The organism is Amycolatopsis panacis (genome assembly GCF_003600245.1).
In the GTDB taxonomy this organism is placed as follows: domain Bacteria; phylum Actinomycetota; class Actinomycetes; order Mycobacteriales; family Pseudonocardiaceae; genus Amycolatopsis; species Amycolatopsis sulphurea.
In genome coordinates this window covers 1-57,671 of sequence record NZ_QZFV01000085.1, presented here as the reverse complement: position 1 = coordinate 57,671, position 57,671 = coordinate 1, and the positions used below count along the sequence as shown (strand labels likewise).

Annotated in this window: 39 protein-coding genes, 1 tRNA gene and 2 pseudogenes (1 of these 42 running past the window's edge); 14 read left to right on the top strand and 28 right to left on the bottom strand. The window is 66.7% G+C overall.

Annotated elements, in window-relative coordinates:
- Positions 1-639: the 5' portion of a glycoside hydrolase family 64 protein gene (locus D5S19_RS16405; protein ID WP_120024218.1), read on the bottom strand. It extends 279 nt beyond the left edge of the window; 639 of the gene's 918 nt are visible here — the first part of the coding sequence; the start codon lies at positions 637-639; the stop codon falls past the left edge of the window.
- Positions 640-876: 237 nt separating this feature from the next.
- Here D5S19_RS16405 and D5S19_RS16400 point away from each other — a divergent pair, with 237 nt between their 5' ends.
- Entirely contained in the window at positions 877-1,896 is a 1,020-nt protein-coding gene (locus D5S19_RS16400; protein ID WP_120024217.1) for an LLM class flavin-dependent oxidoreductase, read from the top strand.
- 3 nt (positions 1,897-1,899) lie between these two features.
- On the opposite strand, the gene D5S19_RS16395 is transcribed toward D5S19_RS16400, so the two are convergent.
- On the bottom strand, positions 1,900-3,075 hold the full coding sequence (locus D5S19_RS16395; RefSeq protein WP_120024216.1) for an amidohydrolase family protein: 1,176 nt from the start codon (positions 3,073-3,075) through the stop codon (positions 1,900-1,902).
- A gap of 116 nt (positions 3,076-3,191) precedes the next feature.
- Here D5S19_RS16395 and D5S19_RS16390 point away from each other — a divergent pair, with 116 nt between their 5' ends.
- Positions 3,192-3,806, top strand: a complete 615-nt coding sequence (locus D5S19_RS16390; protein WP_120024215.1) for a TetR/AcrR family transcriptional regulator — start codon at positions 3,192-3,194, stop codon at positions 3,804-3,806.
- 5 nt (positions 3,807-3,811) lie between these two features.
- Here D5S19_RS16390 and D5S19_RS16385 read toward each other — a convergent pair whose 3' ends face one another.
- Positions 3,812-4,390 carry a TetR/AcrR family transcriptional regulator gene (locus D5S19_RS16385; RefSeq protein ID WP_120024214.1) on the bottom strand — a complete coding sequence of 193 codons (579 nt, stop codon included), beginning with the start codon at positions 4,388-4,390 and terminating at the stop codon, positions 3,812-3,814.
- Between the two features lie 78 nt (positions 4,391-4,468).
- Here D5S19_RS16385 and D5S19_RS16380 point away from each other — a divergent pair, with 78 nt between their 5' ends.
- From D5S19_RS16380 to D5S19_RS16350, 7 genes are all read left to right on the top strand, one after another.
- The gene (locus D5S19_RS16380) at positions 4,469-4,825 is read left to right on the top strand and encodes a hypothetical protein (protein ID WP_147397421.1); all 357 of its coding nucleotides are present in this window, start codon (positions 4,469-4,471) and stop codon (positions 4,823-4,825) included.
- Positions 4,786-5,247 carry a nitroreductase/quinone reductase family protein gene (locus D5S19_RS16375; protein ID WP_233573971.1) on the top strand — a complete coding sequence of 154 codons (462 nt, stop codon included), beginning with the start codon at positions 4,786-4,788 and terminating at the stop codon, positions 5,245-5,247. Before D5S19_RS16380 ends, D5S19_RS16375 begins: the two co-directional genes overlap by 40 nt.
- 120 nt (positions 5,248-5,367) lie before the next feature.
- On the top strand, positions 5,368-6,498 hold the full coding sequence (locus D5S19_RS16370; RefSeq protein ID WP_120024212.1) for an LLM class flavin-dependent oxidoreductase: 1,131 nt from the start codon (positions 5,368-5,370) through the stop codon (positions 6,496-6,498).
- A 17-nt stretch (positions 6,499-6,515) separates the two neighbouring features.
- Entirely contained in the window at positions 6,516-7,847 is a 1,332-nt protein-coding gene (locus D5S19_RS16365) for an NtaA/DmoA family FMN-dependent monooxygenase (protein WP_120024211.1), read from the top strand.
- A 146-nt stretch (positions 7,848-7,993) separates the two neighbouring features.
- A tRNA-Leu gene (locus tag D5S19_RS16360) sits at positions 7,994-8,080 on the top strand.
- 160 nt (positions 8,081-8,240) lie between these two features.
- Complete coding sequence (locus D5S19_RS16355; RefSeq protein ID WP_147397419.1) at positions 8,241-8,735, top strand: AbrB/MazE/SpoVT family DNA-binding domain-containing protein; 495 nt, start codon at positions 8,241-8,243, stop codon at positions 8,733-8,735.
- Positions 8,725-9,735, top strand: a complete 1,011-nt coding sequence (locus tag D5S19_RS16350) for a tyrosine-type recombinase/integrase (protein ID WP_120024209.1) — start codon at positions 8,725-8,727, stop codon at positions 9,733-9,735. The genes D5S19_RS16355 and D5S19_RS16350 overlap by 11 nt, the downstream gene beginning before the upstream one ends.
- A 321-nt stretch (positions 9,736-10,056) precedes the next feature.
- Here D5S19_RS16350 and D5S19_RS16340 read toward each other — a convergent pair whose 3' ends face one another.
- The gene (locus tag D5S19_RS16340) at positions 10,057-10,938 is read right to left on the bottom strand and encodes an amidase family protein (RefSeq protein ID WP_120024207.1); all 882 of its coding nucleotides are present in this window, start codon (positions 10,936-10,938) and stop codon (positions 10,057-10,059) included.
- A gap of 111 nt (positions 10,939-11,049) precedes the next feature.
- On the opposite strand from D5S19_RS16340, the pseudogene D5S19_RS34155 reads away from it, so the two are divergent.
- Both D5S19_RS34155 and D5S19_RS16330 read left to right on the top strand, forming a co-directional pair.
- A pseudogene (locus tag D5S19_RS34155) lies at positions 11,050-11,661 on the top strand (AraC-like ligand-binding domain-containing protein); the annotation flags it as partial.
- Positions 11,662-11,747: 86 nt separating this feature from the next.
- The gene (locus tag D5S19_RS16330; protein ID WP_120024206.1) at positions 11,748-12,059 is read left to right on the top strand and encodes a helix-turn-helix transcriptional regulator; all 312 of its coding nucleotides are present in this window, start codon (positions 11,748-11,750) and stop codon (positions 12,057-12,059) included.
- Between the two features lie 56 nt (positions 12,060-12,115).
- On the opposite strand, the gene D5S19_RS16325 is transcribed toward D5S19_RS16330, so the two are convergent.
- The 21 genes and pseudogenes from D5S19_RS16325 to D5S19_RS16230 form a co-directional block, all read right to left on the bottom strand.
- Positions 12,116-12,916, bottom strand: a complete 801-nt coding sequence (locus D5S19_RS16325) for a hypothetical protein (RefSeq protein ID WP_120024205.1) — start codon at positions 12,914-12,916, stop codon at positions 12,116-12,118.
- Positions 12,913-15,120 carry a hypothetical protein gene (locus D5S19_RS16320; RefSeq protein WP_158605545.1) on the bottom strand — a complete coding sequence of 736 codons (2,208 nt, stop codon included), beginning with the start codon at positions 15,118-15,120 and terminating at the stop codon, positions 12,913-12,915. Before D5S19_RS16320 ends, D5S19_RS16325 begins: the two co-directional genes overlap by 4 nt.
- A 98-nt stretch (positions 15,121-15,218) precedes the next feature.
- Positions 15,219-15,683: a hypothetical protein gene (locus tag D5S19_RS16315; protein WP_120024203.1), complete on the bottom strand. Its 465-nt coding sequence runs from the start codon at positions 15,681-15,683 to the stop codon at positions 15,219-15,221.
- Positions 15,684-16,447: 764 nt separating this feature from the next.
- Positions 16,448-17,191: a cyclase family protein gene (locus D5S19_RS16310; RefSeq protein WP_120024202.1), complete on the bottom strand. Its 744-nt coding sequence runs from the start codon at positions 17,189-17,191 to the stop codon at positions 16,448-16,450.
- A 28-nt stretch (positions 17,192-17,219) separates the two neighbouring features.
- Positions 17,220-18,025 (bottom strand): IS5 family transposase gene (locus tag D5S19_RS16305; protein WP_233573969.1). Its coding sequence is split into 2 segments (ribosomal slippage): positions 17,220-17,680 and positions 17,680-18,025, totalling 807 coding nucleotides; the frame shifts between segments, so codons are not numbered across the junction.
- A 6-nt stretch (positions 18,026-18,031) separates the two neighbouring features.
- Positions 18,032-18,343, bottom strand: a pseudogene (locus D5S19_RS34150) (hypothetical protein); the annotation flags it as partial.
- 222 nt (positions 18,344-18,565) lie between these two features.
- Positions 18,566-19,885, bottom strand: coding sequence for a methylaspartate mutase (locus tag D5S19_RS16300; protein ID WP_233573968.1), 1,320 nt, complete (start codon positions 19,883-19,885; stop codon positions 18,566-18,568).
- Positions 19,882-20,376 (bottom strand): cobalamin B12-binding domain-containing protein, encoded by a 495-nt coding sequence (locus D5S19_RS16295; RefSeq protein ID WP_325050275.1) that lies wholly within the window; start codon positions 20,374-20,376, stop codon positions 19,882-19,884. Before D5S19_RS16295 ends, D5S19_RS16300 begins: the two co-directional genes overlap by 4 nt.
- Before the next feature lie 191 nt (positions 20,377-20,567).
- Entirely contained in the window at positions 20,568-22,232 is a 1,665-nt protein-coding gene (locus D5S19_RS16290; protein ID WP_147397416.1) for a DUF885 family protein, read from the bottom strand.
- Positions 22,229-24,049, bottom strand: a complete 1,821-nt coding sequence (gene asnB, locus D5S19_RS16285; protein ID WP_120024198.1) for an asparagine synthase (glutamine-hydrolyzing) — start codon at positions 24,047-24,049, stop codon at positions 22,229-22,231. The genes D5S19_RS16290 and asnB overlap by 4 nt, the downstream gene beginning before the upstream one ends.
- 47 nt (positions 24,050-24,096) lie before the next feature.
- On the bottom strand, positions 24,097-25,233 hold the full coding sequence (locus tag D5S19_RS16280; RefSeq protein WP_120024197.1) for a hypothetical protein: 1,137 nt from the start codon (positions 25,231-25,233) through the stop codon (positions 24,097-24,099).
- A gap of 176 nt (positions 25,234-25,409) precedes the next feature.
- Positions 25,410-26,762, bottom strand: a complete 1,353-nt coding sequence (locus tag D5S19_RS16275; protein WP_120024196.1) for a DUF6002 family protein — start codon at positions 26,760-26,762, stop codon at positions 25,410-25,412.
- Positions 26,763-27,014: 252 nt separating this feature from the next.
- Complete coding sequence (locus D5S19_RS16270; RefSeq protein ID WP_147397414.1) at positions 27,015-27,986, bottom strand: LLM class flavin-dependent oxidoreductase; 972 nt, start codon at positions 27,984-27,986, stop codon at positions 27,015-27,017.
- Between the two features lie 100 nt (positions 27,987-28,086).
- Positions 28,087-28,353, bottom strand: coding sequence for an MbtH family protein (locus D5S19_RS16265; RefSeq protein WP_120024194.1), 267 nt, complete (start codon positions 28,351-28,353; stop codon positions 28,087-28,089).
- A 58-nt stretch (positions 28,354-28,411) separates the two neighbouring features.
- On the bottom strand, positions 28,412-29,686 hold the full coding sequence (locus D5S19_RS16260) for an MFS transporter (protein WP_233573965.1): 1,275 nt from the start codon (positions 29,684-29,686) through the stop codon (positions 28,412-28,414).
- Between the two features lie 111 nt (positions 29,687-29,797).
- Positions 29,798-37,708, bottom strand: a complete 7,911-nt coding sequence (locus D5S19_RS16255; protein ID WP_158605544.1) for a non-ribosomal peptide synthetase — start codon at positions 37,706-37,708, stop codon at positions 29,798-29,800.
- A gap of 130 nt (positions 37,709-37,838) precedes the next feature.
- Complete coding sequence (locus D5S19_RS16250; protein ID WP_120024192.1) at positions 37,839-44,300, bottom strand: non-ribosomal peptide synthetase; 6,462 nt, start codon at positions 44,298-44,300, stop codon at positions 37,839-37,841.
- 27 nt (positions 44,301-44,327) lie between these two features.
- Positions 44,328-47,954, bottom strand: a complete 3,627-nt coding sequence (locus D5S19_RS16245) for an alpha/beta fold hydrolase (RefSeq protein WP_120024191.1) — start codon at positions 47,952-47,954, stop codon at positions 44,328-44,330.
- Positions 47,951-48,982 (bottom strand): TauD/TfdA family dioxygenase, encoded by a 1,032-nt coding sequence (locus D5S19_RS16240; RefSeq protein ID WP_120024190.1) that lies wholly within the window; start codon positions 48,980-48,982, stop codon positions 47,951-47,953. The genes D5S19_RS16245 and D5S19_RS16240 overlap by 4 nt, the downstream gene beginning before the upstream one ends.
- A gap of 22 nt (positions 48,983-49,004) precedes the next feature.
- Complete coding sequence (locus D5S19_RS16235; protein ID WP_233573963.1) at positions 49,005-50,054, bottom strand: amino acid--tRNA ligase-related protein; 1,050 nt, start codon at positions 50,052-50,054, stop codon at positions 49,005-49,007.
- A 25-nt stretch (positions 50,055-50,079) separates the two neighbouring features.
- Positions 50,080-51,474: an FAD-binding oxidoreductase gene (locus D5S19_RS16230; RefSeq protein ID WP_120024188.1), complete on the bottom strand. Its 1,395-nt coding sequence runs from the start codon at positions 51,472-51,474 to the stop codon at positions 50,080-50,082.
- A gap of 1,017 nt (positions 51,475-52,491) precedes the next feature.
- On the opposite strand from D5S19_RS16230, the gene D5S19_RS16225 reads away from it, so the two are divergent.
- From D5S19_RS16225 to D5S19_RS16215, 3 genes are read left to right on the top strand one after another with little or no spacing between them, the layout of a single operon-like run.
- Positions 52,492-52,962, top strand: coding sequence for a hypothetical protein (locus D5S19_RS16225; protein ID WP_120024187.1), 471 nt, complete (start codon positions 52,492-52,494; stop codon positions 52,960-52,962).
- Positions 52,963-52,965: 3 nt separating this feature from the next.
- On the top strand, positions 52,966-53,556 hold the full coding sequence (locus D5S19_RS16220; RefSeq protein ID WP_147397413.1) for a hypothetical protein: 591 nt from the start codon (positions 52,966-52,968) through the stop codon (positions 53,554-53,556).
- 23 nt (positions 53,557-53,579) lie between these two features.
- Positions 53,580-54,701, top strand: coding sequence for an MAB_1171c family putative transporter (locus D5S19_RS16215; protein ID WP_147397412.1), 1,122 nt, complete (start codon positions 53,580-53,582; stop codon positions 54,699-54,701).
- Here D5S19_RS16215 and D5S19_RS16210 read toward each other — a convergent pair.
- From D5S19_RS16210 to D5S19_RS16200, 3 genes are all read right to left on the bottom strand, one after another.
- The gene (locus D5S19_RS16210) at positions 54,661-55,320 is read right to left on the bottom strand and encodes a thiaminase II/PqqC family protein (RefSeq protein WP_120024184.1); all 660 of its coding nucleotides are present in this window, start codon (positions 55,318-55,320) and stop codon (positions 54,661-54,663) included. The genes D5S19_RS16215 and D5S19_RS16210 overlap by 41 nt on opposite strands.
- 143 nt (positions 55,321-55,463) lie before the next feature.
- Positions 55,464-55,679 (bottom strand): hypothetical protein, encoded by a 216-nt coding sequence (locus D5S19_RS16205; protein ID WP_233573961.1) that lies wholly within the window; start codon positions 55,677-55,679, stop codon positions 55,464-55,466.
- 447 nt (positions 55,680-56,126) lie between these two features.
- The gene (locus D5S19_RS16200; protein ID WP_233573960.1) at positions 56,127-57,440 is read right to left on the bottom strand and encodes a recombinase family protein; all 1,314 of its coding nucleotides are present in this window, start codon (positions 57,438-57,440) and stop codon (positions 56,127-56,129) included.
- Positions 57,441-57,671: the final 231 nt, after the last annotated feature.

The following is a 57,671-nucleotide window of genomic DNA, read 5'->3' as shown; positions in this document are numbered from 1 at the left end:
GTCCACGCCGGCCGACCGGGCATAGTCGGTGAAGTAGTTCTCGTTCTTGCCACCCGGCTGGAAGTCCGGGCTCTTGCCCGGTGCCAGGATCCGGTCCTGTCCCTGGGCCAGGCCCTTGAACTCGTCCGGCACCTCGCTCTGGAACCGGGCGAAGGTCGCCGCTCGGTCCTCCTGGAAGGTTTCGTAATCGTCGCCGACCTGCGTGTCGAACCCGTCGCGGGAGTGCAGCCGCATCGCGAGCTTCAGGCCGAAGGCGTCCACCCTGGTGGTGTTGCCGTTGAAAACGTGGTCTCCCACGGTGAACTCGATGAAGTCGGTGTACTTGCCCTCCGGCGAACCGAGGAAGAAGTTCATCCGGCCGGACGAGTTCGCGCCCATGTCCACGGTCGGCTGCTCGGCGATCGAGTGCGTCTGGCCGTTGAAGCTCCAGTACACCTGGTCATCCGGGTATTTGCCGTTGGTGCGGTTGAGCACCTTGACGGTGAGCACGTTCTGCGCGGGCGGGATCGCACCGGTGTCGCCCCAGAACGAATCGGGCGGGGTGCTGCCCGGGGCAGCCGTCGCGATCGGGGCGGACAGCCCCATCGCGGCGAGCGCGAGCACTACGGCGAACGCGGTCCGGCGGGCGGGGACGGGCATGGTTGCTCCTGACGCGTCGAGCGGACCCGCGGGGCTTCCCCGCGGGCAGGCAGGCTCGGCACGAGGGCGGAACGCCACGGCGGGCGCACGACCGGGCCGTCAGAAAGATTCTTACTACTGAGGTTCTCTGTCAAGTATTGCCTCCCCCTGCCGGACGTCCACCTGCTGGGAGCCGGAACACCGCCGCCGGCCCGGGTGTTCGTCCGGGCAGCAGCCGCCCGTGAAGGAGGACCAGCCGTGCCGCCGTCCACCCGTCCCCTGCGAAAACTGGGGTTTCTCACCATCGGCCTGTTCGACGGCGAAGATCCACGCCCCGGGCACGAATCCACGCTGCGGATCATCGAACTGGGCGAGCAGCTCGGCTTCGACAGCGCGTGGGTGCGGCACCGGCACCTGCAGTACGGCATCTCGTCCCCGGTCGCGGTGCTCGCCGCGGCCACCCAGCGCACCCACCGGATCGAGCTGGGAACCGCGGTCATCCCGCTGGGCTGGGAAAACCCGCTCCGGCTCGCCGAAGATCTGGCCACTGTGGACGTTCTGTCCGGCGGACGGCTCAATCCCGGCGTGAGCGTCGGCCCGCCGAGGCACTACGACAAGGTCCGCGAGGCGCTCTATCCGGACACCGGCGACCTGGAGGACTTCGGCTACGGCCGCGTCTCCCGGCTGCTGTCGCTGATCCGCGGCGCACAGGCCTCCGGATTCCATGGCCAGGAAGGAATCGAGGTGTTCTCCGACCGCGTCCAGCCACAGTCCTCCGGCCTCGGCCGCCGCCTCTGGTACGGCGGCGCGAGCAGCCGTTCGGCGCAGTGGGCCGGCGAGCAAGGAATGAACTACCTGACCAGCAGCGTCGTCCGCGCCGAGGGAGCCGGGCGGTTCGAGGAGATCCAGCTCTCCCATATCCAGACGTTCCGCGCGCACCATCCGGAAGGCGAACTCGCCCGCGTGTCCCAAGGCCTCGTCGTGATCCCTACTGACAGCGCCACCTCGGAACAACGCGCCAAGTACCAGGCGTACGCAGCGAAACGGCTGCCACGCACGACGCAGCCGCAAGGCCCGGCGAAGATGCTCTTCTCCCCCGATTTCGTGGGTTCCTCGGCGGAACTTGCCGAGCGGCTCGACACACACCTCGCCTTCCGCGAGGTCGATGAGGTCGCCTTCGCGCTCCCGTTCACCTTCGAGCACGAGGACTACGTACAGATCCTCACCGACCTCGCGACCCGGCTCGGCCCGCGGCTGGGCTGGAAACCGGCCGCCTGAACGTCACCGGCGATGCCCCCGCCGCCAGACCGCGCGGGTGTTCAGCATCGCGGAGAGCTGCGTCGTCGGATCCCCGTCCACGAGCACCAGATCCGCCACAGCACCCGGCTCGATCCGGCCGCGGTCGGTGAGACCGAACCGATCCGCGGTCCGCCGCGTCGCCGCGTTCAGCGCCTCCACCGGGCTGAACCCGCCGGCTTCCAGCAGGCGAAGCTCGTCGTGCAGGCTGGCGCCGTGGGCGAGCCCCAGCCCGCCGAGGTGGGAGGCGTCGGTCCCGGCCAGGATCTCGACGCCGGCTTCGCGTAGCCGCGCGATCGAGCGCAGGGCGACCGACAGGTCGGCACCCCAGCCGAACTCCTGGCTCAGGTTGTCCCGCACCGCCTCGTCCAGCCGCGAAGCCACCCGCCGATCGGCCGCCAGCCGCGGACCGGAACCGTCGGCGGCAGCGGAAGCCGTGACCGCGAGCGTGCTGATCACGAACATGTCCTGCGCGCGCATCCTGGTCAGCAGGTCGTCGTCGATCACCTCGTCGTAGAGCAGGTGCGTGACCCCGTCCGCGCCCACGTCGACCGCCAGCCTCGTGGCCGCCGCGCTGAAGGTGTGCACCAGCGCGAGCATCCCGTGCTCGTGCGCCGCCGCCACCGCTGCGGCCACGACATCCGGCGGCACCGTGGGCAGCGAAGTACCCATCGCCGCGCCGTCCTCGACCATGATCTTGAGATAGTCCGCGCCCTCGGCGAGGCGGCCCTCCACGAACGCCGCCGCCTCTTCCGGGACGGCGGCGGTGGGCCACACCGGATCGCCCATCCCGCGCCGTACCTGGTGGGGATGCCCGTCAGGATGCGCCAGGCCCCACGAGGAAGAGCGAACGTCGGCCAGCCCGAAATCCGTACGCACCTTCTCCCGGAGCGGGGCCATCACGGCCGGCACCGACATCATGTCCAGCTCGGTCGTCACGCCGAAGTCCAGCGCGGTGCGAAGCCCTTCCTCGTCGGAGTGGGTGTGGGCGTCGATCAGGCCCGGCAACAGGGTTCCGCCGCGGCCGTCGATCTCCGGCACCCCCGGCGGCACCTCGTGGCCGACCGAGGTGATCGTCCCGTCCGCCACGACGACCACCGAAGCGTCCGCCACCTGCGTCCCGGTGAACACCCGGGCGTTCGTGACCGCGAACCGGCTCACGGCTCCTCCTCACCGCCGCGGCCCCGCCGCGGACTGTATTGCGCAGTACAGAAACGTGTGCGGCAGAATGTATCAGTGAGTACAGCGCCGCTGTACCGAGGGGTACAGGAGTCGCCGTGAGCCACACACCCAGCACCGCGCGGGGCCGCGCGACCCGGCAGCGCATCCTCGACGCGACCGCGGAGCTGATCCAGCGCCGTGGCGTCGCGGCCGTGACGCTGGACGACGTCGAGCGCGCCGCGGACGTCGGCCGCAGCCAGCTCTACCACTACTTCGACGACCGGGACGATCTCGTCCGCGCCGTCGTTCATTCCACTGTGGACACAGTGCTGGCTGCGCAGGAACCGTTGCTGCAAAGGCTGGACTCGCTGGCCGGCATCGACCGCTGGTTCGCCGCGATCGTGGCGAACGGGACCCGCCACGACGCCGTCGGCGGCTGTGCGATCGGTTCCTTGGCCGCCCAGCTCGGCGGCCGCGACGAGCTGGCCCGGCAGGCATTCGTGGACGCCTTCGCCCGCTGGGAGGCCCCGCTCATCGCCGGACTGCGGCAGATGCAGGAATCCGGCGAGCTGCGCGCGGACAGCGACGTTACGGAGCTGGCCGACCTCACCATGGCCGCCATCCAGGGCGGCCTGCTGCTGGCCCAGGTCCGCCGCAAGCCGGACCAGCTGCGCCTGGCGCTGCGCGGCGCGCGGGCCGCCCTCGAAAACGAACTCGTCCCCCGGGCGTAAGCCGGTTAGCTGCCGTTCTCCGGCTCCAGTGCCGCGGTCAGCGTCCGCACGCACAGCGCGTGCAGCTCGTCCCGGCCGATCCGCCTGTGCAGCAACCATTCCACGCTGCTCACCCGCACGAACGAAAGCCAGGCCAGCAACGCCACTCCCACGGCTTCCCGGCGTGGCCCGGGGACTTCGAGCGCGTCCAGCAGCCTGCTCCGCAGCGTCGCCAGCTCGTCGGTGATGATGCTCTGGATCACCGGATCACCGGCCAGGTCCCGGTTCGCCGCCAGCACCGTCGTCGCGTTCGCCTCGAAGTAGTCGAAATGCGCGTCCAGCCCCGCGGCGACCCAGTCGCCCACCGCACCGGGCGAACCGGCCCCGGTCACCGCGACCAGTTCGTCCGTAGCCCGCCGGTAGACCGCCGCGAACAGGTCCCGCTTGCTCGGGAAATACCGGTACACCAGCGCGCGGGACACCCCCGCGGCCGCGCCGACCTCGTCCATCCGCACCTCGTGGTACGGCCGTTCGGCGAACAACCGGGCACCGATCCCGATCAGCTGCGCCCGCCGCGCGCCGGGGTCCAGGCGTCGACCGCTCATCCCGGCAGTTTACTTGACACGTGTACACCAAGTGCCTAGCCTCGCCTTATTGGACACGTGTACAGCAAGGGGGCGGCCGTGCCGGATTACACGTCCACGCTGTACGCCGAGCGTGATGCCGGCGACCAGCGCACCGCCGAGCAGTGGGCCCGCGCCGTCTGGGAGGACGCGCCGTTGCCGATGCGGATGTTCCTGCGCGCCGGCTGGCGCTGCCTCGGCCTGCGGAGCCCCCGGGCGCCGGACCGCGTGCTGGGCTGGACGATCGCCGAGTCCACTCCGGACAGTGTCGTGCTCGAGATCCCGTCGCGGATCATGACCGCCCGCACGCGATCCGGCTCGGCACCGGCTACGTGCAGTGGACCACCGAGGTCGACTTCCACCGCTGCCCCGCGCGGATGCTGTGGTCGCTCGCCGTACCGGTCCACCGCCGCGTGATCCCCGCGCGGATGCGCCGGGTCGCGCGCCCCACCCCGCCGGGCGACCGGCAACACCGCCTCGTCACCAGCGTCCAGCGAAAGCTGATCAATCCGGCGCTGTCCCGCCTGCCCAGCCAGACCCTGCTGGAAACCACCGGCCGTACCTCCGGACTGCCCCGGCGCACCCCGATCTCCGGGCGCCGCACCGGCGACCGGTTCTGGCTCGTGTCGGAATTCGGCCTGCGCTCGCACTATGTCCGCAACATCCAGGCCGACCCGCATGTCCGCCTCCGGCTGCACGGACACTGGCACCATGGCGTCGCCCGTCTCGTTCCCGAGGACGACATCCGTGCCCGGCTGAAGTCCCTGCCGCGGATGGACAGCGCTGTCATCCGCACGGTCGGCACCGATCTGCTCAGCATCCGCATCGACCTGGACTGAGCCCCTCCCGTTTATTCCCGTCCACACCACAAATCCCAAACGCTGGGTACAGCTGACGCGTCCCGCGGTCCGGCGGACACTGCCGGTATCGAACGGTGTCGGACGGCGGAGGGACGCAGCATGACAGCGGTTACCGGACCACGGCTCGCGGTCGCACTGGACGGCGCCGGCTGGCATCCGGCAGCGTGGCGGGAACCCGACGCACGCCCGTCCGACCTGTTCACCGCCGGGTACTGGGCCGATCTGGTGCGGCAGGCCGAAGCCGCGCACCTCGATTTCGTCACCTTCGAAGACTTCCTGTCCCTGCGCACCCCTTCGGCAACCGGCGTACGCACCGACGTCGTGCAGCCGCGGCTGGACGCAGTCCTGATCGCTTCGCGGGTCGCGCCACTCACCTCGCACATCGGGCTCATTCCGACCGCCGTCGTCACGCACACCGAGCCGTTCCACCTGTCGAAGGCGATCGCCACACTCGACTACGTCAGCACCGGCCGGGCCGGCGTACGCGCGCAGGTTTCCGGAAGCCTCGAAGAATTCCGGCACTTCGGCCGCCGGACGCCTGGGAGTACGGAGGACCTCTTCGACGAGGCCGCCGATTACATCGAGGTGCTCCGCCGTTTGTGGGACAGCTGGGAAGACGGCGCCGAAATCCGCGACGTCGCCACCGGCCGGTTCGTCGATCGGGACAAGCTGCACTACATCGATTTCGAAGGCCGCTGGTTCTCCGTCAAAGGCCCGTCGATCACCCCGCGCCCGCCGCAAGGACAGCCACCTGTCGCCGCGCTGGCACACAACCCCGTCGCCTACCGCCTCGCCGCCCGCCAAGCCGACCTCGTCTACGTGACCCCCACCGACCGCACCCACAGCGAGTCGATCGTCGCCGAGGTCCGCGCCGCAGAATCCGGCCGCCACCTGCAGATCTTCGCCGACCTGGTCGTCTTCCTCGACGAAACCACGCAGGCCGCCGCCGACCGCAAGGCCCGGCTCGACTCCCTCGCCGAGTTCACCTCCGACGCGCACGTCTTCACCGGCACCCCCGCCGCCCTGGCCGACCTGCTGCTCGACTGGCAGACGAGCGGCCTGTCCGGTTTCCGCCTCCGTCCGGGCGCTCTACCCCACGACCTCACCGCGATCACCGACGGACTCGTACCCGAACTACGCGACCGCGGCGCTTTCCGCACCGGCTACGAAGCCGGCACCCTGCGCGGGCTGCTCGGCCTGCCCCGCCCCGCCGCCCGTTACGCCGCCTGATCCCGGCTGGAGACCCCATGACCAAGCAGATCCACCTCGCCGCGCACTTCCCCGGCGTCAACAACACGACCGTGTGGAGCGATCCCGAGGCAGGCAGCCACATCGAATTCAGCTCGTTCGTGAAACTGGCCCAGACCGCCGAACGCGCCAAGTTCGATTTCTTCTTCCTCGCCGAAGGCCTGCGCCTGCGAGAACAGGCCGGGCAGATCTACGACCTCGACGTCGTCGGCCGCCCCGACACCTTCACCGTGCTGGCCGCCCTTGCCGCCGTGACCGATCGCCTCGGCCTCGCCGGCACCATCAACTCCACCTTCAACGAACCGTTCGAGGTGGCCCGGCAGTTCGCGTCCCTGGACCATCTCTCGGCCGGCCGCGCCGCCTGGAACGTCGTCACCTCCTGGGACGCCTTCACCGGCGAAAACTTCCGCCGCGGCGGTTTCCTCCCCCAAGACCAGCGCTATGCACGCGCCAAGACCTTCCTCCAGACCGCCACGGAACTCTTCGATTCCTGGCATGGCACAGAAGTAGTAGCGGACAAAGTGACCGGCCAGTTCCTGGACAACGTCACCGCCGGCACCTTCGCCCACCACGACGACCATTTCACCATCGATGGCCAGTTCCCCGTCCCCCGCAGCCCGCAAGGCCGCCCCGTGATCCTGCAGGCCGGCGACTCCGAGGAAGGCCGCGAATTCGCCGCCTCCACCGCCGATGCGATCTTCACCCGCCACGGCACCCTCGAAGCAGGCCAAGCTTTCTACTCCGATGTCAAGTCCCGCCTGGCCGCCTACGGCCGCACCCCCGACCAGCTGCTCATCCTCCCCGCCGCCACCTTCACCCTGGCCGACACCGACGCCGAAGCCCACGAAAAAGCCCACGAAATCCGCCGCGCCCAGGTCAGCGAGCAAACCGCCCTGAAATTCCTCGAACAACTCTGGAACACCGACCTCAGCGCCCACGACCCGAACGGCCCCCTCCCGTCTTTCGACCCGGTCGTAGGCCAGGCCCAGATCGCCCAAGGCCGCGCCAGCGTCCGCATGTACCGCGACCCCGTGGCAACCGCCCGCGAATGGCGCGCCCTTTCCGAAGCGAAGTCCCTCACCACCCGCGACCTGATCATCGAAGTCACCGGCCGCCAGACCTTCATCGGCTCCCCCCACACCATCGCGACCGCCCTCAACACCTACGTCCAATCCAACGCCGCCGACGGCTTCATCCTGGTCCCCCACGTCACCCCCGGCGGCCTAGACGACTTCGCCACCCAGGTCGTCCCCCTCCTCCAGGACCAGGGCGTCTTCCGGGAGGACTACGAGGGCCCGACCTTGCGGCATCACCTGGGCTTGGCGCCGTGATCGACTTCTGCCCCGACCAGCTGGTTCGCTCTCGGCTGATGAGATGACGGGAACATGTGATCTTTTCATGTCGGGGGGTGGGAGTGGTGGCCACCCCCCTGAATTGGGCCGGCCGACTGTCGTATACTCTCTTCATCAGCAAGCAAGTCCGAGTGGCGGAATGGCAGACGCGCTAGCTTGAGGTGCTAGTGCCCTTAACGGGCGTGGGGGTTCAAGTCCCCCCTCGGACACCAGTCTTGGTGAGGCTTCACCAAGCACGTGACGTTTCACTCAACTCTATGGAGTGAAACGTGTCCTCCTAAGGAGTTTTTCGGTCTCACGGGCTGTCATGCCCGATAGTCAGTTCGACGGCAGCGCACTTGCATCCGAGCAGGTTGGCGCGACGATAGGGGAATGACCGAACCCGTCCGGGCACCGACACGCCTCCGTCGCCCCCGGGAGCAATTGATCGCGGCGCTCGTGCCGGACGCAGCGAAACCTCTCCCGTCGCCTGCCCCGCTGCCGACCCTTGCCGCACCGCGCCTGCCCGCCGGTTCCGGGTCCGGGCTGCTGATCGGCACGGCGCGCATTGACCGTACCGGCCGTGTCCACGAGCGCTCGCTGTTCCGCGCCCTCGGGTGGGGCCCGGGCCGGCGACTGGCGCTGGAGACAGTCCGCGGGCTGATCGTCATCGCGCCCGATCCCGGCGGCGGGCACGCGGTCGACCGCCGGGGCGCCATCACGTTGCCCGCCGCGGCACGCCGGATGTGCGGCATCGAACCCGGTCCGCCGCTTCTTCTCGCCGCAGCGGTGCGCGAACAGGTCCTCGTCGTCCATCCGGCAACGCTCGCGGCCCACCTGCTGGCCGAGCACTACCGCACTGCGGCCGGTCTGCGCCGTGAGAACTGACCCAGCCCGCGTCGCCGCCGCGCGCCGCATCCTGACGCAGCTCGGCGTAGACGTCGTCGACCTGCAAGACCAGGACGCCGGCCCCAACGTTCCAACCCTGGCCGACTACCTTCCCCACGTCATCGCCGCGGCCGGCCCCGGCGCGAACCGCACCTACGGCACCTACTGGACCCGGATGCTCACCACCTGGGGTTCACGGCGCCTGGACCAGATCGCGGCCAGCGACATCGAGGCGATGCAGCGCGACATGACCGCCACCGCCCGGTCACGACGCAACAGCCGCCACGGTCGCCACGCCGGCGAGCACGTCGTCGCCGCGGCCCGCGCCATCTACAACCGGGCCATCGCGGACGGCCTGATCGCCTCCACCGCCAGCCCCGCACATCGCGTCGCCAAACCACGCAGACTCCCGAGCACCCGACGAGCGCTGACAACCCAAGAACTCGACCAGATCAACACCGCCGCCCGTACCAGCGGCAACGACGTCGTCCTCGACGCGCTGCTGCTGCGCCTGCATACCGAAACCGCCTGCCGCCGCGGCGGCGCGCTCGGCCTGCGCCTGACCGACCTTGACACGCACCACTGCCTGGTACGGCTGGAGGAAAAAGGCGGCACCGTCCGCTGGCAACCCGTCAGCCCCGCCCTCGCGCTGAGCCTGGCCGACCACGCCGCCGCCCGCGGCACCACCCTGCACACCGACCAACTCCTCCGCTACCACAACGGCCGCCCGCTGACCACGCGGCGCTACGACCACCTCTGGTACCGGCTCGGGCAGGAACTTCCCTGGATCGCCGCCCAAGGCATCTCCACGCACTGGCTGCGCCACACCACCCTCACCTGGGTCGAACGCCACTTCGGCTACGGCGTCGCCCGCGCCTACGCCGGCCACACCGACAACACCGGCCCCGCCACCACCACCTACATCAAAGCCGATCTCCAAGCCGTGGCCACAGCCCTCGCCGCCATGACCGGACAACCACACCCCCTGGCACGTCCCTAACCCGCCCGAAGTCAGCAACAGGGAAATGTCCGATGCGTCCAACGGTGTGCCCTCACCGGTGCCACTGATGCAGTTCGATAACGCAAACGACACCACGCCCAGCATCATGTCAAGCCTCGGGTTTGGTGGAGACGGGATTAGTACTCCAGCAGCACTTCGTGATCTATGGTGCATCGTCGCTGGTAGTGGGCTTGTCGCGCGCGGTATTGGTGGCGTCTGCGCCAGTGGGACCAGGCCCAGGTCACGACGCGGTCGACCGGTGTGGTGATCAGGTGTGCCAGGAGACGCTTGGCCTCGCCCAGCGTGACTGGGATGGGGCTGCTACCAGGGCTTTGGGGGCAATCGCGGCAGTGAGTGGCCGAAGCCCTCCGCGACCACGCCGATCCGCAGCCCGCCCTCAAGTTTCTTCAGCTCCGCGGCGTAGTCGACACGATGGACATCGCTCGGCTGACGTGGGTCCTTGCTGTCGGGCCCGGCCAGGACGGTCAGCATCGCCGCCGCGTCCGCCACGGTCGGCGTGATCGGGCCAAGGTGGTCGATCGACTGCTCGATCGGGAACGCACCGGTGTACGGGACCAAGCCGAACGTCGGCTTGTGCCCGACCACACCGCAGAACGCCGCCGGGATCCGGATCGACCCGCCCTGGTCCCCGCCGAGGGCGAGGTCGACCGCGCCCGAGGCGACCAGCGCCGCGCTCCCACTCGACGATCCGCCGCTCGACCTCCGCTCGTCCCACGGATTCCGCACCGGCCCGTTCTTCGCGGTGTGCGATCCGCCTGAGAAGCACAGGTCCTCGCACACTGATTTGCCGGCGATGGTCGCGCCCGCGTCCAGCAACCGCGCCACCACGGTGGCGTCCTCGGCGGGCACGAAGCCGCGGACGGTCTCCGAGCCGTTCATCATCGGCACGCCCGCGACGGCGATGTTGTCCTTCACCGCGACTCGCCGCCCTTCCAGCGGCCCGCCCGAATCGCCCGTGATGTCCGTCGTGACATACCAAGCGCCAAGCGGGTTTTCCGCTGGTTCGGCCCACCCGCGCCGCGGCGGTCGCGGCGCGGTCTGCTCGTACAGGTCGTCGATTGCCTGCCACGAACCGAGCAGGCCCGCGGCCGCGCTGTGATAGACGGCCAGGTCGTCCTCGGCGATGTCGAGCCGCAGCTCGGCCGCGAGCCCGGCGATCGCATCCCGCGACGGAAGCTCCATGCCGATCCTCCTCGTGTTCCTCTGCTTGGCCCGCCAGAGAACGCGCCGCACCGAGGCCGGTCAACGCAGCCGGAGAGGTTGGATAGCGACAGACAACGTCGCGGCACCGAGATGCTCTGCGCACCCGTGACTAGGCACGAAAGACTTGACCGGCGCCCGTGGTTGGCGCACTGTTGTCGGATGCCGGGTTGGCACCCCATCGCCACCGCCGACCGCCCGCCCCCGGAACGTGCCAAGTACTGGCGGGTGTGCGTCAGCGACCAGTTCGTCCGGCTCGCCGTCGAGCCCGCCGCAGGGACGCTGCGCGGAGAAGTCGAGGGCAACGATCTCGCGGAGACCCGGCTGCGGCGGATCCGCGCAACCCGGCACGCCTTCGAGCGCCGAGCCAGAGACATCCGCGCCGGCGACCCGGCGGTACTGCACCTACTGCTGTTGAACCACGGACGAACCCGGGTCGAGCAAGACGGCCGCATCGCGGCGCTGGTGCCCGGCAACCTCCTGCTCTACGACAGCTCCCGCCCGTTCCGGTTCGAGACAAGCAGCGAATTCCAATTCACGATCTGTCTGCTGCCGAAGCGGTTGCTGCCGTTGCCTGAGCGGGTGCAACGGGACCACACCGCCCGCGTCTTCCCCACGGCCGACGGGATCGGCGCCGCCTTGGCACCGATGCTCACCTCGCTGCTGCGCCCTGCCTCCACCCCCGCACCCGGGCCAGCAGCAGGCGGTGCAACAGGCCATCGTGAACATGTACGTCGCGCTGATGTCCGACGAGTTGGACGACGGGGCATGCCCCGTCCGTCCACCTGTCCATGGCGAAGTCGTTCATCGTGCGCAATCTGGGCGACCCGGACCTGGCCCCGGCGGATGTTGCCGCGGCAGGCAACATCTCGCTCAGTTATCTGCACCGCCTGTTCGCTGCTGACGGTGCCGCCGTCTTCGGATACCTGCGTGAGCAACGGCTCCAGGCCGCCTACCGGGATCTGCTCAACCCAGGCGGTGAACCCGTCGTGCGGATCAGCCAGCGATGGGGACTTCGAAGCGCGGCCCACTTCAACCACCTGTTCAAGAAGCGCTTCGGTGTCGCGCCTGGCGAACTCCGGCGAACGTCGTCTGGGGCATGATCCGTGGCGACCCAGCACGAGCGTCGCCCGGCAGTTCGGCTCTGCCCGGCGTTCTGCTAGGACACATTCGGGGCGGCACTGTGTTTCGCCGCCCCGTTGACCACATCCGCGGGAAATGCCTCGCGGTGAACGCCCTCGTCCGGATGTTTGTTAAGCGCTTGCAGCTGGTCCGCGACCTCGGGCGCTCCGTAGCCGCGCACCACCCCGATGAAGTTGTCCACAATGTCGTAACTCTGCTTCGGAGTAAGCCGTCCGAGCAGACCGATCACTGCCTGCGCGATCAGGACCGGCATGGCTGGCTCGTGCCATTGCGCAAGCTGGGCCACGAGATCGTCCCCGTCCAGCACCCCGGCCAGCTCACCAAGCCGCGGCGACCTCTCCAGCAGGGTGTAGACACGGGCGGTGGCAGGGTCGGCGAGGCACTCGTCCCGGATGAATTGAGCACGGGCGCGGGCTTGTTGCCTGGCAAGTTCGTCAAGTTCGAGTTCGTGGCGCATCCGCTGCACTTCTCGAGCGCGTGCGGCGGTCTCCTCGTCGAGTTTGACCCGGCAATACACGTCGCTTATCCGGGCGTCCTTGGTCGATTTCGACGTCAGCTCTGCCAATTCGCCGGCGACTCGGTGCTGAAGGTAGCCGCAACGGAGCCCGCCGATGCGGCGGGCCGCAGGCCGGATGACCTTGTCCGCGGCCGGGACGATCAGGTCCAGCGGATCGGGAGGCGACTGGCCGCGACGTGACCGGACACGTGCGCGAACGGTCAGAGTGACCTTGAACGCGACGTCGTCATCCACACTCGGATAATGGTCATGGTGCACGTAGTCCCGCAGGTCGTGCCAGCGCCCCGCGCCCCACGTCATGCCGCGTGATCCGTTCCGTCGGCGGGGTCCTCGCCGCGAAGGCGGCGGGAGAAGTCACCGTCGAAGAGTTTGGTCAAGTTCAGATAGATGCGTTCACGTTCAGCGGTATCACTGCCATCTCCGGATTCGTGCCAGGTGAACACATAGTGGCGGAGGTGCTCGCGCGGCGAGACAACGCCCGGTTGTTCGGGATGATCCACCGCCTTGCGCAACAACCCGAGTACTTCGTCCCGCAGGTCGGACCGCCACATTGCGACATCCAGCCACTGGTGCACGGTCGCGTGCACCACGGATTCGGCTTCTTTGCTTGCCTGCGGCGAAAGCAAGACGGTCCAGCCGGCGGTCAGGCCGTCGGGCGAGGGAGTGAAGCAGACGTCGTCGCGTCGAGCGAGAAGCGTGGGAATGTCGTTGTTCTCGTCGGTCTTCGCAGCTAGCGCACTGAAAGCCCGATACGCGACCGCGGCGGTGTCGACGTTCTTGCACCAAGCGATCACAGTTTCGAACAGCGTCTCCCGCACCGACGTGTCGTCCCACAACGTGATGACGCTGCGCTCGACAGCCTTGGCGATCTCCTCGTCGGCAACCACGGCGACATGCCTGAGCCGACGGAGTGCCTTGCCGGTGTGCCGCCGGCCGAACTCAAGGCCGCATACCTCCGCGACTGCTCGCCACAACGCGAGGTCTTTCCTCTTGGCCCATTTCAAGAGCATGGTGTGGATGTAGCGGTGCGTGCTGGACTGAGTGGCGGCCTCGTCGAGTGCCGCGACGAAGACTGGCCACAACTTCGAGTCGTGCCACGTGTCGGCGAGCTTGCCGAGCGGTTCCGGGCGCTCCTGCCGCACCGCCCAGTGAACCGCGAACCGGGCGATGCGGGCCGCGAGTTCTTGCAGCTGGTCACTGGAAACGGAGTCGAACGTCTTCCCGTGCGTGTCGGTTGGCGCATCCGCCAGCCAGGCCATGAAAGCTGCGCGAGAAAACGGGCGATCAGTCCAGAAGTAGTGCAGTGCCGCGTCGTCCCATCCGTCGTGCCGGAACACGACGGTGTCGTTGTCCGAGAGATCGGCTTCGACAGCATCGACGAGTTCGATGATGCCGGGTGCGTCGAGTGCGGCGAGGCCCGGTTGGTCCTGGCCGCTGAGCGTTCCCTCCAGCTTGCTGGCCAGCGCGTAAACATAGGAGCCGGGCGCACCGGGCAACGCCGCCGCGGCGAGCAGGAAGCTTCGTTGCACGCTCGTCCGCTCTTGCTTCCGGTGCCACTCGAGCAAGGGCTTGCGCCAGTTCCGCTTGGCTTCCACCACGGTCTGCACCCGGCGGGCGAACCAGCGGTCACCGCCGTCGGAGAGGTCCGCATAGTCCGGATCTTTGTCGTCCGCCTTGATCGCGACCAGCTGGTCCGGATTCGCGCGGTGCGCCGAGCGGATCAACTCGACGATCTCGAGAACTTCAGCCGGCGGCCGACCATCAAGCATCCGTTGGATCGGCTTGGCCTCGAGCCAGCGAGTCACGTCCAGCTCCGGCTCCCGAAACCGCAGAGCTTTCCGCACCATGTCCGCCGGCACCGCGGCACCGATCTCGGCTTCCATGTCCTTGACGTCCTCGTCCACGCAGCCGGCCCACTGCTCAGGACTGATCAGGAAAATCAACCAGGACTCGCGGCGCTCGAGTTCTGCCGCCAACTGGGTGAGCGTCATGCGGAAGAGCCGCGAATGAAGCCGGAAGCCCTCCTCGTCCGGTGGGACCTCGACCACATACGCCCAACGGCGGTGTTTCGCGGGCAGCCGGTCGACCGGAAACGTTTCGCCGCCCCCGAAATGCAAGGCTCCGACCTTGACCTGCTGCCGGCTCTGCCGGCGGAGAGTGGCGAGCATTGCGTGAGCGATCACCGTACGGCCGGTACCCGGCTGCCGGGCGATGGTGAGCAGCCGGGCACCGTCGCGCCATTTCGCGTAGGTGCTGTCGAAACCCTCGGGAGGCGCGAACAGCTGCAAGGTCAGATTGAGGTAGTCGTCATCGGCGTTGAGGTGCTCGAGCGCCGCCTGTACCTCGTTGACGACCTTAACGCCGTTCATTTCACCGAGTACGAGATTTCCGGAGAAGGTGGACTGCACGCCGGACCCGTCCGGTCCGACGTTCAGTTGCGGATGCTCATCAGACCTGCGCTCTTCGACGACTGGAGGCTGCCACGGGGAGAAATCTTCTCCCACGGGAGCAGGAGACGTTGACGACTCCCCCACGTTTTCGGATATCGGCACCTCCTGCGGCCCCAACCGCTGTTCGCCGCCAGTCTCGTCGGAGGGCTGGCTCATCCGATCGGCCCGTTGATTTCGACAGCGGTGAATTCCCCGGTCTCGCGGACCACGCCGTCGTTGAACTTGACGGCCACCCTGGCCGTACTGGCGATCGAGGTCGCTTTCACCGCAGTGGCAGAACCATCGATGTCAGCGCGCTCCATCTCGACCTCGACCCCGCTCTGCTTGAGTCCAGCGGCCAGGTCAAGAGGCTGCCCGGTCAACGACTCGACGTGCCGGCAGACGGCGTCGAAGGCCTCGACCAGCTCCCTGTCGGCAACCTCGAGCCGAGCGCCGTCGACGATGTACTTCCGTAGAACTTCAACCTGCCGTTCCAGATCATCGAGCGTGCGCGCTTCCTGATCGCCGGTCTTCGTCTCTGCACCGGCCGCGGACCGGCGCTTGTCCAAGACTTTGCCGGATTGGTCGAACACGAGCTTCACCAACTGGGGAAGGACGGCGGCGCTGACTGTGGTCAACGTTAAGGGGTCAGGCACGAGACACTCCCGGAACGTGGAGACACCGGCGTGCGGTCAAATCGCAGGCCGGCCGACGGTCACTGTCGGTCCCGACACACTCGCACAGAGGCAGGGGCTCCAGCCAGCAACAATCAGCGTTTCCACACAGCTGGACTGTTCTTCCTTAAATCTCGATCAATTGCGTATCCAGCCGCAAGCCGAGTGCACGGTATCCGGCGGCTACACCAGTCCGGTCGAGTCGTGCGGCTGATCGAGAATCCGGTCTCGAACCCTGCCGAGCGCAGCAGCGATCGTCTCCAGCTCATCAGGCGTGAGGTCATCCGCAGCTCGCGCGCCAGGCCGCCGGCAAGGCGGACAAGAACTTCGTACTGGACGTCGGTAGGTCCCGCGTCGCGCTTGACCTGCTGGTCCAGCAGGGCGGCTGCGCCGTAGAAGGCATACCGGGCGCGCGTCTTCCCCGTGTCCATCCGGAAGAAGTCGTAGTAAGAGTACGGAGCATCGGCGCAGCTGCCTTGGCCGGCCAGCGCCTGCAGCCGACCGCAACGACGCCGTCCGGCCTGTTCTTGGCCCGACAGCGTCGTCGCGGTGCCGGTTCCCGGTCGCGGTCGATGATCCCTGCCCCGGTCCGCGAAGGCGAAACCGTGGGTAGTCCACGCTGGCGACTCAGAATGTCGCCAACCGGAATCAGTTTCCGCGCCTCCGCGGTCAGGGTGACGGACCGCCGCCCTGACCGTCAGACAGCGCACCTCAGCGCCGGCGACGCCTCACTCTTCGACCGCGATGAACCGGCAGGGAGCTGCGCCACCGTTGCGAACGACGAGCGGCAGAATGATCATCCGGACCCTGTTCGCCCGGATTTCCGAAGCCTCGACCAGGCACTTGCAAATCGCGAGCGTACTGTTCAGCAGCTCCTTGTATCCGCCTTTGCCGGCCTCCGGCGGCAGTGTGGGACGCCTCACCTGATTCGGCCCCGGTTCCGGAGAGTCCAGCAGTCGCTCACTCGCTTCGATCGAAGGCCACGGCTTCGGACGGGGAACCAGTTGCTCAGCGCCCGCGGACCAGCTCCAACCCTGGTAGCGCGCCGTCATGATCAGCGGCGCATGCGTCATCAGGATGGCGGACTTGTGCGCGCGCATCGCTTCGCTCATCTCAACGCACGCGTCGTAACTCCACCCCGGCCCATCCAGGACGTAGCTGGGGCCCATCTCGAACGCACGGGACTTGCTGCCCCAACCCGTTCGCACCAGTACATCGTCCCCCTCGCGGTAGTCTGCTTTCTCGACCGCTCGCTGGATGTCCTCGCCCGTGATCTCGTACCGTTCCGTACCTGGAACGTCCAGAATGACCGTGGGCCGGAGAACGAGCGACTCCAGCCGTACCTCGTCAAGGCGCTCGGTGAAGATGCCATCGTCGGCGAACGGCATCGAACCGTACGGGGCGTTCGGCGCCCACACCGTCATGAACGGGCTTCCCGACTCCTCATCGATCTTGTAAGCTGTACGCCGCATACCATGCCATTCATACTGAGAGCTTGTCTTATTTGGCGAGTTTCTTGTAGCAGGTGATGGTGGCGCCGAGGGTGAGGAAGGCGAGGTAGTGGCTCGGTTTGCGTTCGTAGCGGACGGTCAGGCGCCGGTAGCCGGTCAGCCAGGCGATCGTTCTTTCAATCACCCACCGGTGTTTGCCGAGTTTCTCAGCGGATTCGATGCCCTTGCGGGCGATACGAGGGATGATCCGGCGCTGGCGGAGCCAGTCACGCAGGGCGGGGATGTCGTAGGCCTTGTCGGCGTGCAGCTTGACGGGCTTGCTGCGCCGTGGTCCGCGGCGGGAGCGGACGGCGGGGATCGCGTTGACCAGGGGTTTGAGTGCGTGGCTGTCGTGGGTGTTGGCCGCGGAGATGGCGACGGTCAGCGGCAGGCCAGCCCGGTCGGACAGCACATGGATCTTCGAGCCGGGCTTGCCGCGGTCGACCGGACTCGGCCCGGTCAGTCCGCCCCTTTTTTGGCCCTGACGGACGCTCCGTCGAGGACCGCGCGGGACCAGTCGATCATGTCCTGGCTGCCCAGTTCGTCCAGCACCGCCCGGTGCACATCGCGCCACAGTCCCGCGGCCGCCCACTCGGAGAACCGGCGATGCGCGGTGGGCACCGTGACCCCGAAGCTCGGCGGCAGATGCCGCCAAGCGCACCCGCTGGTCAGCACGAACACGATCGCCGTGAACACTGCCCGATCGTCCACCCGGGACATTCCGCCACCCTGTGGGCGCGTCTTTCCCGCCGGGATCAGCGGTTCCACCAGCGCCCACAACTCGTCGGGCACCAGCCGCCGCGACAATTCGTCCATCACAAGTCATGATCTTGCCCGCACCTCAACCAACATCCAAGTGAGACACGCTCTAAGGACCGCGACCGGCGTGAATTGTGGCCGATTTGTCTCACCAGTGGCCTGACGTTTGACGATCCAGAATGCGAGCTGCTTGAGGCCACCTGGGATCTTGTCACCCAGCGTGTGTTCGGGCACGAGACGCATACCCAGCTGGCGTAGCCCGTCTGCCCATGCTGCAGCGACACGGAAGTCCGGATCGTCATCAGGATCGTTCGGATCTCCGGGGATGAAGAATTGGCTGACCATGCCGGTGTCGGCGCAGCCACGCCGGACGGCGAACTTCGGATCTCCGACTAGCGCAACCGCTGCTCCAACTCACGGATCCGGACGTCCTTGTCCGCCTCCGAACCCGACTCCACCACACCCGAAGGCCGTCTCCTTTGCTCATCGTTGCGGACCCCACACCCGCACCGTCTCCGCGTTCAACCCCAAAATGCTTGGCCGTCCGCGCGATCGCACCACGCCCCGAACCGAGCTCCCGCTCCAGCTCAATCACCATCACGACCGCGCACAGTCCGAACCAGCCAGCGGGATGGCGGTGTCGAACTTCCTTCGCACATACGACAAGTCGTCCAGCAGCTGCGACGATGTGACCCGGCGTGTCCGTCCATTGCCGACCAACGAGCACAAGGGCAGCGCCCCGGTGTCGGCCCACCGCAGCCACCCGTCCTCGTCGACATAGCTGCGGGTGCGGCCCGCATTGTCAGGATGAACGCAGTACGGGATGTCCAGGTAGCCCCTCGCGAACGCGCGCAACAGCGCCGTCCCGATGTCGGCGTGCAGGTCGAGAACCGCGTTTACCAGGGTCAACGCCTCGCGATAGGTCTGCGATTCGGCCTCAACTGCCGGGTGGGCCACCGGCACGGCCTCCGCTGCCCGTGCTGCGTGTTCCAGCGCGGCCACGTTCTCCGCGATGGTGGGGATCCGACGCGACTCCGCGACCGTCTTGACGATGATCCGTTCCGAGCCGGTGGTGACGGCGAGGTCGGCGGCCTGCGCGAGCAACCGGTAGGCGCCTTCGTCGGTGGTCGGGAAGACACCCATGTAGGCGTAGATCACGACATGCCAGTCCGACACCGGCAGCAGCTCGGCGCACAGCCTGCGCAGAGCGATTACCGCTTCCCGGTCCTGTGCCGCGTCGGTTTGCTGTGCATAGCTGACCGAGACGCTGGCTATCCCGTGCTGGCAGAAGAACAGCGCTTCGAGCACGCTCATCGCTACCAGCTGGCTCGGCGGGCAGAGCTGGCCGAGCATGCAGCCGCCGAAGGTTTCCAGGTGCGGCTGGACGCCCGTCGCGCGCAATTCGGCGAAGCGTCGCACTGCTTCTTTCCAGTTGCCCACCGACTCTGCCAACGGCGTGCGCCCGTAGGGAAGGCAGTATGAGACCGGTCCGCCTTCGGTCGCGTTGAGGCGCAACGCCATGAGCGCGGCGAAGATGTCCCCCGGCGCAGCTGAGCCATGCCGGATCTGGACCGGGAAGTCGTTGTCCTGGACCGCGGACAGCACCCACCTCGTGGTCGCCCTGTCACGGCTCACGATGGGGTATCCGTTCAGGTCGATTCCGTCGCGAAGCGCACTGGCCACCGAGTCGAGGTCACCGACCCTGGTGTAGCTGTCGAGGGTGATCGTGCCGACCGTGGTGGCGGCGGCCAGCTTGGTGGCCACCAGCCCGGCCCTCATCTGCTCCGCGGAGCAGAAGCCCATCCTCGGCTGCACCACGAGCCGTCCCGAACCGCCATTGCGCCGGACGAACCCGCCGAAGTCGACCGCCCGGTCCGGGTCGGCCACACCTGCCCGGCAGACCGGATCTGAACTCACGCTGAGACCTCGACCACCGCACCGGTGTCAATGGCCGAGATCGAGCCGACGAACGTCAGGAAGTCGGAGATACCGCGGCCGCTGTCGTCGAACACAGCGTCGAAGCCGGCGGCCATCAACTGCTCGATCCGCGCCGCGGTGTGCTGGTCGGAGACGCTGAGCTTGCCGCCGATCACCACCGGCGTCGTGACCAGCTGCTGACAGGCGCGCACCTTGTCGATGACACGCAGACCGTCCTGGTGCCCATGGCCGTTGACACTGCTGATCACCACCATCGACGGCGCGACGGCCATGCAGCGGTCGACGAGCACATCGTCAGGGACGCACGGGCCGAGGTTCACCACGTCGTAGCCCAGTTCCTCGATCAGCAGCTGCAGGAACACCAGGTTCCAGGTGTGCGAGTCAGAGGACATGCTGGTGACGACCACGGTCCCTCGGCGTTCATCGACGTCGGCCTGCTCGCTTCCCATCCTGATATCGGGCTGGATCACCTTGTCCTCCAAGCATTGTCTCTATCTGGATCACTCACCGTCGGAGTTCGAACAGGACTACCGGCGCAGCGGGCTTGACCTGCTGATTCGGGTAGCGACACACCGAAGATCGAGTGGTTCGGAGCAGGCACGGAGGGACCGCTGATCATGAAGGTTCCTACGCCATCGTGACTTTCGGACCCTCGCCGTGGTCAAGCAGGCACCGGCGGCCCCTCGCCCGCGCCCAGCGTTCGCGCCCGATCGACATGATCGGACAAACCAAGCAGCTCCCAGCGTCGAAGGGAAATGGGCACGTTGCCGTCAGACCAGAGATCTATGTGGAAATCGGCGAGGTCGAACGTATCCGGTCGATCGTGCGCACAGGCTGTCATCAGGTCCAGTACCTGTTGCTTGCCCGTCTGGTAGCTCAGCCCCTGCCCTGGGTGTCCGGCAAAGTGGACCGCCTCCTCCCATGCCGTTCGGCGGTCCATCGCCACCGAGGTGGCGAGCCGGTCGGCGGCCGTCTCGATCGTGAGCTCGCCGAGAGCGAGCCCGATGTCGATCTCGACGCGCAACGACCGAAGCCGCATGGCGTTCAGGACAAACAGCGAGCTTTCGGGAAGGTTGTCGAACAGCCCGGCCGTGAGGAGGGCCTCTTCGTTGGCGAAGGCAATTCCTTCGTTCGCCGCGGAATCGTAGTAGTGGCGGCGGACCGGATTGGGGTGCCGCGAGGACAGTGCTGCCTGCCAGGCATGTACGCCTTCGTGTGCGATGCCGACGCGGGGGTCACGTGCCTCCGCGAGCTCGAAGTAGGGCAGATCCTCTCGCGGGGCGCGGATGTACCGCAGTGCGTCGCCGGCGGGACAGCCGGGCGAGGGGAGGTGGTGCGGAACACACAGCCAGCTGAGCGGCTCCAGATACGCAGGCATGGCAGCGTTGCGGTAGTGAGGCAGGTCGTCGGGAAGATCGACCAAGCCACGTCGGCAGCAGAACGCGCGAACACCTGATTCGTCCTCACGCTGACGGGAGACCTGCTGTGCCACGTCGGCGATCAACGGTGCCGGGGCACTTCGACGGTGACGGGCACGCATGATCAATTCAGCGGCAGTGCTGCGTTGGTACTCCTGACGGCCCATCCAGCGAAGGTGTTCGACGGGGTACGGCAGCAACGCCACTCGGTGCAGGAAGAAATCGAACGCTTCGGCGCCGACGCTCGTCGCGGTCGCGAACGTCGAGAGCCGGTCGCCGAGCCAGATCCGAAAGCTCGTCAGGGCGGAGCAGGCGGCGGCTGTCCTCTTCTGCAAGACCCTTTGCTGGGCAGTGGGCAACAGCGGAGCAAGCGCGGCCATCGCTGTAGCCAGCTGCTCGCTCGCTTTCTCCAGCAGCAGCAACGCACACCGGGCGAAGGGCGCAGCAGCGTGGCCGGCCAGATTCTCCTCCGCGGCCGCGAGGACCGCGGGCACACGCTGCAGGCAGTCCACGAGCGACTGTGCGCGAATCTCGGTGAACGGCGGCGGGGGAAGCAACAGGTTGACCACTGGGCCGAGACTTTGATCGAGGTAGAAGCCCGGGTTGCGCTGCCAGTCCCGCAGCAGGTTCAGCTCCCAATGCACGCGCGCGAGAGCGGAGCCGACGAGCAGCCGGTCGACTTGGTCAGCCACCGGCGCGCCGTAATCCTCGAGCGCGCTGTAGCGTCCGGCGAACCCGGCCAAGACTCGGCGTCGGTCTTCAACTGCCGCCGCCGACCAGTCCGGCACCCACGCCGACGGACGCCGTACCCTGCAGACGTCGTCGAAGGAGTCGGGCCGCGTGGCCTCACGCCACTGCCAGAACTCTTCGGCCAACGTACTCATCGCGGTCATCGACGTTCCGCTCACGAGGTGATGCTGACGTCATACGTGCGCAGCCAGCGATCGACCTCGACGACGGGCAGCACGAACTGCAGGTTGTTCGCCATGGTCATCGTCTTCACCTGGCCGTCGGCCGCCTCCCGTATCTTGCGCATGTCGAGCAACTCCCGCAACGGAGAGGCACTGTCGTTCAGCACAGTGGCCAGATCCGCGCGCACGGCCTTGGCGTGGTCGGAGGAAAACGTTGCCGGATAGGCACTCTTGGCCCGCCACAGCACTTCGGGTGGCAGGAGATCGCTCACCGCTGCCCGCAGCAGGCTCTTCTCCCTGCCGTCGGCGACCTTCATCGGCCAAGGCACGTTCCACACGTATTCGAGCAGCACATGATCACAGAACGGAACCCGGACCTCCAGTCCCAGCGCCATGCTCATCCGGTCCTTGCGGTCAAGCAGGTACAACAACGGTCCTTGCAGGCTGAGGTAGAGCACCTCGCGCATCCGGGCCGCCAGGCCCGATTCGCCGGCCAGCCGGGGAACACGGGCCATCATCGTCCGGTAGCGGTCGCGCTCGTCGTCGTGGGGACGGACGCTGGCCAGCACGTCGGGCGCCAGGCAGTCGGTCAGTCTCGGCGCCGAGCCGAGCCAGGGAAAAGTGTCGCCCCAGACGGTGGACCGGTCGAAGAACCAGGGATATCCGCCGAACACCTCATCGGCGCCTTCGCCGGACAACGCCACCGTGGACCGTGCGCGGATCTGCTCGAACAACAGGTACATGGAGGCGTCGAACTGCCCCAGGCTGGGCAGATCACGGGCGGCCAGTGTCGTGGGCGTGACCTCGGCCAGCGCAGAAGGCTCCAGCGTGATCGGCGTGTGGCCGACACCGATGTGCCGGGCCGCGGCCAGCGCGAACGGCATATCACGTTCCGGGCGCAGCGCGGTGGCCGTGAAATCATCGTCGGCTCCAGCGAAGTCGACGGAATACGACTGCAGGTCACCATACGACCGCAGCGCGGCGAGTGCGGTGATGGCACTGGAATCCAGGCCACCGGAAAGCAGCGTGCACAACGGCACGTCGGCGACCAGCTGGTGAACGACGACGTCGTCGAGTATCTCCCTGACCGTGCCCACGGTCGTACCGTAGTCGTCGTGGTGCTCACGACTGACGAGGCGCCAGTACGGAGTCTCGTGCGTGCCGGAACGGCCCACCCTGGCCAGATGCCCCGGCTGTAGCTGACGCAAGTCCGTGAACGGTGTCTCCCAGGGCATGGTGAGCCGCGGGTTGAACAGAATGGGCAGCTTGTCCACACTCATGCGCGGTGTGAACAGCGGGTTCGCCAGTATCGCCTTGGGTTCGGAGGCGAACAGGACGCCACCTTCGTACGCGTAGTAGTACAGCGGCTTCACGCCGAGCCTGTCCCGTACCAGGAGCAGTTCCTCGCGGGCGGCATCCCAGATCGCGAACGCGTAGATCCCCCGTAGCCGGTCGACGAAGCCCGCGCCCCATTCCAGGTACGCGGTGAGCACGACTTCGGTGTCCGACGAAGTGGAGAAACGGTGGCCGAGGGTGATCAGCTGTGTTCGCAATTCGCGGAAGTTGTAGAGCTCGCCGCTGTAGGTCAGCACCGTCGCGGTGTCCGGCCCGCGCCGCCGCACCAGCATCGGTTGCACGCCGCCCTCGATGTCGACAACCGCGAGCCTGCGGTGACCAAGTCCGACGTGGGGGGCGAGCCACAGTCCGGCCGCGTCCGGGCCGCGAGGGCGCAGGGTGTCGGTCATGGCCGCCAGCAGCTTCCGCTCGACGGTCAGGTCACGGGTGAAGTCGACCCACCCGGTGATGCCGCACATCACGCTCCCCCTTTGGCAGACAGACGGATATTCACGGATGCGGCTGCTCAGCGCAGTGACAGGCGTGGCGGCCGGCCCACTGCCGACAGGCCGTCGAGGAACTCGTCGAGGTGAACGAGACGTTTCCCGGACACCCCCGGACATTCCCATCGCAGGTCGAGCCGAGCAGGCCGTTGGTCGTCGTGGAAATACACTGCTTCGAAGCCGTCTTCGGAGAACATGGCCAGCATCGGGTTTGCCACCAGGAAATCACGGACCGGAGGCCGGTCGCGCAATACGCGTAGCAGCAGTCGTTGCTCGCCGAAATGGTTTGCGGGGAGCGCGACCTCCGGGTGCATCTTGCGTTTGAACTGGAACAGTCCCTTGCTGAGAAACGGCTCGCAGCCGGACAGGTCCACTCGCGTGACGCCACGTCCGGTAGCCCACTGGAAGATCATGATGTACAGCGCCAGGTAGGTGGCTGATTCATAGGCTGTCGAACCGCCGCCCTCGACACCGGCCAACCGGATGACCAGAGTCCGGCCGTCGAGTCTGCACAGCATCCCGGCGGTCCGGCGACCCGACTCGCACAGGAAGAACAGCACGCCCCTGCGGAACAGACAGGCCCACGCAGTACGGCGGGACACCGACCGCGCCGCGGCGCCGTGCCGAACGGCCATCGTCGGACGATGCATGCCGTCGTAGAAATGGTCGAAATCCACCGCGCTCGAAGCGACCTCGAGAGTGCGTTCCCGCGCGACCAGTTCCCTGGCGTACTGCTGGCGGGCTTTGCGCGCGATCCGCCTGAGCACCGGTTCGAAATCCCGGCCGATGGGGACGGAGAGAGTGATCCGCAGCGGCGCGAGCACACTATGGGCCGGCAGCGGCGCCGGGGTCCGGCGCACTGGCATGCCCACTGCCAGAATGTCGGTCTCCGAGACGGCGTCAGCATGCGCCAGCTCCGGCCAGGTGCTGCGATGCTCGGTGCGTGCTGGGACGCCTCCTCGTCGCTGTTCGAGAAAGTCGAGTACGTGGATCACTCCACGAGACAGGCCGCCGTACGCGAGCACCGGAGCATCCGGCGAGCCGGCGGAGCGCACCACGGCCGGACGCACCCCGGCTACGGCATCGACCAGGGAATGCGCACGTACGATCCGGGGGTCGGCACTGTTGTTCCATGCGTAGCGCCAGTTTGTCAGTACCACACGACCTCCATCTCGTCCCGGCACCGGGCCGAACCCGCTGGGCACCTCGGAGAATCGGCTGTCTTCCGTTCGCCGGTTCGCCTCGTCACCCGAAGTCCGTCCGGTGCCGCAATTCCTGTGTTTCGACGTCGGTCCCGATCGAGCTCAGTTGCCGCGTCAGCCGGCGGCGCCTGGCATCACGCGGACGCTGTAGCTCGGACGAGTGCGGCGAGTTCCTCAAAGGTGCTGACGCGGGTTATGTGCTCATCCCGCATCGGAGGGAGCACCGAGTCGTCGTAGCTGCCGGAGCCGTGTACGACCACGTCGGTGCCTGGGGCGACCAGTCCGCGTTCCCTGGCTACCAGGACACCTGTCAGTACCTTGATCAGTGACCACTCGCGGATCGACGCCGGGTCCGCACCGATCTCGATACCCGCGTTCGACGCCAGGGCGCGGACCTGGGCGAAGCGAGTCAGGCACTCCCGCCTGGACACCACTACCCCGCCTCCGCCGTACCTGCCGACGATCGCGTTTACCTGTGCGGAGGTCGCCGGGGACTTGGTGTAGAAGGTGGCGTCGATCGTCTCGTCCGGAGCATCGGTCACGGCGGGGAACTCAAGAGCGGCTTCCTGCCGCCAAAGTCCTGACGACGAGTCGTACGCGTAGTCGGGCACCTTGGTACCGAGGAGGCTGGTCACCATGTCAGGCGTGGCCAACTGCTGGACCAGGAAGAAGCCGGGATGCTTCGCTGGCACACGCAGGCCGGGAAGTCCCGTGGCGAGCGCCTCGAAGCCAAGGTGGTAACCGAGCAGGCCGAACGCACTGGACACGGCGTGTGCGTGGAGCCGCGGAGGCGAGTTCTCCGTGACCGGGAGCAGCTCGGCCTCGACAAAAGCCCGCGCCGCGTCGGCGATCCGGTAGTTGTCGAGATCGAGGGTGTACCAGACACGGAAACCCGTGGTGTCCATGATTTCCGCCGCATGCGCGGCGACGACCTCGGCAGACATCTGCTTGACATCAGCGGGCTGATCGACGTTTGCCATGGCGACCGGGTTGACTGAGTGCCGGGTGTTCTCTCGGGTCAGCGCGCAGTCGCGCAGCTTCGCCCGCGAGCTTTCCGGGACGAGCATCACCATGCGCAGTTGCTCGGGGGTGACCAGACCGCACTCGTACGCCCGCCCGATCGCGTCGCGCAAAGCCGTACCTTTGTTGCCCGACGTGGGCGTGAAGATCAGGATCCGCTCACCGGTACGCCGAATATGGCTGACCGCACGTGAGACCATCAGCAGCGACGCCATCGTCTTGGTCGTCCGTGCGCCGGGATTGCGCATCAGGTCGAGGAGGAAGGTGTTCTGGCCTACCTGACTCAGTCCGATATCAGTGACGTCGGTGAACTGTTCGAAGACGTCCAGCGGCTCCAGCGGGATTGCCAGGTCACCGCCACGGGCGGCCGTCAGGACGCGAGCGACGGTCCGGATGTGCCCATGGTATTTACTGAGCGCATTCTGCACGATATTGACCGCGCCGCCGGCTTGGCCCGCAACCAACATGGTCGGATCCCTCCTCGATAGGTCCATGGCGATGGCTCGCCATGAGGGCACAGCCGTCGCCCCACCCCGACGACCCCCAGCCGAAACAACGCCGCCTCCGCCCGGTTCTCCGCACAATGAAGGACGGAACCAGATCAAGGCTTCCAGGGCGCTGCACAGGAAAACGAATCATCGAGCCGTCGACAGCAGCGAAACAATTTCTCGACGACCCAAGCCTGAGGGCAGTCGACTTCCGAAATTGATAAACCGCTTTCAGCGGAACAGGCTAGGCGATACACCCCCCAGATACTGCGGCCGACACCGTTGCAGGCAGCCGTTCTGTTGATCTTTCCTTACGAATTCAGCAAAGCCATGCATCGCGTTTTCAAACGCCGCTTCGGTTCCGCTGAACACACCGTCCGACCGGGGGTAGTTCACCACCACATCCGTGAAACCGAGTTCGCGACAGCGGCTGACGACATCGGTGAACCGTTCGACCGTCTCGTAGGGGCCGGAGACAATCCGGCTCACGTTGACCAGCTTGCGCATCTCTCGAGCGTCGCGCCCGACGCGCTCGCAGGCGTGCTCCAGCCGACGCATCTGCTCGCCGAGCAGCCTCCAGCTGTCCGCCTCCCGCCGGGCCCCCGGTTGTCGCGCGTCGCCGATGGTGACCCACACATCGGCGTGTCGGGCGACGACAGCCAGACCACGCGGCCCTGAGGCCGCGATCGCAAACGGCACTCGAGGGCGTTGCACACAACCAGGAATCATCCGGGCGCCCACCGCGGTGAAATGCCGACCGGCGTAATCCGTCACTTGGTTGCGCAGCAGCAAGTCGGACAACTCGACGAACTCCGCGAACCGGTTCGCGCGGTCTTGGCCGGGCAGCTCCGTGCCGCCGAGCAGAAGCGCGTCCGGCCCGGCGGCACCCGCGCCGACGCCGAACACGAACCGTCCTCCCGAGATTTCGTCCAGAGTCATCACTTGCTTGGCGAGGACCACGGGATGGCGAAAGTTGGGTGTGGCAACCATGGTGCCGATTCTGATCCGATCAGTGATACCGGCCACTGCGGTCAACACCGTGAGGGAATCATACCAGGTTCTGTCGGACAGAGTTCGCCAGGAATGGTGGTCGAACATCCAGGCGTGGTCAATGCCCAGCCGCTCCAGGCCGGTCCAGATCTGGCGGGCCCGTGTCCATTCGTACTCAGGGAGCACTACTGCGCCCAACCGCACGTTCGTCATCACACGCGCCCCCGCCGGCAGGAGAACGACGGGCCGTCCACGACTCCCCGTACACCTCGGGGAATCGCGTCGGCATGACTGGTGCTGCCCAGCACACCATTCACCAGGATCCACCTCCGTCCGGACGCCGATCACCGCTTGTCTTCGTCAGCGGGGAGGGACGCTCACTCTTTTCGACCAGACTTCGTGGCCTCATATCAGTCCAGTGGCTCTCGACGTAGTCGAGGCAGGCTTGCCGGTCGGTCTCCGGGAGCGCCACCGACCAGCCGCCCGGGACCTCGGCGAAACTCGGCCACAATGAGTACTGCTGTTCGTGGTTCATCAGGACGAGGAAACGACCACCAGGATCATCGAAAGGGTTTTCCATAGGTACCTTCTCTTGGACTGACTCTGCGCGGAGGGTTGCGAATGTATCGGCGCCCTGGTTATTTGGCGTCCCCCGACGGCACGGCCGATTCGTCGGTGGCGCCGGCCAGCGCTCGGTTGTTCAGTCTGGGATAGGCCGCGAGCGTCACCAAGAGGAGGAAGACACCTCCTGCAACATACGTAACCTGGACGGAAAACGCGTTGGCGATAACGCCGCCGAGTATCGCGCCGATCGGGCCACCGATCATCACCACCATTCTACTCGACGAGAGCACCCTCCCCAATAGACGACGAGGGATGATCTGCTGGCGGAGGGTACTGGTCACGACGTTCTGCGCGGTCGTCAGCGCACCGGTCGCCATCATCATGAGAGCGGCGACCCAGACATTTGCGACGAGTCCCATTACCATAACGGCCACGCCCACACCGGCCCTCCCCGCGAGCAATACCGTGCCGGGACCGAATCGTTTGCTCACGACGGAACTCGCCAATCCCCCGGCCGTTGCACCTATCGCAGTGGCGGTCAGCAGCAAGCCGAACCCGACGTCCGGTAGTCCGAGGAACTGCTTGGCCAGGAGCGCCAGCATCCCGAACTGAGCCGAGGCGACGACGTTACCCAGGCAGGTGATCGCGGCGAGTGTCCGAAGGACGCGGTTCCCGAGCAACCACCGAATGCCCTCGACGATTTCCATCCGGATACTCTTGCGTGGAGCGTCGGACTCCTCCTTGGCCTGGGTGTCCGGCCGGATCGAGAGGATCAGCGCGCCGCTGGCGGCGAATGAGAGGGCGTTGCCGGCGAACGGCAGGACGTTCCACACGCCGAACAACACGGAGCCCAGCGGCGGCCCCACGAATTGCTCGCCGTTGATGTCCGCTGCGGCGATCCGCCCGTTCGCAGCGGACAGGTGCCGTGGGTCCCGTGACACGAAATCCGGAATGGCCGACTGGGCGGCGATGTCGAAGAAGACCTGCCCGACGCCGAGGATGAACGCTGCGAGCACGAGCCAGGCGAGGTTCACCCGCCCAGTCAGGACAAGTGCCACGAGCACGGCCAGGACCGCGAACCGGCCGGCGTCCGCCCACACCATGACCCGCCGACGATCCAGCCGATCGACGACGACACCGGCGTGCAGTGAAACCAACACCCAGGGAATCTCGACAGCCGCGACAACCAGGCTCAGCGCTACCGGGCTGCTGGTGGATTGGAGGACCAGCAAGGGCAACGCGGCCACGTGCATACCGGTGCCGGTGGCAGACACGAGCGTGGCGCCAAAGAGCCTGTGGAAGCGAATTCCCAGCCTCACCTTGACGTCGTCAGATTCCTTCGTGGACACTTCGGGAACTCCCTCCGGCTAAGCTTTCAAAACAGACGACTCTCGCGCTGGTTACCGCTCTGAACCGTACCGCGTAAGCACGTTCGCGGATAGTCGGGACTGTCGAACAGCTCAGTAACGCTTCGTCCTTTCGAGCTTCTCGGCAAGCACTTCGACTATTCGGACCAACGGCTCCGGCCGCAACATCTCGTGGTGCTGTGCAGCAATGACGTGTGTGTGCACAGAGCCCGTGACGAAGCGTTCCCATGCGGTGGGTTTGAGCTCGGGGATATCGTGATCACCGGTAGCGCTGAAAAACAGCACGTCCCCGTTGAACAGGGGTGGGTCGTGCTTCATGGCGAGGCGCGTGTTGTGCCCGAGAACGGCGGCCAACTCGGCCGCCCGTCCATCATCCACCTGGGCCAACGCAGTGCCGTCGAGGTGCAGACGACGTACCGTTTCGAGGTCTGGTGTCGGCTCCTCGGCAAGTGAGCCTGGTTCTCCGCCGGCATACGGATAGCAGTCGATCAACGCCAACAGGTCGATTTGTTCTCCAGCTTCACGGAGCATCGCTGCGATCGTGTGGGCCACATTGCCGCCGAATGACCAGCCCGCCAAGCGGTACGGGCCCGCCGGCTGAACCTCACGGATTCGGCTGAGGTAGTCCAGCGCCATGTCCGTCAACGTCGGCGCGAGTAGGTTGCTATCCGAAACCGCCCTCGCTTGCAGCCCGTAAATCGCGGGACCGCGTAGATGCCGGGCGAATCCCGCATAGCACCAGCTCAACCCGATGCCAGGATGGACGAAGAAGATAGGTGGCAGATCACCGTTCGCCCGGATTGGCAATAGTACGTCGTCGTTGTTCGACACGTTACCGGTGTTGATCAGATCGCTCATCTGCGCGACTGTCGGTGCTTGGAAGATCCGACTTATCGAGAGCTCCGTGCCGAAGGACGCCTTGATAGAGCTCGCCAAACGTGCCGCGAGCAAGGAATGTCCACCGATTTCGAAGAAGTCATCGTCTACACCGACATGGTCGAGGCCAACCGTCTCAACGAACAGGCCGCACAGCACCTCTTCCACCGGATTCGATGGTGCCCGCTGGGATGTCGACGAGACTCGGACAGGCGCAGGAAGCGCCTTTCGGTCCAGTTTGCCGTTCCGCGAGACCGGCAGCGACGCCAGGAAGACGAAGTCGTTAGGCACCATGTAGTCCGGCAACTTCGCACTCAATGCCGTGCGAAGTTCGGTCCTCAAGGCCTGGGTTCCCGGCCCGCGGCCGCGTGACGCCGCAGGGGTGGCCGCGGTGCGCGGCTTGCTGGTCGCCGTGACGTTGACGAGTCCACTGTGGATCAGCGTATCCGCAGCCTCGACGTGGACGATGAACCCGTTGGTACGCAACAGCTCCGTGATCGTGTCCAACCGGCCGTCACGGTCGTGCACTTCGGCGACGACCTGCCGGATCCGTGACCAGTGCTCCGGCCTAATGCCCCGCAGCACCTCGACCTCGCTCTTCTCCGCGTCCACCTTCAGCAGGTCGATGCGCTCGACCTGATGCTCATCGATGACGTCGGAGACCGTGCGCATCGCGCAGACGACGTCGTGCCGGTCCCGCAGTCGTACGGTCACCAGTTCGGTGATCGCGCCGGCGACGCCCTCGCCCGCGTCGCGCAGGGCGTAGGCCTCGACCACCGCACGCTCGTCGGACTCGTCACCGAACCGGCCGGACAGCATGGACAGCTGGGGGTAGAAGGTGAACGACGCGGCGCCGGGCTCCGCGCCGACACCACACTCGAAGACGTGCGCCTCGACCCCGTTGACAGACAGGTTGAGCGCCAGTTCGCGCCTGAGGTCCGGGATCGGCTCGAACGCGTAGATCGTCGCGTCAGGCGCGTTCTGCGCGACGAAGAGCGAGAAGAGACCGATGTGCGCGCCGATGTCGAAAACGACGGCATCCTGCGGAAGCGTCACGCCGTGCCGCATGTACTCACGGCGTTCGAAGATCTCCTGGTGGAGGAAGTCGACTTCCGCGTTGTTGCGACCCAGAACGATCATTCCGTTCGGCAGTTCACGGGACGGCAAGCCGTCCAGCTCACCGGACTGCGAACGGGTGAGCAACTCATGAGCCCTGCCGGCGTTCGTGGTGTCCGGCACGACATAGGCGACCAGCCGGTCTTCCCGGGCCATCACCGCAGCCTGGCCGACGGCTTCGTGGTCGCCCAGGACCGCGGCGATCTCTTCCGGCTCGATCCGAATACCCCGGATCTTGACTTGGTCATCGGCGCGGCCGAGAAACTCGAGGGCACCGGTGGCCATCCGCCGCACCATGTCCCCGGTGCGATACATACGTGAGCCGACAGGTCCAAAGGGATCAGCGATGAACCGCTCGGCTGTCAGGTCCGGCCTGCCGACATACCCTCTGGCCAGTTGCACACCGGCCAGGTACAGCTCGCCCGGCACACCCACCGGCACAGCCCGCAGCGACAAGTCGAGCACGTGGGCGCGTGTGTTCCACACAGGGGAACCGATCGGGATCGACGCGGTGGCTGATCCCGGCCGACAGTCCCAACTCGTCACGTCGACCGCGGCCTCGGTCGGACCGTAGAGGTTGTGCAGAGGCACGGGCAGCACCTCGAAGTAGCGCTCGACGAGCGGTGCGGGCAACGCCTCGCCGCTGCAGATGACCCGTCGCACTCCGCTGCACTTCGCCGCCGCAGGGCTCGAGACGAAGGCGTGCAGCATCGACGGTACGAAGTGCACGGTCGTCACGCCCTGCTCGACGATCAGGGCCGCCAGGTAGTCGGGATCGCGATGTCCGTCCGGACGGGCGACCACCAGCGTCGCACCCGCCAGGAGCGGCCAGAAGAACTCCCACACCGACACGTCGAAGCCGAACGGTGTTTTCTGCAGCACGCGGTCATCGTCGTCCAAGCCGAATTTGTCCTGCATCCACAGGAGCCGGTTCACGATCGCGTCGTGCGACACCACCACGCCCTTGGGACGCCCGGTCGAGCCGGACGTGTAGATCAGGTAGGCCGGGTGCTCCGGCAGCAGTCGCGCCCGTCGCAGGGTTCCGGCCGACGGCACCTGCCCGGCGAGCTCAGCCATCACCGCGTCGTCGTCGAGGAGCGCCGTCTTCGCTCCGGCGGGCAGGCTCGCGGACCCGCCGGCCGTCGTGAGGACGACGACGGGGGCGGCTTCTTGCAGCATCACCGCGATCCGCTCCGTTGGCTGGTCCACGTCGATCGGCAAGTAGGCGGCGCCTGACTTGAGCACTGCCACCAACGCGACGACGAGGTCTGCCGAACGGTGAATCGCGACACCGACGAATCGCTCAGGACCCGCCCCGTGTTCGAGCAACAGCGCGGCGAGACGGTTGGCTCGCGAGTCCAGTTCCGCGAACGACAATCGTTCTTCGCCGAACACGACGGCTTCAGCGCGCGGCGTCCGCGTCACTTGTCGCTCGATCAACTCCACCAGCGTCGCGGATGGCACATCGACCGCGGTGTCGTTCCACGCCTCCACTGACACTTCGTCGGTTTCGTCTGCCAGGCCGAGTTGGTGGATCGGCAGGTCAGGGTTCGCCGCTACCGCTCGCAACAAGGTCGTCAGCCGGTGGGCGATCCGCTCAGCGGTCGGCGGGTCGAACAGCCCGGTGCGGTACTCCACTTCCACTTCAAGACCGGCGTTCTTGCCGTCCGCGTCGAAGCGTTCGGACAGGTAGAACGTCAGATCGAACTTCGCCTGGGCGGCACCGAGATCGGCTGCCAAGGACTCAGCCCGCAGTCCTGCGAGCTGCCAGGACGCATGGCTGTTGTTCTGCAGAGTCACCATCACCTGGAACAGCGGGGTGACCCCTCGGATCCGGCTCGGGTTGAGTGCTTTGACCACCGCCTCGAACGGAACGTCCTGATGCGCGTGAGCAGCGAGGTTCGCCTCCCGTGTTCGGCCCAGCAACTCCAGGAAACCCGGGTTTCCCGAGACATCCGCACGCAGCACGACGGTGTTCATGAAGAACCCGACCATTTTGTCGAGCGCGTCATCGGTTCGACCGGCGATCGGACTTCCCAAAGGAACATCCGTTCCAGCACCAAGGCGTGACAACAGCACCGCCACGGCGGTCTGCACCACCATGAAGAGCGTGGCGTTGTTCTTCCGGGCGATTTCGGTCAGACCGGCAGAAACCTCCGGGGGGAGCTCGGTCGAAACCGATGCCCCCGCGCTTTCCGCCGCCGCGCCAGGACGATCGAAGGGCAGCTCGAGTCGGGCAGGGACACCCGCCAGCTGCTCCTTCCAGTAAGCCAACTGCCGGGCGAAGACACTGTCCGGATCGTGCTCGTCGCCCAGCAACCGACGTTGCCACAACGTGTAGTCGACGTACTGAACCGGCAGTTCCGGGAAATTGGACTCCGCACCTTGCCTGTGCGCTTCGTAGGCCGTGGCCAGATCCCGCAGCAACGGGCTCATCGACCACCCGTCACACGCGATGTGGTGCACCACCAACAGGAAAACGTGCTCCTCCGGAGTCACCCTGAACAGGCATGCTCGCACCGGCAGATCTGCCGAAAGATCGAACTCACGCCCCGTGACAGACGCCAGTTCCCGGTTCAGGCCGGCTTCGGCGACCTCGACCACCGGCACGTCCAGGAGCACCGACTCGACCGGAAGCACCTCCTGCCACGGCTGTCCGTCCTGGTCCGGGAAAACGGTCCGCAGGCTCTCGTGCCGTTCCACGACCTCGCCCAACGCGGACTTGAGCGCAACGGCGTCGACGACGCCGGACAACCGCACCACGAACGGCAGGTTGTAGGACGCGTTCTCGTTCGTCTTGCTCAAGAACCACAGCCGTTGTTGCGCGAACGACAACGGGGCTCGCTCGGGCCGTTCCACCGCCGTCAGCGAGGCCCGCACGTCCGCGTCGTCGTCCAGTCGCTGCGCCAGGGCCGCGACGGCAGGCGCTTCGAACAACGTCCGAACGGCCACCTCGACACCCAGCACCGAGCGGATCCGGCTCGTCAGGCGGGTCGCCAGCAGGGAGTGCCCACCGAGTTCGAAGAAGCTGTCGTCGATCCCCACCTCGATCACACCGAGGATCTCCGCGAACAGGCCGCACAAGATCTCCTCGCGCGTGTCGCGAGGTTTCCGGGACGGCCCGGAACCACCGGGATCAGGCGCCGGCAACGCCCGCCGATCCAGCTTCCCGTTCCGGGTCAGCGGCAGCTCGTCCAGCGTGACCACCGCGGCCGGCACCATGTGCTGCGGTAGGGTCCGGACCACGAAGCGGCGCAGTTCGACCGGGTCGGCATCGCCGACCACGTACGCGACCAGGCGCTTGCCGGACCGGTCGCCGTGTGCGACGACTCTTGCCTGGGCGACACCCCGGTGCCGCGCGAGGGAAGCCTCGATCTCACCCGGCTCGATCCGGATGCCCCGGATCTTCACCTGGTCATCGACGCGTCCACTGAACTGCAACTGGCCATCGTCATCCCGCCGGGCCAGATCCCCAGTCCGATACATCACTTCGCCGGTGGTGCTGAACGGATTGGCGACGAATCTCGCCGCGGTCAGACCTGGCCGGTTCAAGTATCCGCGGCCCACATTGTCGCCCGCGAGGTAGATTTCGCCGACAACTCCGACCGGGACGAGACACAGCCGGGTGTCCAGGACATACGCACGTGAGTTGTCCACCGACCTGCCGATCGGCACCGAAACGAGCGGTTCGCTCGCCGGGTCCAGTACGAACCGCGTGGCCGCGTGGGTCTCGGCCGGGCCGTACTCGCTGCTCAACCGCCGGTCGGGCCGCGATCGCCAGACGCTGTCTATCGACGGGGACAGGGTGAATTCTTCGCCGGCCTGGACGATGTTCGTCAGCGCGGTAAGTTCGAGACCTGCACTGCACGAGGCTTCGCAGACAGCGTCGATGACCGGAGCCGGTGCATTGAATTCGCTGATCTGGTGTTCATCGAGCCAATGCGCGAGTAACCTCATGTCGCGCTGAATATCGTTGTCCGGTATCACCAGGCAACCGCCGCACAGCAGCGTGGCGAGGATCTCGACGATGGACACGTCGAAGCTGATCATCGTGAACATCGCCGTGCGCAACCCCGGACCGGTCGGCGCCCCGGTACAGCGCCAGTTCAGGAGATTCACCAGCGCACCGGAAGTCTGCACGACGCCCTTGGGAATACCGGTGGAACCCGACGTGTAGATCACATACGCCGGGTGCTCGGCAAGCAGGGGTGTCACCCGATCCGCATCCGTCGGGTTCCGCCCTGCGGCGGAGGTCGTCTCAATCCGGTCCAGCAGCAGCCGAGCGCAGGAGTTCGTGCGCAAGCCACCCGCGGCGCCGGTCGTGGTCAACACCACGGCCGGCGCCGCGTCGGCAAGCATGGTCGCGATCCGCTCGGCCGGATAGGCCGGATCCACCGGGAGGTACGCCGCACCAACCTTGAAAACCGCCAGCACGGCGGCCACCAGTTCCGCCGACCGGTTGGCCATCACCGCGACGATCTGTTCCGGGCCGACCCCTCGCCGGATCAGCTCGTGGGCGATCCGGTTGGCATGCTCGTTCAGTTCCGCGTAGTTCAGCAGGACACCGTCGTCCTCCACAGCCGGGGCCGCCGGAGTTCGGCTCACCTGCGCCTCGAACAGTTCGGCCACCGATGCGTCCACGCGCGGGCGGGCCGTGTCGTTCCATTCGACCAGCAAGCGGTGCCGTTCCCCCGGATCGACCACACTGATCGCCCGGATCCGGACATCGGGATTCGCCGCCGCCGACTCCAGTGTCCGCGCAAGTCCGTTCGCCATGGTCACGATCGTGCTGCGGTCGAACAAGCCGGCTCGATACGTGAGGGTACCCAGGATCCTGCCCGGCTCACCGTCTGCGGTTTCTTCACCGTTGAGGCAGATATCCAGATCGAACGTGGCGGTTCTGTTCTCGAATCGAACTTCGTGCAGCTCGATCTCGGCCATGTCGAGCACGGGTCGGTACGGCGCACCGAACCGGAAGAAAATCTCGAACAGCGGTGTGCTGCTCTGCAGGCGAACCGGGTTGACGGCTTCGACGACCTTCTCGAACGGCACGTCCTGGTTCGCGAACGCGGACAGGTCCACTTCGCGGATCTCCCGCAGCAGATCGGCGAAGGTGAGGTCACCGGAGGTGTCGGTACGGAGTACCAGGGTGTTCGTGAAGTATCCGACCAGATCGTGCAGCACCTCGTCCGATCGGCCGGAAACGACGGTGCCGAGCGACAGATCGGTGCGACCTCCCAGCCGGGTCACAAGTGCCGCGACCGCGGCGTGTGTGATCATGAACATCGTGGTGCCGGTGCGCGACGCCAGTTCAAGGAGAGACCGGTGTACGGCCGGCTCGATCTCGAAGACGACCTCACAGGCGGTGTTGTCCTGTGACCTGCGATCGAGCGGCAGGCCGGTTTCCCAGGATGCGTCGGCCAGCGTGGATCGCCAGTAGTCCAGCTGCTTCGTCATCAGGCTGCCGGGGTCGTCACCGTCGCCCAGCAGTTCTTGCTGCCACAACGTGTAGTCGGCGTACTGCACGGCCAACTCCGGCCAGGACGGCATTTCGCCTGCGGCGCGGGCCGCGTAGGCGGTGCCGAGGTCGCGCCAGAACACCTCCTCGGACCAGCCGTCGAAGGCGATGTGGTGTGCCACCAGGACGAACACACCCACGTCAGCTCCGGTCCAGACGAGCTTGGCACGCAGCGGAAGTTCCGTAGTCAGGTCGAACGGGCGCGCCACGACATCACGCACTATCGGATCGGCCACCGGGGCGTGCACGGAGGTCAGCACCGGTGCCAGGTCCGCGGCGGGCACCACGTGCTGATGCGGTTCCCCCTTCACGACCGGGAAAAATGTGCGCAGGCTTTCGTGCCGGAGTACTACGTCGTGCAGTGCCGATGCGAGCGCAGGTTCATCGAGTGGGGCGGAAAAACGCCACACCATGGGGACGTGGTAGGCGGTGCCCTTCGGGTCCAGCTGATGGAGGAACCAGAGCCCTCGTTGGGAAAAGGAAAGAGGTATCAAGACCACACTCCTTCGGCTTCCGCGGAATTCCGCCGTGAATGGCGTCGGGCTGCCGGTCGGGGCATCTGCGTGCGCCCGCCGGCGGCCGCCGGCAGCCTGTTGTCCTCAGCCGCCAAGAACGAGAGTGGGTTCACAGGAGCTGCCCTTCACGAGTACGACGTCGCAACGTCGGCCGGGACAGCCCGGCCTCGAAGTTCGCCGAGGTGGTCAGCCCGGCCACCGTGGGGTGGTTGAACAGGTCGCGGATCGACACCTCGACGTTCATCGCCGCCCGGATCCGGGCCAGCAGCCGGGCGGCGAGCAGCGAATGCCCGCCGAGGTTGAAGAAGCTGTCGTCGATGCCGACCTCGGGCAGTGCCAGGATCTCCGCGAAAAGGGCACACAGTTGCCGTTCCCGGGGGGTACGCGGCGCCGACCCCTTCCCGGCGACGGCGAGGGCCGGTGCGGGCAAGGCCTTGTAGTTCAGTTTTCCGTTGGGGGTCAACGGCACCGCGTCGATCTCCACAAAGGACGATGGCACCAGGTAATGGGCCAGGTCGCGCGCGGCGGCGGCCTGGAGGACGTTCCCGTCGACCGGTGTCCGGCCGTCACCGACGATGTAGGCGACCAGGTTCCGGTCCGCGGGCCGGTCCTCACGCACGACGACGATCGCCTGCCGCACGCCGGGCACGGTTTCCAGCACGCGGGCGATCTCGGCGGGTTCGATCCGGAATCCGCGGATCTTCACCTGGTCGTCGGCCCGGCCGGCGAACTCCAGTTCCCCGTCGGCGTTCCACCGCACGAGATCACCCGTGCGGTACATCCGATCGCCGTTGTCCCCGAACGGGTTCGCCACGAACCGTTCCGCGGTCAAGCCGGGCCTGCCGGCGTACCCTCGTGCCACCCCCGCGCCGGCCACGTACAACTCGCCCACGCTTCCCGTCGGCACGAGCCGCAGGTGCGCGTCCAGCACGTACACGCCGGTGTTGACCAAGGGCTTCCCGATGGACGCCCGTCCGGTCGCATCCGCGTCGAGCACGCCGATCGACACGTCGTCGGAGCATTCCGCGGGACCGTAGACGTTCATCAGCGGAATGCCGGGAAAGTGCTTGTACCAGCGGAGAATCAGCTCCGGCGGCAGTTCTTCCCCGTGCGCCAGCATCATCCGCAGGCTGCTGAGGTCTTCCTGGTAGTCCGGCGCGCTCTCGACAAGATCGAGGACGGCACGCAGCAACGACGGCACGATCTGCAGCACCGTGATCCGTTCCGCACGGCAGCACCGCAGAAGCGCGGCCGGATCACGCGCGGTGTCGTCGTCCAAGGCGTGCACGCGGCCGCCAACGGCGAGCATGGTCAGCGTCTGCCAGATGGACACGTCGAACGTCAGGGGCGCGTTGAACGCCATGACGTCGTTCTCGTCGAACTCGTACAGGTCGAGCACCGCGTACAAGTGGTTCGCCAGCCCGCGGTGCGGCACCAGCACCCCCTTGGGACGCCCGGTCGAACCCGATGTGAACACCGCGTAGGCGACGAGGTCCTGGTCCAGCCGCCTGGTGAACGACGGCCCGGTGATCGCGAGATCGGCCACGTGGACGTCGTGCCCCGTCTCGGCCGCGATCTCTTCCGCACGGGCCCGCAGGTCCGCCGACGCGAGCAGGACACGCACCCGTCCATCGGCGAGCATCCGGGCCGCGCGGGACACCGGGGTGGTGGAGTCCACGGGCATGTAACCGGCGCCCGCTCCCAGCACGCCCAGGACGGCCGACACGTACCAGGCGCTGCGTTCCGAGAGCACCGCGACCAGATCGTCGGGCCCGACCCCCGCGGCGGCCAGTGACCGGGCGACGTCGGCCGCGTCCCGATCCAGCTCGGCGTAGGTGAGACTGCCGAGCGGCGAGGAGACCACCGTCGCGTCCGGCCGCTGGGCAGCGAACAGGGCGACAGTCGTCGGCAGGTCGAGCAGACGTTCTGGCCGGCGCGGACCGTTCCACGACACGAGCTGCTGGTGCCGCTCCTGCGCCGTGAGGGCCTCGATGCGTCGCAGCGGGACGTCCGGGTCGGCGATGACCGTCCGGACCACGGTCACCAGCCGGGTGACCAGCGCCTCGACGGTACGTCGGTCGAACAGGTCGGTGGCGTACTCCAGGACGACCTTGATCCCCCCTGGTTCGCCCTGGTCGTCGCTGCGGACCGAGAAGTCGGCGGAGAGGTCGAACTTCGCCGTACCCGTCGCGTCGGGCTGGTGGGTGATCGCCACCTCGCCGAGGCGGAGCGCATCGGTGTCCGACCCGTAGCCGTCGTCGAGCGCGATCAGGATCTGGAAGAGCGGGTGGTGGGCCAGGGAGCGCTCGGGATTGAGGCGTTCGACGAGCTGCTCGAACGGCACGTCCTGGTGGGCGAAGGCGGCCAGGTCGGTCGCCCGAACCCTGGCGAGCAGCTCGCGGAAGGTCGGGTCGCCCGCCGTGTCGGTCCGCAGCACCAGCGTGTTGACGAAGAAACCGACGAGGTCGTCCAGGACCTCGTCGTTGCGGCCGGCCACGACCGTGCCCAGCGGAAGGTCCTCACCGGCGCCGACGGCGGTGAGGACCACCGCGAGCACCGCGTGCAGGACCATGAACAGCGTGGCGTCCTCGGACTTCGCCAGCAGGGTGAGACCACCGTGCAGATTCGGGTCGATCGTGAACTCGACGATGTCACCGTCGTGGCTGGCCACCGGCGGGTGCGGCCGGTCGGTGGGCATGTCCAGCCGCTGGGGCACGCCCGCGAGGGTGTCGCGCCAGAACGCGAACTGGACGTTGCGGAGGCTCTCCGGATCGTCCTCCGACCCGAGCAACCGCTGGTGCCAGAGGCCGTAGTCGGCGTACTGCACGGGAAGCGGCGACCACTGCGGAGCGGTTCCGCGGACACGTGCCTCGTAAGCCTGGGACAGGTCCTCGATCAGCGGACGCATCGACCATCCGTCCGCGGCGATGTGGTGCAGCACCACGACGAGCGTGGCCTGATCTGTACCGGTGACGAGGAGTTCCGCGCGGATCGGGATGTCCTTGACGAGGTCGAATGTGCGGCCCACCACCGCCCGGACGGCCGATTCCACGGCATTCGGTGCCATCTCGGTCACGGTCAGCGGCGTGACGACGTCGCCGACCGGAATGATCAGCTGCTCGGGCTCCCCGTCGGCCTCGGGGAACACGGTGCGCAGGCTTTCGTGCCGGACGACCACGTCCGTGCACGCTTCCGTGAGCGCGCGCAGGTCAAGTGGACCGATGATGTGCCAGACGAGCGGGACGTTGTAGGTCGCTCCAGTCTGCTCGTACCTGTCGATGTACCAAAGTCGTTGCTGCGCATAGGAAAGTGGAAGCCGGCAGGGACGGTCGCCCGCGCGCACGGACGGTCGCGCAGCGGCCTGTTCGGCTGCCTCCATCGCGACGGCGAGTCCGGCGACGGTCGGGTGGTTGAAGATGTCCCGAGTGGACACTTCAACCCCGATGACAGCTCGAATCCGGCTGATCAGCCTGGCGGCAAGCAAGGAGTGGCCGCCGAGGTCGAAGAAGCTGTCGTCGATGCCGACGGTGGTGGTACCGAGAACCTCGGCGAACAACTCGGCCAGCCGGGCTTCTTCCGTTGTGCGCGGCGAGCGGCCGCGCTCGTCGGCCGCTGACTCGGGCGCGGGCAGAGCGCGGCGATCAAGCTTTCCGTTGGGTGTGAGGGGAACCTCGTCGAGCCGGACGAACGCAGACGGCACCATGTAGTTCGGCAGGGCGGCTTCCGCGGCGTTCCGCAGAGCGGCGACGTCGACTTCCGCGTCCTCGAGGACGTAGTAGGCGACGAGGCGCTTGTCATCCGGGTGATCCTCGCGTGCCAGCACCACGACCTGGCCGACGCCGGGGACGGCGGCGAGGATCCGTTCGATCTCGGCCGGTTCGATACGGTAGCCGCGAATCTTCACCTGGTTGTCGGCTCGGCCGAGGAACTCCAGTTCGCCGTCGGGGGCCCACCGGACCAGATCACCCGTCCGGTACATGCGCTCGCCGGTGGGGCCGAACGGGTTCGCCACGAACCGTTCGGAGGTCAGTCCCGGCCGCCCTGCGTACCCCCGCGCCAGCCCGGGGCCGGCGACGTACAACTCCCCCGCGACTCCTTGTGGCACGAGCCCCAACCGGCGGTCGAGCACGAGCGTGCTGGTGTTGGCGATCGGCGAGCCGATCGAGGCCGCGCCCCGGTCGGCTTGCTCAGGGCCGATCCACGCGATGGACACGTCGTCAGAGCATTCGGCCGGGCCATACATGTTCAGCAACGGAACATCAGGAACGTGCTGGTACCAACGGGTGATGAGCTCCGGCGGCAGTGTCTCGCCGTGCGCCATCACCAGCCGAAGGCTGCGCAGGTGCGTGAGATGCTCAGGCGCCTCCTCCACGAGATCGAGCACCGTTCGCAACAGCGACGGCACGATCTGCAGCATGGTGATGCCCTGATCGCCGCAGCAGCGCAGCAGGACGGCCGGGTCACGAGCAGTTTCGTCGTCCATCGCGTGCACGCGCCCGCCGGCCGCGAGCATGGTCAGGGCCTGCCAGACCGAGGTGTCGATGGTCAGCGGCGCGTTGAACGCCAGGACATCATGTTCGTCCTGGCCGAGGAGCTCACTTACGACGTGCAGGTGGCTCGCAAGTCCACGATGAGGTACCACGACACATTTGGGGCGTCCTGTCGAGCCGGACGTGAACACGGCGTACGCGGCGGAGCCGGAGAGTCCGCGGGCCGACACCAGGCGGTCGTCGTCGCCGACGTCGACCACCGTCACCTGGTGGGAAGCGGCCCTGGCGATCTCGTCGGCACGCTCGCGGAGCGCTGGTTCGACCAGGAAGTGACGCACCTTGCCGTCCGTGAGCATCGCGGCGGCCCGGTGCACGGGCGTCTCGGCGGCGATCGACATGAAACCGGCGTCCGCGCCGAGGATCCCCAGGATTGCCGAGATGTACCAGCCGTTGCGTTCCGCAAGGACCGCCACCAGGTCGTCCGTGCCGGCACCGGCACGGACCAGCGCCTGCGCGACGCGAGCGCTCTCCGCAGCGAGTTCCGGGTAGCTGAGAGTCTCTTCCGCCCAGGACACCGCGACCGCCTCCGGATCTTCGTCGGCGCGGTCACGCACCACGGCGACGAGATCCAGCGGTTCTTCAGCGCGCGACGGTCCCGCCCATTCGACCAGCTGAGTGTGTCGTTCGGCCGGCGACAACGCGGTCAGCGCCGAGACCGGCCGCGCGGGGTTCTCCGCGGCCGCGGACAGGACAGCGGTCAGGCTGTCCGCGAGCCGGTGAATCGTGGCCTGGTCGAACAGGTCGATGGAGTACTCCAGGACCGCCCGGATTCCAGCGGGATTCCCGGCGTCGTCCTCGGTTTCGACGAAGTTCACACACAGGTCGAACCTGGCCGCGGCCACGGGCTGCGGCAGCATCCGCACGCGCACTCCCGGCAATCGCAGCCGGTCCGCCGCGGCGCCGTCTTCGAGCGCGACGAACACCTGGAACAGCGGGTGGTACGCGGGCGAGCGTTTCGGGTTGAGCGCCTCCACCACCCGGTCGAACGGCAGGTCCTGGTGCGAGTAGGCGTCCAGGGCGACGTCGCGGATCCGGTCGAGCAACGCGGTGAAAGCCGGATCGCCGGACAGGTCGGTCCGCAGCACCAGGGTGTCGACGAAGAACCCGACCAGGTCTTGCAGCGCTTCCTCAGTGCGGCCGGCGAACGCGGTGCCGAGCGGGATGTCCTCGCCGGCTCCGTAGGCCGAGAGCGTCACGGCCAGCGCCGCGTGCAGGACCATGAACAACGTGCAGCCCTCGGACAGGGCGAGTGCTCGTGACCGCCGATGCAGATCCGCCGGGATCGCTACCTCGAGGGCCTCGCCGCGGTAGGTGAACGTGGCTAGGCGAGGGCGGTCCACCGGCAGGGACAGCTGCTCTGGCGCCCCGCGCAGGGTCCGCTGCCAGAACTCGACCTGCTCGGTGGCGAGCGCGCTGAGTTTCCCATCCTCTCCGAGCAGGTTCCGCTGCCACAGGGCGTAGTCCGCGTACTGCACGGGCAACCGACCCCAACCCGGGGCGACGCCCTGCACGCGGGCCACATACGCCGTACTGAGATCGCGCGCGAATCGTTCGAGCGACCACCCGTCACACACGATCTGGTGCACGACGGCCAGAAGCGTCCGTTCGTCGGGACCGTTGACCATGAGATGCGCGCGGATCGGCGGTTCCGCGTGCAGGTTGAACTCCTGGCCGACGAGGTCGTCGACCCGTCCCGGCACCGAGTCGGTCTGAACCCGTTCGGTCATCAGCAGCGATCCGAGAGAGTCCGGGTCCAGTACCCGCTGTTCCGGTTCGCCGTCGGTCTCGGGAAACACAGTGCGCAGACTCTCGTGCCGTGCGACGACATCCCGCAGCGCCGATTCCAGTGCGCTCTCGTCCACGGATCCCGTCAACTGCCACAGGTACGGCACGTTGTAGGCAGAACCGACGTCGCCGTAGCGCTGGAGGAACCACAGCCGCCGCTGCGCGAACGAGAGCGGGACACGCTCCGGCCGCGGAACCGGGACGAGCTCGGGTCGCGCGTCGTACTCGGCCGTCAAGGTGCACCAACCTTCTGGGAGAGAGTCCTACCGGGCGTTGCGGATCTGGGTGATCACAGATGCCAGCTCTGCGACCGCCGGCGGCCGCATGATGCTGTGGTGGTCCGCGGTAACCGACGCGAACCGCAGGTCCGGGCCGATCAGCGAGCCCCAACCCCAGGTGCGGTCCGTGTCGGCGAGGGCACCGTCCGCCTCAGCTCGCACGAGCAGCACCGGGTAGTCGACGCCCTGGTCGACTTGCCCGACGGCGTACTCCTCCCAGGCCTGGGAGTTCGCCGCGTAGACGTCGAAGATCGTCTTCACTTCGTCCTCGGCCGTGCCCTCTGGCAGGTGACCGCCGGTCTGCATCGCCTTGAGCATGAGTTCGTACCTGCTGGGCGCCTCGGCGTGCATCGACGGCAGCTCGGGTTCGAAGTGCCACGCGAACTTGCTGGCGAGCTTCGACTCGGTCAGCAGCTGCGCCTCTTGGAGCGCATCGTCGGTGTTGTCGTCGAACCCCGGAGCCGGGCAGTCGATCAGGACGAGCAACTCCACGTCGTGCCCGGCGCGCCGCAGCGCGTCCGCGGTCCCGCGGGCGACCAGACCGCCGAAACACCAGCCGACCAGCACCGGTGGGCCGTAGCCACCGGCGGCAATGGCCGCGGCGTAGTCCTCGGTCATGACGGCGAAGTCGTCGTGCGGCGGCTTCCCGTGCAGGCCGATCGCCTCCACGCCCACCACCTGGTGCTCCGCCGGCAGCGTCCGCGCGAGATCCCAGTAGCAGAGCGTCGTTCCTCCGCCGGGATGGAAGCAGAACACCGGTGAGGTGACGGGTCCCTGTCGCAACGGCACGAGGTTCGAGTCGTGGAACTTCCCACTGCGGATCAGGTCGGCGGTGGCGGCGACGGTCCGGGCCCGCATGATCGACGCCATGGGCAGGTTGCTGCCGAACGCCCGGTTGACCCGCGCGATCAGCTTGATCGCGTCCAGCGAGTTGGCGCCGAGATCGAAGAAGTCGTCATCGCGGGAGATGTCGCCTACGCGGACGACCTCCTCCCAGATGACCAGCAGGCGCTGTTCGACGGAGTCGGTCGGTCGCGCCGACCGGGTGCGCTGCGGTTCGACCGGGGTGAGCGCCGATCGGTCGAGCTTGCCGTTGCTGGTGAGCGGAAGCTTCTCCACCGCCCGCCACCTGGACGGCACCCAGGCGGGCGGCAGTTCGCGCCGCAGCCGCTCCTCCAGGTCCGCGGTCGTGGCGTCGGCGTCGGCGTCGAGGACAACGTACGCGTCGAGATGGCTGATCAGCCCGCTCTCGTCCTCCCGGGCGATCACGGTCGCCGCCACCACCCCGTTCAGACGCCGCACGGACCCCTGGATCTCGCCGAGACCGATCCGGTGTCCACGCAGTTTGACCTGGTCGTCGAGCCGACCGAGCACCTCGACCCCTGCACCGGGCACGAGCCGGCCGAGGTCGCCGAGCCGGTATCGCCTCCCGTCGAAGCCGCCGGGCCGACCGCCCAGGTAGCCGAGTCCCACGTGGGGTCCGCTGATCATGACCTCACCGGGACACCACGGCGGCAGGAGCGCGCCCGCGCTGTCGACGACGGTGACGGAGTTGCCGCCGAACCCCGCCCCGACCGGAATGGACCTCAGCCGAACGTCGCGAGCGGTGCCGACCAGATGACACACCGCTCCGATGGTCGTCTCGGTCGCTCCGTAGTGGTTGTACACGCGGAGGTCCGGTGCCAGCCCCTGCAACCGGTCGGCGAGCGACGGCGGGAGGAACTCACCGCCCAGGACGAGGACTTCCCGCGGCAGCAGCGCGGCCGGGTCGTCCGCTGCCGCGAGTAAGGCGGTCAGGTGCGACGGCACGAGTTTCATCAGGTCGGCCGGGTGCCGGCGCAGCCGTTCCGCGAGCGCGGCCGGATCGGTGGCCACGTCGCTGTCGATCAGGTGGACGCGGCCACCCTTCGCCAGCACCGGGAAGATGGCGGTGTACGCCAGGTCCGCGGCCAGCGTGGACATCGCGACGGAACGCGTGTCGCTGCCGATGCGGAACACCTCGCTGCTCGCGGCGACGTAGTGCGCGAGCTGCTCGTGGCCGATGACCACGCCCTTGGAGGTCCCGGAGGTTCCCGAGGTGTAGATGACGTAGGCGACCCCCCTCCTCGTCATGGGTTCCGGCCGCGGGTCGACGTCCAGAATCGCAAGATCGTGCTGGACGATCACCGGGGCCGCGACGTCGCGGACGACGGTGTCCCTCCGGGCCTGTGGCCAGTCCGGGTCGAGCGGGACGAAGGCGGCTTCCGCCAGCCAGGTCCCCACCATCGCCACGACGGTCTCCACCGCCGTCTCGGCCATCACCGGCACCAGCGCACCGGGGCGGACACCGTGTTCCCGCAGCACGCCGGCGAGCGCAGCGGCCCGGTCGACCAGCTCCCGGTACGTCACGACGGCCGCGCCGCAGACGACCGCAGGCGCGTCCGGCTGCTCGTCTGCGCGCGCGAGGATGCCCTGCAGCGCCGTTTCCAGCCGGCTGACCGGCTCCGGTTCCTGTTCCGGTTGTGCCACAAGGAGAAGGACACCGATCTGCCGCGCCGGCTCGGTCACCGCGTCGGCCAGGAGATGACCGAACGCCTCGATGAGTGAACCGAGGTCCTCGGCGTTCGCCCCCTTCGCCGCCACGGCGACGAGCAGTCCCTCGGGACCGGACAGGCAGTCCAGGTGCAGGTCGGCCAGGACGTCCGGCGAGTCGGCCAGGCCGTTCTCGCGGTACCGGAACGCGAAGGAGGTGGCCCGCTGGGCGACCTCGGCCGGATCGAACTCGTACTCGGCGGCTTTCGCGTCCGTCAGTGCCGCGTGCGCGGCCTTCACGGCCTCGGTGAACGGCGTCTCCTGGCCGAGTTCGAACGACAGCGGTACCGGCCGTTCGAGCGGGCCGACGACATTCCCGAGGCCAGGCGCGGAACGTCCGTCCGTGACGACCACCGCGTGATGTTCCTCGGTGCGCGTGTAGCGCACATAGACGCTTTCCCACGCCGCGAATACCACGGCGGCCTCGTCCACCGCCAGTTCTTCAGCGACCTCCTGGACCCGCCGCAGCGTCGTGGCGGGAATCGTCGACGACACGTGCGAGACGCTGTCGTCGGCCATCACGAACGGGAGGTGCGACCGCGTCGTCGTCGCCACCGGTGCCGCGTCGACCAGCTGCTCTTGCAGCCAGACGGCCACATCCGCGTACTGGAGCACCTCGCCCGGCGCGACCGGCACACCCGTCAGCGTGCCGGCGAGCAGGTCCCAGGACGCCGGATCCGTGCTCAACCGGGGCAAATCCACAACGAGTTCGGTGCCGCCGGAAGTGGAGGAGTGCTCGACCGAAACCGCGCCGGCCCGCACGACGGCGCCACCTCCGGGCAGCGGTTCGATCGTGACACCGTCCGGTTCGTCGACCACCTGGACCGGCACGCTCAACCCGGCCACGTCGACGTAACGGGTGCGCAGCGCTTCATGTGCCGCCACCATCGCCGACAACCGACCGGCGACGTCGTCGACGCTGATCGTCCCGTCCGTCCGGATGCGCCGGGACACCCGGTCGGCTCCGCCGTGCCGGCGGTACAGGGCCTGTTGTTGCGGCGACAACTGGTAGCCACTCACGTCCTCCTCGAGCGCGGTCATCGCGTAGCTCCGATGCGTCCGTCGTGTTCGTCGGTCATGGCCACCAGGACTCGACGCGATCCCTCGAACGGGTCCCTTCCGTGCGAGACGAGCATGTTGTCGATCAGCAGGACGTCGCCGCGTTCCCACGGCTCCCGGACGATCTCGGCCTCGAGCGCCGCGCGCACCTCGTCCAAAGTGGAGTCTTCGATCGGTTCGCCGTCACCGTAGTACGCCTGCCGGGGGAGCTGACCGGGATCGAGGTCGAGCATCGAGGCCCGGACGTCCGCAGGCAGCGCTGAGGTGTGGAAGAGGTGTGCCTGGTTGAACCAGAGATCGACACCGGTGTCCGGGTGCTCGGCCACGGCCTGGCACCTCTGAGACGTCCACAACCGGTCAGGCTCCTGCCAGGCGAAGTCGATCTCCCAAGCCCTGCAGAACTCTTCGACCTCGTTCGGGTCCTCGGTCTCGAAGGCCTGCTGCCAGGTGACGCCCAGCCCGCTGCCGTAGTTGCGCACGTACCGGACTCCCCTGGCCGCGAACGACTCGACCAACGCCGGGTCCAGGCGCTCGCTGATCCTGCGGTTGTCGGCCAGCGGGGTCGCGCCCCCGGCCGTTGCCGCGGTCTCGCAGTAGAACCACAGGTACCTGGGCCAGACCCTGGCGTAGGCCATTTCGTTGTGCTGCAGGATGGTCTGGTCCGCCGGGTAGTCGGTCGACGTGTAGACACCCTCCACAGTGGACCTGCGGGGCGTCGAACCGTAGGTGTAGTTGAGCAGAGCCGGCGACCACTCCCTGACGACCGCCTGGAAGTCCACGGGTTTCCGGATCGCGAACCCGCGGAACAGCACGGCTCCACGCTCGTTCAGGATGTCCTGGACCCGTGGCTTGCTGTCCCGCATCCACGCGGCCAGTCCGACCGTCGGCACGGTGGGGCGGGCAACGGCCGGAACACCGCGGTCGGGGAGTTCGACCGTCACCAGGTCCTCGGCGGAGACGGCCACACGCCGCCGGGCGGCCGGTGAGTTCAGCGGTGATGGGGTGGTCATGTCGCTCCTCTGGGTCGACTGGTCACGGGCGGGTGACGGACGCGGGCCACGACTTCGGCTCGGCTGTGCGCGAGATCAACGGGATGTCCCGGATGTCGTCATGCTTCAGCACCCACATCAGGAACCGGTCGACGCCCATCCCGAATCCGGACGTCAGCATCGGGAATTCCTCTTTCATACGGATATACCAGGTATATTCCTGCTCGTTGACCCCATGCAGCGCGATGGACTTCCGCAGTTCCTCCGCGCTGGCGTGGCGTTCTCCCGAACCCACGACCTCCCCCATGCCGAAGTACAGGTCGGCGCTCTTGGCCGTCGCCCCGCTCTCGTCACCGAAGGCCTGGTAGAACGGCACAGCAAGACTGTCGAAGTGATGCACCCAGACGAATTCGCTGACGCGTTGCATCAGCAGTCGCTCGCCTTTCCGGGTGAACGTGCGCCACTCCCCCTCTTTCCGGACGGTTCCGTCGACGTCGGCCACGGTGCAAACGGCCTCGTCGAACGTCAGCTCGGCGAACTTCCCCTTCGTCTCGACCATCCTGACGAGATGGGAAACATCACCGCGCGCCTGCGCCAGCCGGTCGCCGGCACCGTCGAGAATCGCCCCGGCCAGCGCCTGGACGTAGCCGGTCACGTACTCGATCAGGGTATTCATGCCGCCGGGGAGCTCGGCCTCGCTATGCGTGTACTGGCCGAGATGCGTCTCGTCCGGCTTCTCGCCCCGGAACGACGGCATGATCGTGTAGCAACCACCCGGCGCGACCCGGCAGCCGTACTCCAGGGCGAACTGCATGGAGTCGGCGAGATACGTGTTCACGCCACTCACGGTTACCGGCACGGGCTCGGAGTCGCTCCCCAACGCCGTCGGGCACGTCACGGTGCGGGTGGTCACGGGCAGGAAGAGGTTCTTCAGACCGCGAGAGCTCGCGTACCGCAGGGTGGTCACGTGGATGATGTCGTGCAGGTCGCCGACCAACCGGTACCAGGGTGATCCAAGGTACCGAGCCAACGCTTCCAGATCGTTGCTGCCCCAGCTGGCAGGCGGCTCGACAGTTGTCACGGTGGGGTTCACATGTCTGCCTTTCTGGCGTGACGGGCTACTGCCCCGTCTCGACTGGCGGAATGTTCTGGTTGTGGCGGAAGACATTCTCGGGGTCGTAGAGCGATTTTGTGGCCGCCAGTCGGCGGTAACGGCTCTCGCCGTAGATGTCCGTGGTGCCCTCGCCTTGCGCGTCCTGAACGTAGTTGACGTACGCGCCACCGTGCTGCCACGGCACAAGGCTGTCGACAGTCCGCCGCGACCACTGTGCGTGCGTCTCGTCCTCTCCGGCGTTCGTCCACTGTGCCGATGCCGTGACGATGTAGGGCGCGTCCCGGTTGGGGACCGCCGATTCACCATCGGGAACGTCCACGATTGCTCCGCGCAGGAACTCAAAATCGATGCTCGACAGCGGCGACGTGATCTCATCGCTCGCATTGACGAGCGCGATAGCCGCAGCGCTCGTGATGTCGCTGAGGTAACAGGATTTGGTGAAGTACCTGTTTCCTGCTGGTTCGCTGTAGTCGCCCAACGCCTGCAGGCTGGCGTAGGACAGCACCTGGTCGAGACGACCGCCAGGCGGCACCGACCGGAACAGCGGCGCGATCACGTCAGGGCCGTCGGACGGAGGCCCGAACCAGCAAGCGGTAAGGAAGAGAGCCGGCTTGCCGCGCAGTCGTTCCGGGATCCATTCGTGGTTACCTGCGATCTTCAACGCGCCGACGGTGTGCAGGTCAAGCTGCTGTTCTTCAGCGAATCCGGCGTAGGCGACCAGCGCTTCGTATGCCGTGGCAAGCGCGTACACACCGGTCTGGTGGACAACCGGACCGACGTTCCGCAGCCGAAGCGTGAACCTTGTGACGACGCCGAAGTTTCCACCACCGCCGCGTAGCGCCCAGAACAGGTCCTCGTGGTCGGTCGGTGATGCCTCCACGATCGCGCCGTCCGCCAGGACGACCTCAGCCGCGGCGAGGTGGTCGCATGTCAGCCCCCACTTGCGAGCGAGCCAACCATATCCGCCGCCGAGGGTCAGTCCCCCCAAGCCCGTGTGGGACACCACACCTGCCGGGCACGCCAGTCCGTGCGTCGTCGTCGCCGCGTCGAGATCACGTAGCAAGGCGCCGCCCCCGGCCACCGCAACCATCGCCACAGGATCGACGTCGACCGAGTTCATGAGCGCAAGATCAATCATGACAGCATTGTCAGCGACAGCAGATCCTGCGACGTTGTGCCCACCGCCGCGTACTGAGACCGCGAGCCCTTCAGAACGCGCCCACCGCAGGACCGCGCCGACCTCGTCGGCGTTCACACACTGGGCGATCACTGCCGGGCGACGATTGTGCATGCTGTTCCAGACGCGCCGCTGAATGTCGTACTGTTCGTCACCCGGGCAAATGGCACGATCACCCAACAGCGAGCGCGGGCTGATCGACTTCAATAGACGTTCGCGCATTCGTATCCATTTCACGTAGTGGCACCACCGGCGCAGGGCAGATTTAGATCACTTTCTGCACACACATGCACGCGCAGAAAGTGATCTAATTTATCGTATTTTTGGTCGAATTGCCAACCATGTGCCGCCGCTGATATTCATATCACGAATAGCGGGCCGGGCACGTACGACCCTACTCGGATCACCCGCTCGCGAGCACAGAAAATTCGATTACAGTGAACTCACCACGATCGAAGGCTTCCACAACGTCACGACTCCCCCTTAAAAAAAATCTACTGACGCGAGTCAGTCTCCTGACCGCCGCGAACGTCAACCCATTTAGTCCACGGATCCAACGAGGTTTACCTCACTTTAAGGTTAACCGTAGGCCCAGACCAGAGCAACAGTGATTGTCGCCGTTACCTTCAACCACAGCAGGGGCAGACTCATAGTCGCCGAGAATCGACCGCAGCAGTTCCTCCGCAAGTCGCATCTTACCGACACCACCCGCACCCGTGGTAACTACCCGACGTCCTTCGGTCAACAGGCCACCTACATGTGCCATCTCCGCGCCTTACCCAAAACGCCTGGTCAACGCGGGAACGATACGACTTCGCCTTCTTGCTACGACGGCGCACGTCTTAAGGTCATATTCGCCGGTCATCACACTTTTCCAGAGAGCCCGACGTAGAGGTTCTCGGACACCGCGTCGCGGCCGACGGGAATCAAATCCTTTAAATGGGACAAGAACCCCAACCCTTCACTAGGACCAAAACGCGGACAAGATCCTCGAAACCCTCGCCGCCTACTGCTCACGAATTGACAACTCGGCACACCAGCTACCTGCCCTCGCCAGAACTATCACACCCCCCTGGTCATGATTGCACTGACCTGTATCCTCACATTGACTGACCGCAAGTATATCCATACGCTCAGTGAGCCTGTCAACTATAGCGAATGGGCTGGAATGACTTCACCCGATTGGCCTATTGAGGTGTACGGCAACCGCCTCAGCCACCTGTCGACCGAAAGGAAAAAATGAGCACCGACTCGGCGCCCGACCCAGTCCGTGGATCACCCGTAAGGCGTATTGACCTCCGTCTCAATGAACTCATCTCAGCCCTGTATCCTGATCCGCACACGCGTCCTGGATTCGCGAAGCTCGCGAAGGAAATCCACGAATCCTCTGGTCGCTCAATCTCGGGGACGTACCTGTGGGAGCTCTCAACCGGCAAGAAGTGGAACGTCACGCTCGAGCAGCTGGACGTACTCGCTGAGTTCTTCGGCGTGCCACCGGAATACTTTGTCAACGACCAGGTCGCCGATCGCGTCCACAGCCAGCTCCGGCTGGCAATGGCGCTGCGCGACGCGCAGGTCCGGAGCATCGCCCTGCGCGCGGACGGACTGTCTGCCGATGCCTTGAACTCGATCTCCGAGATGGTCGACGAGGCGCGCAAGCGACAAAAGCTCGGTCCGCTGCCCAACCACGGCGATACCGAATCCGACTAGCACGTGTCGAACCTGGCTGGCACCGTGTGCTATTGCCGCGGCTTCGCCGCCGCGAGGCAACCGACACAGCGACCGAGAGGACAGAACACACTGAAGGAACGCCACCTGCTGAAGCGCTGCCGGGCGGTGCTTGTGAACGTCCCGATTCCGCGGCCCTTCTCGATCGGGTCGTTCATCGACCAGGTCGCACGCAGCCGACGCCGCCGGATCCACCTGCACACCGCGCCGCACCATGCGCCAGCGGACAAACCCTGCGGGGTATGGCTCGCGACGGACGAGGAAGATCACATCTTCGTCGAAGAGCAGACCAGTCGGTTGCACCAGGAACACATCATCCTGCACGAAATCGGCCATATGCTCGGCGGCCACACGGTCTTGGCACCGCGCGAGAATCTGGACGCGCAGGAACTCTTTCCGGACCTGCAACCGCAGTTGGTCCGCCGGCTGCTCGGCCGCGTACGCTACGACGATCCCCAGGAGGAAGAGGCAGAGCTGATCGCCAGCCTCATCCTCACCTCGGCCGAGCAGGCCGACGCGACGACTCCGGGTGTACTCGGCGGCTTGGAAGAGAAGCTCGGCTACCGCCCGCGATAGCTCATTTCAGGAGGTCGTGACACTTGCTTTCGATAGAGACCATCGGCGTCGCCCTGATGTGGCTGGTCACGCTCGTCCGCGCACCCCAAAGTATCCGCGACCGGCAACAACGTCCGCTATGGACAGCGGTGGCGCTCATCACGGTTGCCATGACGCTCCACATGCCGGAGGTCCTGACTGCCGCCGGGCGCTGGCTCGATCCGTTCGCGCTCTATCTCGCCAGTCACCTCATCACGGTCGTGGACGGGACCGCTCTCGTCTGCGTCGTGCTGATGGCGGCGTCGAAGCGGCGTGGCGTGCTCCTCTGGTGCGCCACGGCCTTCGTCGTGTCCGGTTCGATGGTCTGGATCTTCGCGACCACACAGATGCCGCGACCGGAGGATTCCGCGCTGCCCACCATCTACTGGGGGATCTTCAGTGTCTATCACTTCACCGCCATGCTGTGCTGCGTGTACGTCTGCTGGCGCTACGCGTTCCAGGCGCGTGATTGGACTCTGCGCGGTGGTCTGCTCGCACTCGGCGCCGGGCTGACGATCGTCTGCCTGATGTGGGTGGTACTGATGGACTCGCTCCTGACCGGCAACACCCAGTGGATCGGGTACTTCACCGGCCTGGAACTCGTCGAGGTTCTTTTCGTCGCGGCCGGTGCGATTCTACCGGTCTTCAACAGTGTGGTCCGCGCCGTCGGAAACCTTTGGGTATATCGGCAAATCGCACCGTTGTGGCGTGACCTGGTCGAATCCGTGCCACACGTCGCCCTGGGCGCCACGCAGTCCCGACTAGGTGGATATCCGGTGGAGCTGCGCTTGTATCGCCGGATCATCGAAACGCGCGACGCGATTCTCACTTTGCGCGAATACGTCACCCTGGAAACGCTGGAACACCTGCGCGCCTACCTGGCCAAGCACCGGATCGACCCGCCCGATCGCGAGCCGACGTTCACCGCATGCTGGATCGAAATCGCCCGCCGAGCCAAGGCGACCGGAGAACGACCGCAGCCGCACGCCCAGGACATCACCCGCCTCGGCGGAGACGACGTCCGGAGCGAAACGGCCTTCCTGCTCGACGTCGCCCGGGTCCGGGCCACACCGCTGATCCAGGGGCTCAGGAACCAGCCCGATCTGCCAGGGTATTCCAGAACATGAGCTCGTAGGACTGCAGCAGCCGACCATAGCGGAGAGCGTGCTTCGGCCGCCAGTCCTCGTCCAGCCCTTGCTGGATGACAGCCACCGCCTGCTCATCTAATTCCGTCGGCGGCGGGGTAAAGAGCTCGAAGAACGCGACCTGGTCATCGGTGAACTCGTAGATCTCGCGCAGGGATGGGAGCAACTGGCCGCAGTAGGTGCCCCAGGTGTCATAGTTGGGTACCATCGCCAAAGCGACGTCCAACGTATCGCCGTTAAGAGCAAGCCAGGCGTAATACGCGGCGTATGCTTGGCATCCAGGCAGCGGCTCGTAATCGCGTAGATCTTCTTCGCTGAAACCGCACGCTTCCGCGAAGCGGATAGAATCCGCTATCGCCTGGTTCGCCCGGCGGGTCCGGCGGGTGAAGAATTCGATGGCCAACTCTTCGGAGCACGCCGCGAGGGTGAGGAAACTCCGCTGCGCGCTTCGGATGATGAAGATCTGCTCGGCGGCGAACGCCCCAAGCACCGGTAGGGGCACACGACCTTCCGCCACCAGCGGGATGAACTTGTTATCCCCAGGTCCAGGCTTCAGATTGCGTTCCAACTCGGCAATCACGTCACGCGCCGAACAAGCCACGCAAATACCCCCTTCGTCACCGCTGTCCCCGCAACGCTACCAATGACCAGGCTGCCCTGGCACTGCGCGGTTCGGGTTGCTCGCCCGCACCGGGCTCCTTGCGGAGCGCATAGCCGCCACCGCAACGGCCGAAGGACTCGGCGTCAGATCCCAGCCGCGACCCCTGCGTTGTCGACTACGGTCCGGTCAGCCGCGACGCGCAGCGACAGCAACGTCGCAGCCGCGGTGCCGGGATGGTCCAGGCCCGACACCCGAGTTCTGGCCGCCGGCACCGCTTCATGCCCGGCCTGCACCTCGTCCACCTGACCATGTTGCGCCTTGAGCGTCACCAACTCGAAGCGCGCGGCATCAGCGTCCAAGTCCATCCTCGCTCACGACAGCGCGCAACTCGGCCAGCACCACCCAAGCCCGAAGCTCGCCCCGACGACCAACGTGCCAATAGAATGCCCCTGGCCAGCCCCGTTCCCATCCCTTGTTAGTCCCGTCGAAGGCTCGAACCTGCGCCCCACGGAAGTCGTCATCGAGCATCAACACCCTGACCGCGGCGACGCCGGACGATCCCGACGGTCGCGGAAAGTCGCAGTTCACGGCAGGCGCTTCATCGATGAGCAGAGCTATAGTTCGTCGCATGAATACGCATCCTGCGCATGGATGCAACGAACAGGTGTTCGAGTCTCGGACACACTTTTACCCCACACGCCCAACGGCCCGTGGGGTAAGTATCTTGGTCACCCTCTCTGCAGTACCGCCCTCATTCGCCGACGGTGCCTCGGAGAGTAGGTCCATGCTCAGTTGCCCTGGTCCGCTCATCGGACTGATGTCTCTCCTCCGAACTGCGGCCTGACTTCGCGACGATTGTGACTACAGACGATCTCCAGCTCGTGATCACCCAGGTGTCTCGCCACGGCAGTTGGCTGGCTGTCCGCCGGCGTTCGGGGTGCAAGCAAGCCAGGTAGCAGCTCAAGGAGATGGTCCTCGCGCACATAGACGTAGGGAACTGGATCGTCCGGTCGTCGTGGGCCGCTGCTGCGGCCGTGTCGGCACCGATACCCCGGGCGACCGTGCACCCAGTGCGCATCCATCCGGCGACCGCATACCCCGCACACCACCAGACCGGCCAGCACGTACCGACGGGGCGGACCGTCTTTCGTGCGCCGGGCAGCCCTGATCCTCTGCACCGCAACAAACTGCGCATCGTCAACCAACGGGGCATGCGCCAGCCGTTCGGACACCTCCCACTCCCCTGCCCGATTCCAGGACACCGCGCCGGAACCACGGCCACCGACACGGCCTCCCCCGCCGTGGCCCTTGCTGGATTGGCGATTCCACACCTGGCGGCCGGTGTACCGCGGATTCTCTAAAATCGACTGCACCGTCCGTACAATCCACCCCGAACCCGGCCGATGCGTATTGCGCTTCCGATCCACCCTCGACGGGCACGGCACACCTCGCTCGTTCAGCTCCCGCGCCAACGATGCCACCGACCGGCCACGAGCGCGCTGTTCGAACATCCACCGCACCCACCCTGCGGTGGCTGGATCCGGTTCCAGCACGTGCACCCGGCGCCCCCACCGCGCCTGAATGGCGTTCGGGTGCGGCCCGACGTCGGCCAGCCGGTATCCATACGGCGGGCGTCCGCCCAGAAACCGGCCCTGCACCCGAGTCTGCGCACTCATCGCCGCCATCACCCGATGCCGCGCCCGCATCACCTCTCGCTGCGCCTGCGCACCCAACAGCACCAACAAGGCCTGATGCACCGGACTGCCCAATCCCACCGGCCCACCCGCCTCCGGCAGCCAGACCCGCACCCCGACCGCCTCCAGCCGGGCCACGACGTCCCGGAACTGATCGCCGTAGAACGCCCGCTCATACTCCCCGACCACCACGGCATCGAACTGCCGATCCGAAGCCTCAGCCGCCGCGAGCAGCGCCGCAGCGGCTGGGCGCTCGGCCCACGACCACCGCCGCGACCGGCTCTCATCGAAAAACTCGACCACGACTTCGCCGTGGTCCTCGACTAGTTCATCCGCCACCGCGCGCTGCCAAGCCCGCGACGTCACCGGATCCTGACAATCACTCGTCGACATCCGACCGTAAAACGCAAACCGCACACCCGTCACCCGCTCGCTGGCGCGTGACCCACGGCCACGACGGGCAGCGACAGCGCACACAAATTCCGCACTAGGGCGTGTCTCGAAGTGTTGACCAGCCAAGATCCCGAATAAAGAGCCGTACCGGCGTGTCGGTGATCAAATAGGTGAGGTCTCCGGTAGATCGATCAACGACGAAGAAGATCGAGAACACCGGAGACCTCGTGGCCAGCCTAGCGGTGGCCGGGCGAGCTGACTTGA

Bases quoted from the DNA above. Each gene is read 5' to 3' on its own strand.
- D5S19_RS16385 (WP_120024214.1), bottom strand. From the start codon at position 4,390: ATGAGCGGTCGACGCCTGGACCCCGGCGCGCGGCGGGCGCAGCTGATC.
- D5S19_RS16375 (WP_233573971.1), top strand. From the start codon at position 4,786: ATGCTGTGGTCGCTCGCCGTACCGGTCCACCGCCGCGTGATCCCCGCG.
- D5S19_RS16370 (WP_120024212.1), top strand. From the start codon at position 5,368: ATGACAGCGGTTACCGGACCACGGCTCGCGGTCGCACTGGACGGCGCC.
- D5S19_RS16365 (WP_120024211.1), top strand. From the start codon at position 6,516: ATGACCAAGCAGATCCACCTCGCCGCGCACTTCCCCGGCGTCAACAAC.
- D5S19_RS16355 (WP_147397419.1), top strand. From the start codon at position 8,241: ATGACCGAACCCGTCCGGGCACCGACACGCCTCCGTCGCCCCCGGGAG.
- D5S19_RS16340 (WP_120024207.1), bottom strand. From the start codon at position 10,938: ATGGAGCTTCCGTCGCGGGATGCGATCGCCGGGCTCGCGGCCGAGCTG.
- D5S19_RS16330 (WP_120024206.1), top strand. From the start codon at position 11,748: ATGGCGAAGTCGTTCATCGTGCGCAATCTGGGCGACCCGGACCTGGCC.
- D5S19_RS16325 (WP_120024205.1), bottom strand. From the start codon at position 12,916: ATGACGTGGGGCGCGGGGCGCTGGCACGACCTGCGGGACTACGTGCAC.
- D5S19_RS16310 (WP_120024202.1), bottom strand. From the start codon at position 17,191: ATGCGGCGTACAGCTTACAAGATCGATGAGGAGTCGGGAAGCCCGTTC.
- asnB (WP_120024198.1), bottom strand. From the start codon at position 24,049: ATGTGCGGCATCACCGGGTGGGTCGACTTCACCCGTGACCTGACCGTC.
- D5S19_RS16275 (WP_120024196.1), bottom strand. From the start codon at position 26,762: ATGTTGGTTGCGGGCCAAGCCGGCGGCGCGGTCAATATCGTGCAGAAT.
- D5S19_RS16270 (WP_147397414.1), bottom strand. From the start codon at position 27,986: ATGACGAACGTGCGGTTGGGCGCAGTAGTGCTCCCTGAGTACGAATGG.
- D5S19_RS16265 (WP_120024194.1), bottom strand. From the start codon at position 28,353: ATGGAAAACCCTTTCGATGATCCTGGTGGTCGTTTCCTCGTCCTGATG.
- D5S19_RS16245 (WP_120024191.1), bottom strand. From the start codon at position 47,954: ATGACCGCGCTCGAGGAGGACGTGAGTGGCTACCAGTTGTCGCCGCAA.
- D5S19_RS16240 (WP_120024190.1), bottom strand. From the start codon at position 48,982: ATGACCACCCCATCACCGCTGAACTCACCGGCCGCCCGGCGGCGTGTG.
- D5S19_RS16230 (WP_120024188.1), bottom strand. From the start codon at position 51,474: ATGCGCGAACGTCTATTGAAGTCGATCAGCCCGCGCTCGCTGTTGGGT.
- D5S19_RS16225 (WP_120024187.1), top strand. From the start codon at position 52,492: ATGAGCACCGACTCGGCGCCCGACCCAGTCCGTGGATCACCCGTAAGG.